This window comes from Patescibacteria group bacterium (assembly GCA_041653535.1).
In the GTDB taxonomy this organism is placed as follows: Bacteria; Patescibacteriota; Patescibacteriia; order JACRDY01; family JACRDY01; genus JBAZFH01.
Map to the genome: position 1 here is coordinate 1 of JBAZFH010000005.1, position 57,671 is coordinate 57,671.

The following is a 57,671-nucleotide window of genomic DNA, read 5'->3' on the forward strand; positions in this document are numbered from 1 at the left end:
CGCCAAGGCGGGGCTCGACTCTCGGGGCTTCGGCTTTGGCGCAGCTTCCGCTCCCAAACCCCCGCAGTTTTAACAATTTAATATTTTTGAAATGAGGTTAAAGCCTTGGCTGGCATAAGCCAGCAAAATGTTAATTTTATTCAAAGTAGAATAATCGTTATTCCCTACCAAAGGCGGCAACTGAGCGTCAAGGAGAGGCAGATATCAGTGCAATGTGCACTAGCGAATTTGCCGCCAAAAGTTTCTTTGGCTTCTTTCTTTCTAAAAGAAAGAAGCGGCCTGCCCCGCCCAGGGGCACGGTGGGAATAAAGCCATTATCCTACCATTGACATTTTCATCGCACTCTGCCATAATTACCTCGATTTCTCAAATAAGCTTCGTTCCCTTTGTATTTGGACATTCGTGCGCGGATATAATTTTTATGCAGGGTGTGAAAAGTCGGAAGCAAAAGAGAATGCTAAGTAACTTACAAAACATCAATGGGTAAAAATTTATACGTCGGCGGTTTGTCCTATAGTTCTACCGAAGAGTCCGTCAAAGCTGCTTTTTCCGCAGCTGGCGAAGTCGAATCCGTAAGAATTATCACTGATAAATTTTCTGGTCGCTCAAAAGGTTTTGGTTTCGTCACTATGAAAGACGAAGCTGGAGCTGCCAAGGCGATCGAAATGTTTGATGGTCAGGAAATTGACGGTCGCAAGGTCAAAGTCAATGAAGCCAGACCTCTTGAAAGACAATAACTTTCAACTACTTATTTCAATTTGATATTTAAATTGCAATAACAAAATCAGGGTGCGCGCAGCCCTGTTTTTTGTTTTTACTTTTAAAAAAATTGCTCAAAAATGTTTTTTCTGGCATAATACCATCAAATATAAACAGAAAGTTAGTTAAAAATATTTACACTGATAACAAAAAATAAATGGTACAAAAAAGTTAAACTTTTTATGAATATTGCGGAAAAATTTAAGACCGAAATCCCCGCCGGTGAAAAACAACCGCTGGAAGAACGGCTCCGACAATGGATTTCCAACACTGATCCCGAAGAAGCAAAAAAAATACTTGAAGATTTCGGCAGGGAATACCCGGAAATAAGCATTAAAGATCTGGAAATATGCCGAATTTGGGCATGGCAGCGTCTGGGATTGGAACAATATACGCCTGAAATCATCTTGCAGCTTTATGAAATAATTCAAGACAATCCCGATATTGCCCTGGGTCCGACATCTTTTCGCTTTTGCGACTCAATAGAAAAAATATTACACCAAATAGATCTGACAAAAAAAATACTTGGTGACAATTCGGAAAAATTTTATCAAGGTGAACCGACTACCATAGAAATAATCGATGACTACGAAATAAAAATACACTCTCACGACTGTCCCTATGGCATCGGTCTGATTTGTTTTAGCATGTGGAACGACGATAACAAACTTTTTCAAATATCTTTTTATCCTTCGTCGCCTATAGTGCTCTACGAAATGAAGGGGGCTGCCAGCCCAAAAAACGAAAAAGAAGCAAGAGACAGAAAACGTGTCGTACACAAGTTCGAATCAAAATACGGTTTATCAATCTTGGGCAAACTAACCGCTACTTTTCTCAAAACCGCTGATACTTACGACGAAGAAGCCAGGGTTATTTCCGGCCTATCACTTTGGCGCAACTTCGGAGTGTCTGATAAAAAAATAGAACAAATAGATAGATTGCATCAAAAAACCATGACCGAACTTGGCGTCAAACATCCGCCGGAGATTCAATCTGTTATTGGCTCGATTAACCGTTTGGCACGAGAAATCAGAAAATCCCCCTTCCATCAAGGATCACCAAAATTTGATCAACTAGTGGACTTCGTGATAAAAGAAGAATACGCCAAAAATGGTAACGGACAGCGCTGGGAAGATTTTGCCGCTAAACTTTTATTTTCTCGCCATATCGAAGATCGTGTTTATACTATAAACCAGCTGCGTTTTTATTTTTTACAACGCTACCCGGAAATATACCAAAACCAACCAGACAAAGCGGCTCTTGATTTTCATCCGCCGGCATTTTACGAAATAGACAAACGAAAGATAAAGCAGATTATCGGTAAAAACTAAAAAATTTTAAAAGCGGCACCAAATGATGCCGCTTTATTTTTTGTTTGTTCAATCAACCGAAAGGTCGTTACCGACCTTTTTCGCCCATTTGCTTAAAGTAAGAGAACCGTTGCACTCGGAAACGAACCCGAACGTAATGATTTGATCAGTGTCTTTTTGCGGCTGGTTATTTGCCGCAAGCAAAGTCTCAAGAAAACAGTAGACCTTGCCGTAAGCTGAGACAACCTGATTCCAAGTCGTCCAAGAATCCACCACGCCGTACCAAGCACTGCCTTCAAACCAGAACGGCGTCCAATTTTTACCGCGATTGTTAAGGAAAAACTGGATACCGGCCCTTTCATACTGGTCATCTTTCCACTGAACCCATAGATTAAACGGGTCAGCTACCGCAAACAGCTTCGCATCCATGCGACTGATCGTTTGCACAAACCCCATACACTCCAAATCTTCTAAGGTTGTTATAAGCCGGTCGGAAATGTTAACAACAAATTCAACCTTCCCATTCAGATCTTCCAAACTAGCCGGCTCACGAATAGCCGTGACGCACAACAACCGCAGCACCGCGGCGTGATCGGATGATTGCTTAGACAGTTTGGCAAATAATTTCTTGTATTTTTTTACCCAACTGCCGGCAAAAAATTCCGCGCGGCTAATCACCATCTTTCTTTCCCTCCTCGTCTTTCGGGATGTACTGCTTCGCCAGATTGAAATAATCCTTGGTCTTGCGCCGCAACTCCGAGGAAATAATCATACCAACACCGTAACCGATCAAAAAACCGACCAAACCTGCAAACATTTTCGTATCTCCTTTAGGTTATTACTTTTTGACCATAAACGGCCACTGATGATAAGCCGCGATATAAATCGTGGCGGCAACGATAGCTCCAAGTATCGAGTCGAGTAGATAGTGCTGCTTGACTGTCAAAGTGGAAACACAAATTGCGATTCCCCAGACCAGAAACCATGCACCCAAAATTTTTTCTCGGCGATACAATACCGCGCTAGCAAAAAGAGCCAGGGAAACGTGCAGGCTCGGCAAACAGTTGTTTGGCTGGTCGCTGACCACAAGCAAATCATACAGCCAGGTAAGCCACGTCGGCGTGAACTGTACCGGCGCTCGTGGGTAGCACGTGGGATAAGTAACAAAAGCTATGGCATGCATCGCTATGATAACTGCCACCCCCAGCGTTGCGAGCCCAAAATCTTTTTTTAGTACCAACCAAGTACCGACCATAATCTGGACGAAAACCGAAAGGTAGATAACCAGGCTCCAGCCGATAAAAGGAATGTACTGCTCGCCAAACAAAAACGGCACCGTGTGCCGCTGACCGAGATCAATCTGATTTGGCACCAGGTAAAGCAGCATCCAAACGATTGACATGCCTAAAACTGAATAGATTCGAGGCCTTTCCTCAATCCATCTGATGGCTATTTTCATTACATCCCCCTATTTTTCAACGTTCAGATTAAAACATTTAACTATACCTGACACTAAAAGTCAATAACTGATTGATTTTTATCGTCGTGTTTGCTATTTTAGAGACATCAATCAAAAAATATGAGAGAGCTAATCCAAAGAAAAAGTGCCGGAATGTTTGCCTTTGTTTTTTTTGCCAGCCTTTTCGTCCTATTTTGGCCGCTAGCCGCCAGCGAATCAAAAATCCTTTATCTGGACAAGTTTGTCCATAGTGGATTGTTTTTTGTCTTGTCGTTTTTTGGTCTGGTCGCCTACCGTCGTTATGTCAAAGGGTTTTTGGCGATTTTGATTATTTATGCAGTCGCCAGTGAAATTATTCAGGAACTTTTTATCTCTGGACGCGGCTTTGATTCTTATGATATTATCGCTGATATTATCGGCATCTTGCTGGCTTATTTATTAATAAAAAAAACTCTTGTCTAAAAATATGATTGTTTTGGGGATCGAAAGCTCCTGCGATGAAACAGCGGCAGCAATAATTGAGACAAAGAACGGAAATACTGTCATACGCAGCAGCATTGTTTTGTCGCAAATACCTATCCACCGTAAATTTGGCGGTGTAGTGCCGGAGGTGGCGGCGCGAAAACACGTTGAAAATATTTTACCGGTAATAGACAGATCTTTGGTACAAGCAAAAATTAAAATGGACAAAATCGACCGTATCGCCGTTACCCGCGGTCCCGGACTAATCACATCACTGATGGTCGGTGTCCAGACCGCCAAATCACTTGCCTATATTTACAATAAACCGCTTGTCGGCATCAATCACCTAGAGGGACATCTTCTTGCCAGCCTGCTTGGTCCCGCACCGACTGCCGCGCGCCGGAAGCCGCACACTCTCTTTCCTGCCATCGGCCTGATCGCATCCGGCGGACATACGGAAATAATACTTGTCAAAAAAATCGGTGACTATAAAAAAATAGGTCAAACGCTTGATGATGCCGCTGGTGAATGCTTTGATAAAGCGGCAAAAATTTTAAACCTCGGCTATCCCGGCGGACCGGAGATTTCCAAGCTAGCCAAAAACGGCAATCCGCAAAGTTACAAACTACCCCGACCGATGATTGACCGTGATAATTTCGATTTTAGCTTTTCTGGTCTCAAAACCAGTATCCTTTATTTTGTCCAAAAAAACGGCACACCGAGAGGCAAAAGGCTAAACGATTTTTGTGCTTCGGTAGAATCAGCTATCATCGATGTCCTGATCAGCAAAACCTTTCGTGCTGCCAAAGAGTACAAAGCCAAAACCATTATAGTTGGTGGCGGTGTCGTAGCTAATAAAAATTTGCGCCAAACATTAAAAGAAAAAATTGATAAAGAAATTCCTTCCGCTCATCTAGATCTATCAGCCCTTGATTATTGTGGCGATAACGCAGCGATGATTGCCCTAGCCGGCGCTTATGCTAAACCCCCTAGAGACGGCTGGAAAAATATTACCGTCGATCCCAATCTGGAAATTGGAAAGTAGAGACAAAAAAACAAGAGACGAGAGACAAGAATCTAGAGACAAGAATTTAGAATTTCAAATCCCAGTTCCTAGATCCCAACTCCTAATTTATTATGTCCTATACCACTACTACCGAAAAACAAACTTTTAATCTCGGCAAAGCTCTCGCCAAAAATCTAAATGGCGGCGAGACGATTTTGCTGCAGGGAAATTTGGGCAGTGGCAAAACAATTCTAACCAAAGGAATAGCCGCGGGGTTAAATATAAAAAAAACCATTACTAGTCCGACCTTTGTTTTGTTCAAAGTCTATCCGGTTAAAAAACACCGAACCATCAAACGACTGGTTCACGCCGATTGCTATCGTTTAACCGACGGACAGGCGATACTGGATGCCGGACTGGAAGAATATATCGGAAACAAAGATACGTTAGTTATTATTGAATGGGGTGAAAAAATAAAAACCATCATACCAACAAAAACTATTAAAATAATTTTCAAACAAAGAGGCAAAATACGAACGCTAAATATTTCTTGTTAACTAAAATATTACACCAAAAACCCCGCAAATCACGGGGTTTTTATTATCTAAATTTTATTCAACCAATTATTCCAAGCTGCCAACCTTCACCTTGCGTAAATCGCTGTTTTTTATACCAACGGACAGATTACGCATTAATTCATAAGCGGCGTTCCCGTCTTTCATATAATATCTTTTACCGTCAGCCGGATTAACATACCAAGCTTCCCCGCCGTGATCAATTTGCAATAAAATTTTTCCTTTTAAACGATTAACTAATTTATTATCAAAAGTCAGCTTACTGGTACCGAGCGGATTATAGTAATAAGTCAGCTCTTTTGCGTCATTATACCCATCATAATCAGAGTCAGCGTTATTTTTATCAGTACCGATAGCATCTTCCAAATAATCTTTGAGACTGTCGTTGTCGGAATCATAGTTCGCATCACTATTACGCCAACCAACCGGAATCTTTTCCAGATCCTTGGTCGTGATACCTAAACCAAAAGCGCGCAATGCCGTATAAGCCGATTCGCCGTTTTTGAGATAATAACGCTTGCTGGTATCAGGGTCAACATACCAAGCCTGACCTTCACCTTCAACTTGTAATAATATCTTGCCGCGCAATTTCTCTGTTAGTTTGCTATCAATTTTTGAGGTTAAAGTCATTTCGCTGGAAATAAAACTTTTTTCTTCAGCCGTTGCCTGGTAGTTTAATTTATTTAGTCTACTCTTTAATTCCTTTTCTTCTTTGGTCATATCTTCAGTATTAGGCTTAACAATAGTAACCGCCGGAACGGTTTTAGTCCCAGAAGTTTCAAACCAAAACCAATCGGATCCTATCGGCTGCTCGCGGGTATCACCAAAACCGTCCGTAGAAAATACTTTAAAATAATAACGAGTTGCGCTTTTTAACTTGTCTTGTGAAATCAAAATTTCGTGCATTGAAGTGAGGTTGTCGTTTTTTTCTACTAGTGGCGAGGTGCAAACCGCCGCTTCACAGTATTTTACTAAACTGGTCGAAGCAGTGTTGGTTTCCCAATTAATCTGGGCAATAAACCGACCCGACCCAATATCACTGACTTTAGAGGAAGCATTGTAAATTTCCAGAGTTCTTCCGTCCACACTCGCAAATCTCATATTTTTGGTGCTGCCGCCAAGTGTATAAACATAAATAGTAAACCTTTTACCATCAACACTATAATCATTGGATGAACCGGCTGTAGCCGGTCCAATCATGGAAATCTTACTATCATCTCTATAAACATCGAAATTAACAACGTCTTGTGCCGGGTAAACCGGGGCGACGGTTAAACCATTATTCATTTTAACTTTATCACCGTCAATTAAATTATAGCTGCCATCACCAATATAAACAGTCGGTTTTTGCAAACCATTTTCCACACCCATAAAACTTTTCCAATCATTTTTACCATAAGGATACTCCACTTCATCACCAAAACCGTCGATAGCAAAAACTTTATAATAATAAATCGTGTTATCTTTTACGGAAACGATAAACTCGTGGTACTTCGCCATGCCTGAACTTTCCAAAGATTTAGGAGTACTATAAAGACTGCCTTGATAATACAAAATTTTGGTCTTAGCCGCTCGGCTGGTGTTAAAAGTTACTTTAGCATTTACCTGTCCCAACGTTTTGTCGCCAAGATAATAAACTTCTTGCTTAAAATTAGAGATATCCAAATTAACATCGTAGATGCTTTGAAAACTAATGTTAGATTTCCAACCGTCTAACGCCGACCAGGATAAAGAGTTGACTTTGATTTCAATTTTATAGTCAGCTATCCTCGAATCCAAGGAATCCCAACCAACACGAGTAAAATCAGTTTCCCCTAACTTGCTGAAACTGTTATCATAAACACTAAATTTCACGTTGTTAAATTGATTACTACCGACGCCGTCGCTATAATAAACCGGCTCGACAATAACGCCACTATTAAGTTTCACCAAATCGCCGTCAGACATGTCATAAGTCCCGTCACCGGAAAAAGTAATACCACTGGCGCTGGCATTAAAAGAAAATAAAAAAATGGCTAATGCTAAGCCACCAGTTTTTATAAAATATTTATCGACGATTTTTCCTTTGAGCATATTTTTTGTTGAATATATTGTTTTTAATCGTTGATAATACACCGGAAAAGAAAAATTGTCAATATTATTTAGCCACCCGGAAAATTTCTTCTACCGAGGTAATGCCATCTAGGGCTTTTAACAGACCGTCTTGAACCATTGTTACCATTCCATTTTTTACAGCTATCTCTTGCATTTGATATTCCGACACCTGACCGCTTAAAATCAACCCCTCTATTTCTTGCGTCATCGACATAATCTCATAAATACCAATTCGTCCCTTATAACCAAGCCCTTGGCATTCTTTACAGCCAGCGCCTTTATAAAATTTCAGCTTGTCCAAACTTATTGCCGCGCGATGTTCCCCTGACTCCGGACTAAGCGTCGATAAAATTTTCATAATATCCGACATTGTTCGGTTGTCTATTTCAGCCTCTACCTTGCAATGTTCGCAAATACGGCGCACCAAACGCTGACCCATCATAACGTTAAGAGCCGGGGCCAACAAAAAAGGTTTGACATTCATTGCCATAAAACGTGGAATGGTCGCTGCGGCAGAATTGGTATGAATAGTGGAAATAACCAAATGTCCGGTGAGCGCCGCGTTGATTGCGGTTTCAGCTGTTTCCAAATCACGGATTTCACCGACCATAATCACATTAGGATCCTGGCGCAAGATAGCCCGCAGACCTTTGACAAAATTATAGTCGGAAGCGACGTCGATCTGACTTTGACTAACACCCTCTAATTCATACTCGATAGGATCTTCCAGGGTAATAATTTTATTACCCGGGGTGTTAAGACGATTCAAAACCGCATACAACGTAGTGGTTTTACCGCTACCGGTCGGACCAGTGGTAATAATCATGCCGTTTGGTTTTCTTATTTCCCTGTCGAGATCGGCATATGCCTTACCGCGCAAACCCAAATCATCAAAATTAATCGATATGGCGGAAGACATCAGTAAACGCATAACTATACTGGCGCCAAAATTTGTCGGCAATGCCGAAACACGAACATCGATTTTTTCCTTGGTTAATTCAATAGAAAAACGACCGTCTTGTGGTTTATCAGCAACATTTAATTTCATCCGCGCCAACAGCTTAATACGCGAATCCAGTTTATGCCAAATATCTTTTGGCAATTTTACAATCTCGTGCAAAATACCATCGATACGAAAACGTATCACTATCCCTTCATCTTCGGCTTCAATATGAATATCGGAAGCACGACCATCAATCGCCGCGGCAATAATAAAAATTACCAGATCAGTTGTTGTTACTTTTCGAATTTTATTTGCCAAGTCTTCAAAATCAGTAAACTGCCCCCGAAACCTCTCTAGGTCTTTTTCTCCGATACTAACTCCCAGCTTTACTTCGCGAAACTTTGGCACCGTTTTATAAAAATATAAAGCCTTCTCAAAGCTATGCTGTGAAACCATGTATAAAGTTATCTTATAATCCTGACTAGTATATTTACGCACTAAATCCTGAGTCGCTGCTGACATCGGATCAACGGCGGCAAAGTAAACATTATCGTCTTTTTTATCAAAACACAGGACTCGCGCAGTGACAGCCTCGTCCTCACCTATTACCGAAATCGCCTCTGGCAATATCGCTAATCTAGAAATATCCATATAAGGAAAACCGGAAGCGGCGGCTTTTTTTGCCGTTTCTTGTTCCTTTTCCGCCAATTTGATTTCTGCCATTTTGGCGTCGAACTTATCCTGTACTTCATTAGTAGAAATTTGCAATCCAACGCGCGGTGATTTTGAATTTTTTGATTCATCGTTTGCCATAAAATCTTTGTTTATTATAGCAAATGCCAGGCGATTTAAAAAGACCCGTTTATCCGCGGGTCTTTTTTAAAAAAATTTTATATAGTTATTTAACGCCCAACTTAGCTGAGGCTATTCTTTGCAACTTACTGGTGATACGGTTACTCTCAAGATGATCAAAAAGTTCAACCCAAACCGCCAGCTGAAAAGTAGATAAAACAGCGGCGATAATAAAAACCATTATTACGAAAATAACCATCAAAATGGCAAAAGAAACAAAGTAAAGAATCGGCAGATTAATAAACAAAACAATTATTGACACAAAATACAAAATGCCGCTTAAAATCGTAACCAAAACACCGGTTGCTATTGCCACTAAAACAGTAATCACAAACAAAATTGCGGCAACCTCCAGAGAAACCAACCAGTTATTGATAAACAATTTCCAGGCCGACTGGATCGCTGCGATAAACGGTTTGTTATAAACACTAATATAGATAGTGCCGTAAACCACTAAAAATGATAAAACCAAAATAACAACAACAAATAAAATAAAAGATAGCAGATAAAAAACCTGCGAAACAAAGAGCGCTTCTGTTACGACTAGCGCCATGATACCGTAAGTAAAAATCACCAGTAAAACGAAAGTGACAATCTTGTTAATCAGGTTAATGCCCAGCACCGGCCAAAAATATTGGCGAGATTTATAAAAAGAAGAAAAAGCATTGCTGCGGGCATTACTATCAATATCGGCGACTTGTTTAATCACGGTTATCTGACTACAAGTAAATATCCAGTAAAAAAACAGTAATAGCAAAACAAAAACAACAAATATCCCGACAAGAAGAAGACCATAAAGCGGCGTAGACAAAAACAATGTTTTTAGACTACCAAAACTAACGCCGGCGCTGGCAACGGCATTCCAGAGTTTAATGAAGTAAAAATCGTGACGAGAAGCAAGACGAAAACCCTGAGCTACTACCTCGTAAACTCCGCCGATTCCCCAAAATAAAGCTAAAAAGCCAAAAAGCCACAGGGCTTTGTTGCGCCAAGTAACATACCAGGCTCTTTTTAAAACATCTCGATAAAGCATCATATTGTCCTCCTATTCCGCGGCTGCGGTAAAATTTTTCCCGCCGCCGGCAAAAAGATAAAGATATAACTTAATAGGTTATTATTCCTTCTCTATTATACAATACTTTTCTCAAGCTTGAAATATGCTTTCAAACTCTTCTTTTTCCAGTGTCTCTTTTTCTATTAATCTTTTGGCAATCTCGTCAAGATACTTTCTTTGTTTTTTTAGCACCTCGCGGACACGGACAACGTTTTCGGCGATTACTTTATCGATTTCCGCATCAATGATTTCCGCTGCTTTCTCGCTATAATCCCGCTGCTCATGGATTTCACGTCCCAAAAATATCATCTCGTCACGACTACCAAAAGTTCGCGGCACTAATTTGTCACTCATGCCGTAAAGCATTACTAGATTTTTGGCAATCTCGGTAGCACGCTGCAAATCATTGCTGGCGCCAGTGGTAACGTCACCGAATATTTCTTTTTCTGCCTCATGACCAGCAAGTAACACGGCGATTTCGTCCAAAAAACCGGCCTTGCTTTGTAATTTGTGATCCTCTGTTGGTAACTTCAAAGTATATCCGGCAGCCCGACCACGGGAAATAATAGATACTTTGTGCACCGAATCGGAGTTTGGCAAAATATGAGCAAGTAATGCATGCCCGGCTTCATGAAAAGCGGTAATTTCTTTTTCCTTGGGAGACAAAATATGACTTTTACGTTCCGGTCCGAGTAAAACTTTTTCGATACTTTCCAAAACATCTATTTGATTAACCTTTTTTTGATTACGGCGAGCGGCAAGTATCGCGCCTTCGTTAAGAACATTAGCCAGATCGGCACCGGAAAAACCAGGGGTTCGTTCCGCTACGCGGCGCAGATCGACTTCTTTATCTAAAACTTTGTTACGAGCATGAATCTTAAGTATCGCCTCACGATCATTAATATCAGGCAAATCCAAAATAACACGACGATCAAAACGACCAGGACGAAGCAACGCCGGATCAAGCACGTCCGGTCTGTTAGTTGCCGCCATAACTATAACATTAGTCGAAGAATCAAAGCCGTCCATTTCCACCAATATCTGGTTTAATGTCTGTTCGCGTTCATCATGTGAACCGCCCAGTCCCGCTCCGCGTTGACGACCGACAGCGTCGATTTCGTCAATAAAAATAATGCACGGCGCGGCTTTTTTAGCCTTACGAAAAAGGTCGCGAACACGGCTAGCGCCGACACCGACAAACATTTCTACAAATTCCGAACCGGAAATAGAAAAAAATGGTACGCGCGCCTCTCCGGCTACGGCTTTAGCAAGCATGGTCTTGCCGGTACCGGGAGCGCCCATTAACAAAACGCCCTTGGGAATTTTGGCACCGAGAGCTAAAAACTTACGCGGAGAAAGTAAAAATTCAACCACCTCTTTTAGTTCTTCTTTCGCTTCTTTGACGCCAGCGACATCTTCAAAAGTAACTCGTTCTTTTTTATTTTTACCCTCCTCTCGAGCTTTACTCTGACCAAAAGACATCGCCTGATTGTTGGCACCGCGCACTTGGCGCATCATAAACCAAATCAGTCCAATAAACAAAATTAACGGGATAACGAAAGGTAAGATAGTGTTGAGCCAAAAAGTAGCACCGGTATCGTCCTGTATTTCCAGGGAAAACTTTTGCATTTTTTCTGAAGTGACGCCGTAGTTTTTAAGCATTGTGGAAAAGGAATCTTCTGGTTCTTTTTTTACTTCTTCCTTAGTACCGTCGGAAAGAACTATTTCCAATTTGTCACCCTTGACTATTATTTTACTAACCTGCTCTTGATTGATTTGCTCCACTACTTTTTCCAGTCCGATGGTTTCGACTTTTTTCTGTAAAGGATTTTCTCCCAAACTAAGTATCGCGGCGATAATCAAAAAAACGACAAAAAAGATAATTATACTGCGCGTAAGGTTATTTTTCATAATATTTTGTTGTTTCTAATATTTAAGAATTAATCTGATTATAGTACGGTTTAGTCAAAAAAACAAGGTATAGGGATAGAGTATGCGGTATGCGGGGTAGGACTAATTTCCCATATACCGCATACTCACTCCTGCATACTTAAAATCCCCGCTTTTGACGGGGATTTTATTCTATATTCTATAGAGATTATTCTTCTTTTTTTTCTTCGACTTTCTCCTCAGCTACTTCTTTCTTTTCTTCCTTATCTGCTTTGACTTTCTTTGCCTTTGGCTTGGCTTCCTTTTTTTCTTCTTTCTTTTCATTCTCTGCCGGAGGCTTCAGACTAAGACCTAAGCGGTGATTTTCCGGCTCTATCGATACGATGGTAAACTCGATAGTATCATTAGCCTTGGCGATCTGAGAAATATCTTCGATCGGTTTATTGGAAAGTTCGGAAATGTGAGCCAGACCATGAATATCCGGATCAAGTTCAACGAATAATCCAAACGGATTAATCTTGAGTACCTTACCCTTTACTCTTTGACCGATTTGATATTTTTTACCGACATTCTTCCATGGATCGTCCATTAAAGATTTGGTTGATAAAAATATTTTTGAACCTTCGATATTGATAATTTTAGCTTTGACAGTTTCACCGGGTTTGATGAAATCTTTCGGATCATCGATTCTCTGCCAGGCTAACTCGGAAATATGGATTAAGCCCTCCAGCTTTTCGCCAAATTCGACAAAAGCACCAAAGTCAGTAACGGCGGTAACCTTTCCTTCCACCATGTCGCCGACCTGATATTTGGCCAGAGTGCTATGCTGCTGTTCTTCCCAAGCGGCTTTTTCCGAAACAATCAATTTTTCATCACGTTCGTCAGCAGTAATCACTTTGACGTTAAATTTCATCTTGACGTAACTTTTGAGTTTTTCCAAAATTTTAGCTTTATCGCCGCCAGGAACTCGAGGATAATGTTCCGGACTGAGCTGTGATACCGGCAAAAATCCCGGGACTTTGTTTACCCGGATCATCAAACCGCCGCGATTAGCATCAATAATTTCAGCCTGAACTATCTTACCTTCGGTCATTAAACTTTCCAGCGCGTCCCAAACTTTTTGTCTGCCGGCAAAACGGAAAGATAATTCCAATTCGCCATTTTCATTATCAAGATCTATCACGGTTGCCTCGACTTCATCGCCTAACTTTAAACCCGAATAATCGTCTGATTCCAAATAAAGCTCCGGACCACGCGCAACGCCGGTGCCATAACCTTCGACATCCAATCTGACTTCTTTACTGGAAACACTTAAAACCTTACCTTTTACGGTTTCTCCTATTACCGGCAACTTCAAATAGTTTTCGTCAGCGGCAAGTATTTTAGCCAAATCAGAAACTTTGGCTTCGTCTTTAATATTCTTTTTTAATTTTGGTGACATAAATAAAAAATTCACCTGCTAGGTGAAAGTGTTTATTTTAACCTGTTTGACCTTGTAAATAAAAGCGGTCAAGACAAGTCCTTAGTACCTAGCTAAGGGTTAGTTAATTAATTTTTAAGGTAAAGCCAGTATAATCGATGCCGGGAAATAAGTCAAGCATGGTAGTTGGTAGATGGTAGATGGGGAGTCCCTAGCTACCATCTACTAACTACCTTTACCCGATTTTAAAACCCCCGGCATTTCTACCAGGGGCTTTGTTGAATGGTTAAGTCACGACCGGGGTCTTCGGACCCACGGTCTTTTCGATTTCAGCCAGCGTTTCCTCGCCGGCGATAGGACCCACGGTCTTTTCCGTCGCCGAAGCAACGGTCGTGGGAGACACAAGACCCAGCTCGACCTCGAACTGCTTGAGCAGTTCGTTGGCCTGTATTTTCTGGGCCTCTTTTTCAATTTCGAGACCCTGGATATCAATATTATCCAGAGCCATTTCCATTTTGGCTTGGGAAAGCGCCGCCTCGCGATCGATTCTTTCGATCATTTCATCGTGAGTGGCATCGATCCCTCCAACCTGAAATTGTTCCATGGCGCCGGCGACTCTCGCCTGCCATTGGTTTTGCTTATGCAGCGCCAACGCCTGCTGCACTTTTTCGATGCGGCGAGACATTTCGGCCATGAAGACATCCTTAACCCTCATCGCCCTGTCTTTGGCTTCCAGCGCAACTCGCAGCTGTGCCTCATCGCTGGCACAGTCACCGTTCTCTTGCTCCAATGTAGTCGCGTAGCCGAGCGCCATATCACGGCGACCGACCTGCAATGATGCCTTGATTCGCGACTTAAGCTGCTCGATTTTTTCCCGTCGAGCGTCAAGTCGACTTTGAATGATGGTCGCATTCGCAACCATCATCGCAATGCCTTCGTTCATTTTCGGGACTTGCTCACGCAGCTCCCGAAGGTTTTGGCGAAGAATTTTTTCCGGATCCTCCAAGGACTCAATCGCCCCACCAAGGAACGAACGCAACCACCGACGAAAACGCTTCCACATAGTATCCCTCCTCATTATTATTTCAATTTCAAATTAAAACGTTTTTATGTTTATGTTAATGAACAAACCAAAACATTAATGTAATAGCTTAATATAAAAATAAAAAATTGTCAATAGATGTTGGTAATTAGCAGGTGATGGCTGTGACGAACAACCAACGTACTTAAAACCATCTTGCGAACAGACCTAAATTAACAGTAATTTATACAATTCCCGACTCCCAACCCCTGTGATCACCCCTTTTAAAATTATTTTTTTCATGCTAAAATGAAAACGTTATTTAACTATTTTTGTCTTATTTTTATGCAAATTTCGTGGCTAGGACACTCTTGTTTCAAAATCGAAACTAAAGGCGATAACGACACCGTTACCCTAGTTATCGACCCTTTCGAAGATTCCCTGGGAATCAAAATGTCATCTTGTAAAGCAGATGTTGTTTTAGTTACTCACGATCACACCGACCACAACAATATAGCCGCTATCAAAAGCGAACCGTTTGTTATCAAAGGCGCCGGCGAATATGAGGTGAAAAAAATAGTTGTCTATGGCGTCCCCACTTTTCACGATGATACTAAGGGAATAGAACGCGGAACTAACACCTGTTTTCGTATCGACGCTGAAGGATTGTCTATCGCCCATCTTGGTGATTTGGGACACACTTTGACCGACGAACAGCTGGAGTTGCTCGAAGGAGTAGATGTTTTAATGATTCCTGTCGGTGGTAAATATACTCTTGATGCCAAACAGGCAAGCGAGGTGGTATCACAAATAGAGCCAAGGCTGGTTTTGCCGATGCATTTTAAATATCCCGGAGTCAGAGCAGAGCTGGACGGAGTAGAAGTTTTTCTTAAAGAACTAGGCACTAAAAAACAAGATAATATCGACAAACTAAAAATAAACAAAAAAGACCTTATTAATGAAGATACTCAGGTAGTACTTCTTAATGTTTCTTAAAAAAAACAAAAAATATGCCCGAGCATAAAAACAAAAAAGCTCGTCAAAAATCAGAACATAAGATAAGCGTTTTTCCAGTCGAACCGGCTGAACACGACAGCAAGAAAAAAGCTATCATGACTTTAATTATAGTAATTTTGATGATTATCATATTTTGTGGCTGGATCTGGTCGCTCAAGTTTAGCTTTAACCAGCGGGAAATCACCGATGAAGAATTGGCTAAAGAAAAACAATGGGAGCTGCTCAAAGGCGAAATCGATGATTCTTTTGCCAGTATCAAAAAAAATCTGGCTAAAATAAAAAATTCTCTGGATGTCCAAGAAAAAGCCGCCAATCTTAACCAGACCGAGATAGAAAGGCTTAAAGACAGCCTGAATAAAGAGATGATAAACAACTGGATAACCTACAGTAATTTTGACTATAATTTTTCGATAAAGTATCCGGCGACATGGCAGCAGGAAACACGAGAAGGAAAAATCACTTTTAGCGAGAATGGAAAAGAAATGGCGACTATTATTATCGCTCCGGAAATCGCCAGACCAAAAGTCGCCGATGATAAAATAAAAATTTTCTTTTTAGACAATACTGAAGCCCGACTATATACCGACGCAAATACCAACACGGTGATCGCCGCCTTACCGGAAGGCAAAAACGATATTGCTATTTCGGGATCAGGCGCAACCACGGAACAAATGGCGTCGACTTTCAAATTTATTAAATAGTTATCATAGAATAAGCTGGTCATGCCCAAGGCTAGTACAACCACTAGCTGTCAAGCCACTAGCTCCTAGCCACTAATTATGAAAAAACTTTCCAAGAGAAAACCGATTGGTTCTCCAAAAGATAAAATGCCGGAAGAACAACCAAAAAACGCAAAACCGCAAACATTGCCGATAAAAACCGAATCGACTAACGAAGGCAAATTAATGCTGCAACCGCTAGTAGATGAAATGAAGCAATGTTATCTGGATTACGCCATGTCGGTTATAGTTTCACGCGCTTTGCCGGATGTTCGTGACGGCATGAAACCAGTCCATCGCAGGATTCTTTATGCCATGTGGACGCTGGGTCTGCGTCACTCTGCCAAATTCCGCAAATCAGCAACCGTGGTCGGAGAAGTTCTCGGTAATTACCATCCGCATGGTGATGCCGCGGTATATGACTCCATGGTTCGCTTGGCACAAGATTTTAACATGCGCTATCAGTTAATATCCGGTCAGGGCAACTTTGGTTCGGTAGACGGCGATCCAGCGGCGGCCATGCGTTATACCGAGGCCAAGCTTGCTTCTGTTTCCGAAGAACTACTACTGGATATAGAAAAAAATACTGTTAATTTCGTTCCCAACTACGACGGATCAAAAAAAGAACCGACCGTACTCCCGGCCAAACTGCCGAATCTACTGCTCAACGGCGGTATGGGCATTGCCGTTGGTATGGCTACCAGTATCCCGCCACACAATCTGACCGAACTATGCGACGGCACTGTTGCTGTAATCGACAATCCCAAAATCACTGTCGAAGAATTAATGCAATATATCAAAGGTCCGGATTTCCCTACCGGCGGAACGATTTTTAATATTGAAGAAATTAAATCCGCCTATGGCACCGGAAAAGGCGGTATCATAATGCGCGCCAAAAGTGAAATAGTTGAAGAAAGAGGTACTTTCAAAATTATTATCACCGAAATTCCTTATCAGGTGAATAAAGCAACCCTGATGGAAAAAATCGCCGATTTGGTCCGTGAAAAAAAGATCGACGCTATAAAAGATCTGCGGGATGAATCTTCGAAAGAAGGTATTCGCATTGTTATTGAACTAAAAAAAGATTCTTATCCGAAAAAAGTCCTCAATCAGTTATACAAACACACACAACTACAAGAAAGTTTTCACGTAAACATGCTTGCTCTAGTCGACGGTATACAGCCGCGAGTTTTGAATTTAAAAATGATTTTGGAAGAATATATAAAGCACCGTCAAGAAGTAATCGCCAGACGTACGCAATACGATCTGGACAAAGCCAAAGACCGTGCCCATATTTTGGAAGGTTTGATGATTGCCCTAAACAAAATCGATGCGGTGATTAAAGTTATCAAATCGTCAAAAGACAAAGATGTTGCCAAAACTAATTTGATGAGCAAGTTCAAACTGTCCGAACGCCAAGCGGTCGCCATTCTGGAAATGCGACTGCAAAATCTGGCAAACCTTGAACAGCTAAAAATTGAAACCGAACTCAAAGAAAAACGCCAGCTGATCAAAGAATTGACCGAGATACTCAACTCACCAAAAAGAATTCTAGGTATTATCAAGGGCGAATTAAAAGAAATCAGGGATAAATATGGCGACGAACGCCGAACCAAAATTGTTAACTCCGCACCGGATAAATTTACCATGGAAGACCTGGTTCCAGACGAAGCGACGATTGTTACCATCACTAAAGACGGCTATATCAAACGCCTTTCTCCGGAAAATTTTCGCACCCAGTCTCGCGGCGGTAAAGGAGTACTTGGTCTAACTACCAAAGAAGAGGATACCGTCGATCAATTCTTCTCCACCTCTACTCATTCCGACCTGATGTTTTTTACCAACAGCGGCAAAGTATTCCAACTCAAAGCCTATGACATCCCGGCTGCTTCCCGCACTGCCAAAGGACAATCGATTGTTAATTTTTTACAGCTAACCAGTAATGAAAAAATCACTACCGCACTTTCCCTCAAAGAACTTTCTGATCAAAAATATCTGGTAATGGTTACCAAACACGGCGTGATCAAAAAAGTAGAAATCACTGCTTTTGAAAACGTCCGCCGCAACGGTCTGATTGCCGTCCGACTCAAAGGTGACGACGAACTGCGCTGGGTCAAATATTCTTCTGGTAAAGACGAAATAATATTGATGTCATCTGGCGGCCAAGCAATTCGTTTCAAAGAAAACACTATTCGCGCTATGGGTCGCGGCGCTGCCGGAGTCCGCGGCATGCGCCTCAAAGGTAATGATGAGATAGTCGGCATGGATGTTGTCAGCGGCAAAACAACCGACGCCGAATTAATGGTGATTATGGAACACGGTTTTGGTAAGCGCAGTAAACTATCCAACTACAAAGTCCAGGGTCGCGGCGGCTCAGGTATCAAAACCGCCAAAATCACTCCTAAGACCGGAAAAATAGTCATTGGAGAGATTATCGACCTCAAGGCTCTACCCGAAACTTCCACCGGTGATGTTGTTGTCGTCTCGGAAAAAGGTCAAGTAATTCGCCTGCCGCTCAAATCAGTACCGATTATCGGTCGCGCCACCCAGGGCGTAAGGATTATGAGGTTTAAAGAAGACGGTGATAAAGTAGTTTCAGTTGCCCTAGTCTAAACAAAAAAAAGTAAAATAAAAAAATCGCCCTGCATAACACGGGGCGGTTTTTTTATCATAAAGAAACTTTAATTCGTTTTATTGTTTGATTACTCCCCCGCACATCTATCTTATCAACTATCAATTCTTTAGCATGCAGACCAAAATTTTCGATTTTATTAATCTGCTTTTGAATACTGCTATTTGGTTTCAATAATATTAAGACTCCTGTTTCAAAAACTTTTACATATGCTACCAGACACTGTCCATCTTTTTTTGTCCCTTTTTCTAAGCCAAAAAACGGAGTAGCCAGTAAAACCTCGTCAGCGGCGCTATCCATTCCTGCCGCTAGTCGCTCCTCGCTAAAAACTTTATTATCCCAAACCAAATTTTCCTGATGAAAAAGATTGATCGTCGGCGCAACCACAAAATCAGCCGCTTTTAATATCTCTTCGGCTTCTTGCGAGTCGTACGACTTGCGAAGACTTCCGATTTTTTCTTCTTCCCAAACAGGCACTTCCATATGTATTTATTAAAGCATTGAAAAAGCAAAAAAGCAAAAAAACCCAGCCATTGACTTTTAACTTAGGTTATGATTAAATTACCTATCCAACAAACTGTAGACGAGGTGAAAGTGGGCTTATTGAGACATCTTAATACTTGTTTACTTACCTCGTCCCTTCTCTAAAGACTTCCTTGTCAAAGTTTTTAGAGAGGGTAAAAGATGCGCTGCGTAGCCAAATAAAATAAAAAGCTGGCTGGCGATGTCAATTTTTACCCTCTACCACAATTCAACTCGGGCGAGGCGAAAAGGAGGTTATTAAATCATCATAATGAAGCATAATCTTTTACCTCGCCCCTTCTCTAAAGATTTTCCACTAAAATTTTTAGAGAGGGTAAAAGAAGTGAAGGATAGTCTAGGAAAGACTGAAAAATGTAATTTTTTTCCCTCTGCCACAACTTGGCTCGGGCGAGACGACAATGACTGTATTAAATTTACTAACGAACCTCGTCTTATCTCGCCCCTTCTCTCTTTTTTTATTATAAAAACCAATAAATCAACTACCGCCTTGTTCAAAAACAGGCGGTTTTTTTTACGCCAAAGAACCTTACAATCTTGTCAAACTGGTGAATAAAAATAAATCGTAAGCATTTAAAATGACACTTGACAATTACTAAAAATTCAGATAAATTACCAGCGACCAACATAATGTTGGTGTTCATTTCACCCCATCCTTTGTGACTAGCCCAAGAGCGCTAGCCACCAAAAAAGGAGATTAATCATGCCAGAATTTAGAGACCATGGAAGACCCCCGCTGATGATCGACAGGTTGGTAGAGCAAATCAAAGCTACTACCACGCCATTTAAAATGGCGATCGCTCTGATCAAAACCATCAACACTTTAGACGGTCGCACTCCTTCGGAAATATTTTCCACCTGGGTAGATTTGGTAAACCACTTCAGCGTCTTAAGTAGAATGAACCAGCATCTATTTCACAGCATAGTATCACCGGGAACCGAAGAAGCGCGTGACCTCACCAAAGCATCTCTCGAAGGTCTCTCCCGCCGACTCCGCATACCCACTTCTCATTTAACAGACATTTATTCTGGTCGTGCACGACCTCTGGCAAAAATGGAAGAGGGTAACCGTTTGATTGTCGAATCATTAATAGACGTCTTTAATCGTAGCTGGAGATGTTATTGGTGGCTCGAAAAACGCGATCAGGCGTATGTTGTCGAATTTCTGATTGCCGCCCACAACTACTATAACAAACTTGCAAAGAAAGAAAGCTATGACGGCGAATACCTCAAAAAGGTCATTGACACGCTAATGAAGTGCGGTCAATGGGGACTCTTCCGGCAAAATAACAAGGTCTACTTGATTCCTCAAATATTTTATCTTTTGAACCCAACGGCTCAATTACAGTGGAGTGATTGGAGTCGGCTGACTGACGGCGGTTCAGGGTTGGCTAAAAACGACAAAAAAACGATCAAAAATGATATTGATTTAATCCTGGCTACGGCTGGTGAAGCACTTAGCGTAGAAATATCCCGTACCGATTTATATGATTCGGAACAGGAAAACGCCGCCCAGACATTACTGTATCTCATCGCCGTAGTATTTTTTAGGAACGCTTTATAACATCCGAACCCCGCTTCAACCAAAGCGGGGTTTAATCTTGCCAAAAACAATAAAATCATATATATTACTTGCAGTTTTTCCTAACCACTAACTACTAATCACTAACCACTATATTATGACAATTCCAGCCAAACGTAGACCAAAATCAAAAACTAGGATGGGGCGATCTCACCAAGCCCTCAAAGGCATTACCCTGGGTAAATGTCCGAAATGTAAAAAACCGATGCTACCTCACCGCGCCTGCGGTTATTGCGGATATTATAAAAACAGAGAAATAGTCAAGGTTAAAACCAAACTTGCCAAGTCTAAAAATAGCAAGGCCGAGGAAAAATAAAATAAAAAAATATGTCTAGCCGACACTTAAGTCGCACCGTAGCCATGCAAACCCTTTATCAATGGGATTTTAGCGGTTGCAAAGATGACGTAAAAAGCATTTTGGAACACAATTTGTCCGAAATCGCTCCCGGTATGGAGGATTATAGTTTCCCGGAAAATATTATTAATGGCGTGCTGAAGAACCAAAAAGAAATTGATAAGCTAATCGTCAAATTTGCTCCCGAATGGCCGTTGGAAAAAATCACTATTGTCGACCGGAATATTTTGCGTATCGGCATATACGAACTAAAGTTTGACCCGGAAATCCCAGCCAAAGTCGTGATCAATGAAGCAATCGAAATAGCCAAAACTTTCAGCGGTGAAAGCAGCGGCAAGTTTGTCAACGGAGTCCTCGGAGCCATATATAAAGAAATGGGCGAAAAACACACCCCCAACGATACCAAAGAAAACGAAAACAAAGAAACTAAGACCGAGGAAGTTAAAACCTAAGGAAACAAAATAACTTTAAAAAATAATCTCTGCCCAAATACCAGGATACCGGAAAATAAAAAAAGCCGATGTCCCGATATTTTGACAGGTGGACGTAATGACTTTATGAAACTACTTTCCCGTCTGGAAAAAAACATAGGTACCTCTTTCAAAAACCAAGATTTGCTTAAACAAGCCTTGGTTCATCGGTCATATCTCAATGAAAATCCGGGTTTTAGCCTCGATCACAATGAACGCTTGGAATTTTTAGGTGATGCTGTTTTGGAGTTAGTGGTTACCGAACATCTTTATAATAATTATCCCAACCCCGAAGGAGAACTGACTACCTGGCGCGCCTCGCTGGTAAACGCCAAAATGCTGGGTGGCATAGCAAAAAAACTGGAAGTGGAAGACTATCTTTTTCTGTCTAAAGGAGAATCAAAAGACAAAAATTCCAAAGCCAGGGATTATATTTTGGCCAATGCCTTTGAAGCTATCACCGGCGCTATTTACCTGGATGGTGGCTACGAAGCGGCAAAAAAATTCATTGACGAAAAAGTATTGCCGGAACTACCGGAAATTTTGGATAAAAAACTTTACGTTGACCCAAAATCACGTTTTCAAGAAGCAGCTCAAGAACACGCGGGGATTACCCCACACTACGAAGTAATACAGGAAACCGGTCCCGATCACGCCAAAAAATTTGTTGTCGGAATATTTTTGGATAAGGAAAAAATAGCACAGGGAGAAGGTATGTCCAAACAAGAAGCCCAGGAAAATGCCGCGCTGGCAGGGTTGGAAGTAAAGGGCTGGTAAAATTTTGCGGTCGTAGCTCAATGGATAGAGCACTTGGCTTCGGACCAAGGGGTTGCGGGTTCGACTCCTGCCGACCGCGATTTATTTAAATTTACGGGGTGTTAGCTCAATGGTAGAGCAGTTGCCTCTTAAGCAATTGGTTAGAGGTTTGTCCCTTCGGGACATCTCCCGTAGGGAGACAAATCCTCTACATCCAAGACTGTTCATTATTAAATTTTATATGGGGTGTTAGCTCAATGGTAGAGCAGTTGCCTCTTAAGCAATTGGTTAGAGGTTCAAATCCTCTACACCCCACTTTCAATAAAATTAACCGACTTAAATAATTGGTTGGAGGTTTGTCCCTTCGGGACATCTCCCGTAGGGAGACAAATCCTCTACACCCCACCAAAATAACATCACTGAGAAGTGGTGTTATTTTATTTTAGAATTGTCTCAATATTGACATATCGAAAAAAAGAAGTTAACCTTCAATGATTGCTTATTTAAAAAACATACTTTTGACACTTAAACCAAGGAGGTAGCAAAATGAACCGAGAAACAAGGATTACGGAAATTCCTGATGTCGGGATTAAAATCGAGCAACTAAAAAAGGCCGAGGGTATCTTTGGTATTAAACCAATACCCGGTCAGATAGCAAGCATTGATTCAATAGCCGCAGCGCCAGATAGCCAAGACCTTTCTACGGCAAGAATCATCATTGCTCAATACAATTCATACGACGACGAGACAAATGATATGTCGATCACCTTAAACACCACCGAACTTGATGCCCTTATTAAGGGCCTAATCGATTTGAAGAAAAAATTGGGTTAATAATTTCAAAAGAGGATCTTCACAAGATGCCTCTTTTTTATATTAATTTAAAATCGCCGGATTGAACTTTTGATCAAAAAACGCTAAACTATAACTAGTTAACAAATAAGTTAAAATTATGGAAGAAAACACTCAAGGTACTAGCCCGACACCAGCACCAACTCCAGCGCCAGTACCACCTACCCCTCCAGCAAGCAAGCCAGCTGGATCCGGTCTTGAGCCAAAAGTCGCGGCTGCTCTCAGCTACGTGCTTGGTTTTATCACCGGCGCGTTTTTCTTTTTTACTTCCAAAGACAAGTTTGTGAAATTTCACGCCATGCAATCCATAATCACTAGCGTAGCCCTGATTATTATCGATTATATTCTAGGATTTGCCCTGCGCTATTCCTGGTGGAGAATAAGCGGGGTCTGGAACCTCATAGTATTTGTCTTATTTATTTTCTTGATTTACAAAGCCTACAACCAAGAAAAATACAAATTACCGCTGATCGGCGATTGGGCTGAAAAATGGAGTTCAAAATAGTCTTCGGATAATATTGCCCTATATTTTTTTTAAAAAAACCGTCTTAGCAAAAAGACGGTTTTTTATTTTATTGACAAAATATTAGTAATATGTTTAATATAATAATACTTAACGTTTTTTTAAAATCAAACCAAAGGAGTATCGGATGAAACTGCGAAATATCTTGTTAACGATTATAATCGCCATTATCAGCATTGTTACAATCTTTTCTTGCGACAAAAAAGACGAAAGTGATGACGACGGTGACGACGAAATGTGTATCAAATGTCACTCTACTTCAGAGTGCGTTTCATCTTTCGGTCAGGGCTGGGGTTGCGTTGACGACTGCTGTCTCGATACCAACATCCCGCCCACCGATGATGATAATGACAATAACGACAACGGAGACCTGATCAACATCGCCCTTGGTCAGCCGGTTATTATCACCGACAACGGAGTCTGGGAAGTAAACAACGGCTCGACCGGTTATCTCACCAATGGCAAAATTGATGGTGACACCGTCGGCTATCAAAACTTTAACACCAACGAAGCGGGCGAAGTGACTATCACCGTCACTCTCCTTCAAAAATATCGAATCCAAAAAATCAGTTATAACCAAGGCAACTGTCTGCGAGCTGACGTTTGGAATGCCGATCTTATGACCACTCCGTTCGGCACGACAGGAACGTTAGCCGGAACTCCTCACCACGGTGCCTGGACCAGTCACACCGGCGAAACCGTTACCAACCATGTGGCTATTATTCTCACCAAAACCCGGCTGGACTGGAAAACTGATTGGTTGTCGATCGGTGAAATACAAATCTGGGCAAAACCGCAACCCGTCGGTGATGATGATTCGATGAGTGACGATGATACCGGAGATGACGATAACAACAACGATGATAATAACGACAACAATGACAATAACAACGATAATGACGTGACTACGACTGACACCCACTAAATTCACTCATTCAACCGGTCGCCTAAAAACGTCCGGTTTTTTGTTTAAAAAAGAAATAATTGTCATAGAGACGATTCATGAATTGCCCCTACAGACATCAAAAAATAACCTTGCAAATAGCCAATTTTAGTGATAAACTGATAATTACTATGACGGAAAACAATACCAAAAAAACTATACCCCAAAGCGAAGAAGAAATTCAGAAGTTTTGGCGGGATAATCAAATTTTCGAAAAATCAATAAATCAAGAAGCGCCGCATGGCGACTATATTTTTTATGATGGCCCGCCTTTTGCTACCGGCACGCCACACTATGGTCATATCGTGGCGAGTTTGATGAAAGACGTCGTCCCCCGCTACTGGACCATGAACGGCTGGCGAGTGGAGCGTAAATGGGGTTGGGACTGCCACGGTCTGCCGATCGAAAACATTGTCGAAAAAGAACTCGGCACTCATAGTAAAAAAGAAATCGAGGATAAAGTTGGTGTGGCCAAATTTAACGAAAGCTGCCACAGCAAAGTCATGCTTTATGCTGACGAATGGAAAAAGTTTATCCCACGCCTCGGCCGCTGGGTTGATATGGAAGACGACTACAAAACCATGGACCAACGCTACATGGAAAGTATCTGGTGGGTGTTCAAACAACTCTGGGATAAAGGTTTGATTTACCAAAGCTACAAAGCAATGCATATCTGTCCGCGCTGCGAGACCACTCTTTCCCAATCAGAAGTCAGCGAAGGCTACAAAGATATCACTGATATTTCTGTGACAGTAAAATTTCAGTTAGTTGATGAACCAAATACTTATATTCTGGCTTGGACTACTACGCCATGGACACTAGCCGGCAACATTGCGCTAGCTGTTGGCGCCAACGTGCCATATATTAAAGTAAAGTTTGATGATGGTAATTTTTATATTTTAGCTAAAGACACCGCGGAAAAAACTTTGACCAATGTTAAACATGAATTGGTTGAGGAACTAACCGGTAAAGATTTGGTTGGTAAATCCTATATCCCGCTTTTTCCTTACTACGACAAACCGGAAAATAAAGAACGCGGTTTTAAAGTCTACGCTGCTGATTTTGTTACTACTACTGACGGTACCGGCGTAGTTCATATTGCTCCGGCTTTTGGCCAAGACGATATGAATCTAGGTATGGCAGAAAAACTGCCTTTCGTCCAACATGTTAATATGGAAGGTCGCTTCGCTCCGGAAGTTACCGACTTTTCCGGCGAGTTAGTCAAACCAATCGAAGATCCCAAAGCTACCGACCGCAAAATTATTGCTTGGCTGGAAAAAGAAGGTAAACTATTTGCGCAAGCAGAATACACTCACTCCTATCCTCACTGCTGGCGCTGCGACACTCCGCTACTCAACTACGCCACCTCTTCTTGGTTTGTTTCTGTGACCAAAATCAAAGACAAAATGTTGAAGGCAGCTAAAAAAATAAACTGGGTGCCGGCTTATCTAAAAGAAGGTCGTTTTGGCAAATGGCTTGAAGGCGCTACCGACTGGTCTATTTCTCGCCAGCGTTTTTGGGGTTCGGTCATGCCGATCTGGCAGTGTACCAAATGTAAAGAAAATCTGGTTTTTGGTTCGATCGAAGATTTGCGACAAGCAGCATTAGAACAAATTACTAAATTAATCTTGGTTCGTCACGGTGAAAGCCAAAAAAATGACAGTGGTGTTTTTGATTCTAGTCTCGATAGCACTTTTGAACTGACCAAAGACGGCATTAAACAAGCTAAGGCCGCGGCCAAAAAAATCGCCGCAGAAAATAAAGATAATAATGTCGTTATCTACGCTTCACCGGTGCTACGTACCAAACAGACTGCGGAAATTATCGCCAAAGAGCTTTCTCTTGGTATTAACTGGGCGCCAGAGCTAAAAGAAATCGACAACGGCAACTGGGATGGTAAAACAAAAGACGACCCAAACATTGCCGCTTCCCGAGCTGCTTACAAAAAATTAAACCTAGAAGAACAATACACCGCCAAACGCGGTGAAACCGGTGAATCATGGAAAGAACAAGAAGACCGAATGTATAACTTTGTCAGAACTGTTCTAGAAAAAGAAATTGGCAAAACCATCATTTTGGTTGGTCATCAGGGTCCGCTGCTTTATTTACTCAAATCGATTGAAGACTTGAGTCTAGAAAAGATCTACAAACTTTTTGACTCTCCGGCTTGGAATAGCTACGCCTATCCGATGAACGTTTATGTTAACCAAAAAACTCAAAAGCAGTTTGATCTGCATAAACAGACTGTTGATCCGATCGAAATCCGCTGTCCCAAATGCGACCAACTGGCAAAACGTATTCCCGATGTACTCGACTGTTGGTTTGAGTCCGGGTCCATGCCTTATGCTCAACTTCATTATCCTTTTGAAAACAAAGAAAAGTTTGAAAGTAATTTTCCGGCAAAATTTATTGCCGAAGGCGTTGACCAAACTCGCGCCTGGTTTTATTACCTATTAGTTATCTCTACTGCCATCATGGATGAGGCGCCTTTTGAAAACGTGATTGCTAACGGTATTGTGCTAGCCGAAAACGGTCAGAAGATGAGCAAGCGGCTCAAAAATTATCCTGATCCAAACGCAGTTATCGATCGCTTTGGTGCCGACGCTATGCGCTACTACCTACTCACCTCTCCGGTGGTAAAAGCCGAGACACTAAACTTTTCCGAACAAGGCGTCGAGGAAACCTACAAAAAATTAATCATGATTTTATCCAATGTCTTTTCGTTTTATCAGATGTACGGTGCTGTCGAGACAGTTGCCGCCGATGACTCAACAAATATTTTGGATCGCTGGATACTGGCAAAACTAAATCTACTGATTGAAGAAACTACTAAACAAATGAACGCCTACGATCTAGTCGCCGCTTCCCGACCGATTATTGAATTTGTCGACGAATTATCGACTTGGTTTGTCCGCCGCAGCCGCGATCGCTTCAAAGGCGATGATGCCACTGATAAACAAAACGCCTTGCAAACACTAAAATACGTTTTACTGACTCTAAGCAAAATCATGGCGCCGTTTACGCCGTTTATTGCTGAAAAAATTTACCGTGAAATTGGCGGACAAAAAGAATCAGTACATCTGGACGTCTGGCCGCAGGTTAATAAAAAATTGATCGACCAAACATTACTTGATCAAATGACTCTAGCCCGACAAATCGTCGAAGCTGGACTAGCTGCTCGCGCGACTACCGGGATCAAGATTCGCCAACCGTTACTTTCTTACTCCACCACTCTGACCAAAAAACTTTCAGATGAACTGATTGATATTCTAAAAGACGAACTAAACGTTTTGGATATTAAATTCGGTGAAGATAAACTTGATACTACTATGACACCGGAACTAAAAGAGCAGGGTTTGGTCCGCGAACTAGTGCGCTTCATCAACGCTTTGCGAAAAAATGCTGGCCTGACTATCTCTGACCGCGTGACCGTTTACTATCAAACCGACAACCAGGAAATTAACGACGTTTTCACCAAATTCTCCGACCAGCTCGCCAAAGACACTTTGGCTAGTAGTCTAAAAAATGAAAAAGCCGAAGTGGCGGAAAACTGGCAATCCGAAGTAAAAATTAATGAAACTAAAGTCTGGTTGGGATTAAAATAGTAAATAGGAGGTAGTAAATAGTAGATAATAAAATATCTACCCACCACCTCCTAACCTCCTATCATCCTAACCTCCTATATTTATGAATGTTCAACAAATTTTCGATCTCGCTATCAAGCTCGGTGTTGATGCCGACTTGCGCGGCAAAGCAGCTGTCCAAAAGATGCTCCGACGCAAAAAAGAACTGTACGACAAGTTAGGCAAGGATGCCAAAGCCGAATTTGATACCGAAGCGTTAACCAACCCTTATTTGGATAGCCGTGTTCATTATGATTCTGGCAAGCCAGTCAAAAAAGTTTTGGTTGGTATTGACATGGAGGGCGATGAGCTGATTATTGCCAACCAAATGAAAGACATCGATGCGGTAATTGCCCATCATCCTCGCGGTAAAGGTTTGGCTGATCTTGCTGACGTCATGCATTTACAAGCCGAAGTACTTGCCGGCTATGGCGTACCGATCAACGTAGCCGAAGGCGTCCAGCGGGAAAAGATATCCGAAGTAGCTCGCAGTCTCAGCGCCGTCAATCATTATCGCCCGGTCGACATGGCTCGTCTGCTAAATCTTAGCTACCTGAACATCCACACTCCGGCAGACAACCTAGTCGCTAGTTTTCTGAAGAAAAAAATTACCTCCGGCAAATGCGAATACGTTGGCGATATCATGAAAATGTTAAAAGGGATTCCAGAATACACAGCAGCAGTCAAGCTTGGCACCGGACCAAAAGTACTTACCGGTAGCGCCAACAATCATTGTGGCAAAATTGCTATTACTGAAATTACCGGCGGTACCGAAGGTTCGCCAAAAATTTATGAAAAAATGGCACAAGCCGGTATCGGTACCGTCATCTCCATGCATCAATCCGAAGAACACCGCAAGGAAGCCGAAGCCGCTCATATCAATGTTATTATCGCCGGACATATTTCCTCCGACTCGCTGGGCATGAATCTATTTTTAGACGAACTGGAAAAAAAGGGAATTAAACTCATTCCTTGTTCTGGTCTGATCCGCGTCAGCCGCAACAAAAAAAACCGCCAATAGTTGTTTATACTATATTAGTTTTAAAAAAAACCGCCGACATTTTAAGCAGCGGTTTTTTAAGCTATCGGCTATAAACTATTTATTATTTCCCATTGACAACTTATTTTTCAAAATGTATCGTTAAGATTGCCTTTATACTAGTGCTAAGAGAATAGTGTTTTTTAAGAAAGGGGGCAGGTCTCATGTCAGGCAAAGGCAAAAAGAGGACGGGCAATGGAGAGATCGACGTCGATGTATACACTTTTATGGTTCAAAAAATGGCTATAACCAACCCTAACCATTTCAGTGCGGAATGCAGTGATGAATGCTGGGCGGGATTACCTCAACACCCGACCAGACGCAGAGATCCACTGCGACGTGAAAATGATCTCAAGAAAACCACCGGCTCCGTTCTAATTTAATTGCTAAAAGCCTAGGAGAAAAACCCACCAAAAGACCGCAATCATATTTGACCGTCGCAATGGCGGTCGTTTTTTTTATTCAAAATAAGACATTTCTTCCCTAAAATAAGCTTTTAAAACATCCTGCTATTGACAATAAATGTTAAATATGATATGATGATTAATTCTGAACATTACAAAAAATAGCTGTTTCTAAATAGCGGTAACCCGCCTTGTGTGGGTTGCTGCTAGCTAGAAATAGCTATTTAATAACGAAAAACCATTAACCGGATAACCAGGAGGTTACCAGCATGGCAAAGCGTTACTACCGGCTGCAAGTCGGAACCAACGATTACATCCCCCGGGTCGACGGCCTGTCCAACCCGAACGAGCCGCAGCACCAGCTGCAGGCCCGTGGCGAAGACGGTCGTTTCATCGACAACGACATCCTTATTTCGATGACGTTTGACGATGAAATGCTCCGTAACGGGGAAGTCTTTGGCTTCCACATCATCGGTGTCATGAAGCCGATAGCCGACGAAGATGATGAGCTCATGGTCGATCTGCAAAAGAGTTTGGAAGAAAAAGAAATGGCGGCGCGTGATCATGAGCGCTATTTGCTGGAAAAACACCTTGAGGGTTTCGAAGTGATCGATGCCAACGGCAAGCAGGTCTATGACCTCGATTGCTATGATGACGAACCGTTCGACGACAAAAAATCCGATTGCTACGACGATCTTGAGACTAACGAAACGCGAATCGCCGAAGCCGACCGCCGGCAAAAAAATCATATCCGAGACCATTTGGAGTGGCGCCGTGACGGAAGGGTCAAGAGCAGACGATTCGAAAGCACACCGCCCAGTCAAAAAGGACTGGAAATCAAACGCGCGCAAAAGATCGGTGCCGAAATGCGTTGGTACGGCTTTTCGGATGACCCCTGGCGCTTCTACGAAGTACCGGAACGGCGACCGAAAGCATTCACCATCTGGACAGCTCTCCGGTTGGTGAATAAAAAGTTTCAAATCAACCAACCGACCATGTTACGGCGAACTCTTTTCGCCGGAATTCCGACGGCGAATAGTTCGTTCCACGTCGCCCATGCGTAAGTGGATGGACTATAGACAAGCAATTTTACCCCACCAACAGCGACACATCTGTCGCAATCACTAATTCATCACTACAGCCACGCCCCGCGCCTAAAAACGCGGGGTTTTTGCTTTTTTTACAGAAATGATATAATAAAAACAGTGAAAAAACATTTTTATTCAAAGGGAGGGTAAAATGGCACCTTTCTTTTTTTGTGACGAAGATGATGAAGGCCGCGATCACACTGTGGTAATTGGCGACTTGTTTCCCGAGGCAAAAGACATCGGCGGAAGTCCCCGTGTTGACATCACAAGAACCGTTATTCCCAAGAGGGGCTTTAACCCCGAACTACCTTTTTGCGTCGTTTGTGGGGAAATAGTACCTTCACGGCATTTCGCCTGTCCTACCTGTCTCAAAATCAGAGGAGCAAAAATAATCTTTGGTGATAACAAAGGATTAGAACAAAATCTACAAAAAGAAGAAAGACCGCCCGATGGTACGATCCTAAGCCCGACCACCCACGAAGATTTGTTAGTCTTCTTAATGACCGATGAAAAAGACAACAAAAACAACGACTGTGCCGATTGTGAAAACTGCGGTGAATGTGAGACTGAAAACTGGTAACCGACTCCCTTCTACACCCACAGAGCGGCAAAAAAACCGCTCTTTTCTTTTTGTCATTTTTTGCTAAAATACTAGTCTATGAACAAACCAGAACTACTCGCCCCAGCCGGCAGTTATGAAAAACTAAAAACCGCTCTCGCTTTTGGCGCTGATGCGGTATATTGCGGTCTACCTGATTTTTCACTACGCGTCAGGATCAACTCTTTTAATCTCAAAGACTTGGCCGAGGCAATCAAATACTGCCATGACCATAAAAAGAAAATATACCTGACTCTTAACATATATGCTCATAACCAGCATCTAAAAAAATTACCGGCGTATATCAAATTTCTCAAAGCTAACAAACCCGACGGCATTATCGTTTCCGATCCGGGAATAATCAAGATACTCAAAAAAGAATTGCCAAAGATTCCTTTGCATCTCTCTACCCAAGCTAACTGCACCAACTGGCAAGCCGCCAAATTTTGGTACGAGCAAGGGATAAAAAGAATTATCCTGGCGCGCGAAGTGACTATTGCCGAGATCAAAGAGATTAGGAAAAATGTGCCAAAACTCGAACTAGAATATTTTGTCCACGGCGCCATGTGTATGTCCTACTCTGGACGCTGCATCCTCAGTAAGTGGCTAACTGGTCGTAGCGCCAATCTTGGCGACTGCGTGCAACCTTGCCGCTGGGGTTATCGCGTCAGTACCGATGACGAACGTGGCCAAGTCATGGAAGTCGAAGAAGATAAACATGGCACTTATTTATTTAACTCCAAAGACCTTTGTCTGATCGGGCATTTGGCTGAACTAAAAAAAGCCGGCGTCACTAGTTTTAAAATCGAAGGCCGGGCTAAAAGCGCCTACTATGTTGCAGTGGTCGTCAAAGCCTATCGCCAGGCGATTGATAAAAAACAACCAATCAAAAACCTAGTCAAAGAACTAGGCACCCTGGCCAATCGTGGCTACACCACCGGCTTTGCTTTTGGAGCCGAAAAATGGGATAACAACTTCCAGATTTCTCATCAAAAATCGTCTTACCAATTTGTGGGTGAAGTGGTAAAATACAGTAAAGAAAAAGGCGCGACACTAATAGCTGTTCATAATGCCATTTACCGCGGAGAAACGGTAGAATTTATCACTCCTACTGGTAAAAACTTTAGGCAAAAGCTAACCAAAATCATTGATACCAAAAACGATAAGGAAGTCGCTTCTGCCCATGGTGGCCATGATCAAATTATCTCTATCAAAACAACCGAGCCTATTCCCGCTTTTTCAGTCCTCCGCAAAAAACTCAAATCCTAACCTCCTGCCCTCTTATCCTCCTAATCTCTTACTAATATGCTTGGTTATATCAAAGGCACAATCAAAGCCAAAACCGATAAGTCAGTTATCATAGAAAACAACGGCATCGGCTATCTGGTTCACACCACTCCGGTGAACGCCGAACAAAGTAAAACCGAAACGGTTGGTGAATTTTTTTTACATACTCACGTACGCGAAGATATTTTAGAACTATACGGATTACCGACTTTTGAAGAAATAGAATTCTTCAAAAAATTGATCTCCATCTCTGGTGTCGGACCAAAAACCGCTCTCGGCGTTTTTGAGGTGGCAAAACTAGACGAGATAAAAAAAGCCGTTTCTCGTGGCGATGCCACCCTGCTAACCAAAGTATCCGGTATTGGTAAAAAAACCGCTGAATTGATCGTGATAAAACTCAAAGACAAAAACCTTGATATTAATTTGGGAGACGTTGGTGGAATAGACGGTCAAGCAATCGACGCGCTGGTCAGTCTTGGCTACTCTGCCGCCGACGCCAGAATCGTCTTGTCGCAGCTTCCGCCGGAAACCCAATCAGTAGAAGACAAAATCAAATCCGCGCTAAAACTGCTTAACCGTTAATTTTATGCAAACCAGCGATGTCGTGGAACAAAAGATATGGGACGACTTTGTCACTGCTAACGGCAGTGAATTTTTGCAATCCTGGGACTGGGGCGTGCTGCAAGAAAGCCTAGGACGAAAAATCTGGCGCCTGGCAGTCACTGACGAAAACCAAATTAAAGCCGTTGCACTGATAGTTAAACACCAACTGCCTTTTAAACAAAATTACCTCTACTGCCCGCGCGGACCGCTTACCACCGAACCGAAATATTTTGAATATCTGGTCGAAAGAATCAAGGAACTCGGCAAACACGAAAAATCCACCTTCTGCCGTATTGAACCAATTTCCCCAACTATCAACTATCATCTACCACCTACCAAACCCGTCCAACCCAAAACCACGCTCGTTTTAGATCTAACCAAATCAGAAGACGACATACTTAACTCTTTTCACCAAAAAACCCGATACAATATTCGCCTAGCTGAAAAACACGGAGTAACGGTTCGCGATGGTAGTGGCGACCAAGATTTTGAGATTTTCTGGAATCTGTTAACCAAAACCTACACCAAACAAGAAATCTCCACCCACCCAAAAGAATATTATAAAAAAATACTCACTACCCCATACTCACTACTTGCTACTAAGCTGTTCATCGCTGAAAGCAACGGTATTCCTGTTGCCGCCAATCTCTGCTATTTCTACGGAGATCGCGCTACTTACGCTCATGGCGGATCGGATTACCAGTACAGAAACCTCATGGCGCCACATTTACTGCAGTGGCATCAAATCAAATGCGCTAAAGATGCCGGTTACAAAGTTTATGACTTTTGGGGAATAGATGAAAAACGTTGGCCCGGAGTAACTAGGTTTAAACTCGGATTTAATGGAAAAAGCGTCGACTATCCAGGAACGTTCGACATACCAATATCCAAAATACTTTATCCCCTATATAAACTAGTGAAGAAAGTTAAATAGAAAAACCCCGTAATCCCTTACGAGGTTTTTTGCTTGATTGCTTAGCCTTCGTCGGCTATTGAGCGACCGACGGGAGTCAACGCCGACCTTCCTCTGGCCTGCTGCCAATGATAGCTATGACCGACTTTCAGATTGCCAATGCCGTAGTCACGCCAGGGGTCATTGCGTCGAAGCTTGAAATAAAACAGGTCGTTAATTTTCTTGCCTTCAGGTCCGCCGTCGCGCAGATTCTTCGGTCGAACAATGTATTCCTTAGGCCAAATCTCTTGAATAACCTCGAAGACGACGCCCGTAGGACCAACAAAGGCAGCGATGTCATACAGACGACGATTGCCGCCCCACCATCTGCCGACCAAAAAACCAACGACTAAAGCAATGATAGCCACCGAAATAGCAAAAAAAACCTCATTCATCACGCGTTGTCTCCTTTTTTGTTAAAAACCACTCTTATTAATTTAATTGATTTTCTATAATATCGCACTATTAATATCCCGTCAATATTAATAAAAACCCCTGACTTCTGTCAGGGATTTTTGATTGCTTATTATTAGCCATTGGGCATCGTCGTCTTTTTCAAAAACGCCGATGCTTTTTTTGCTTCCGCCTCCAGCTCGTCGAGCTTCTTTTTATCGCCTCGCATTCTTTCAAAAAACATTCCCGTAACAAATGCTGCTGTTATGCAAAAAAGTGCGAATATCACGATAGTCACGATCCACCATACTAGCATGAAACGTCCCTCCTTTCTTTTGTAGATTTCTACTCTACTACCAACCCCTTGTCTTTTGCCAATGGGTCGCTGGTCAAATCCGTGGTAATAGCCCCTTGCGCCTGAGATATCTTGGATCCGGTTGTCTGATCAACGGCCGAGAGCTGATTGTCACCGGTTAATGCCAGAATTTTTTTTACGTCGGTATTTTCCGGAGCGATACTAACATCAAAAATTACTTTATATTTTAAATCCAGATTAACCGGCATACGATTTATTTTCCAGGTAACTTTTCTAGAAGAAGGATCGTAACTGATATCACCGGCGCTAATATCTTTTTTTCCGCCCCATTTCACCTTTTCCGGTAAAATAGTGCTGACTACCACATCGCGAACCTCGTGGACAGAATTGTCCAACTGCCAAACAATCGCATAATAAGTAGTTTGACCTACTTTTGGCGGAATCGGACCGCTGCCGATCGATGACCCACTGACATCGAAATATTGACCATATGCTACGAGCGCTAAATTGGAATTAATTTTAGTGGTAATGGCATTACTTCTATTTTCTATATTCATTTCCTCTTTGTTTACATACTGGGTTTTTATCGAAGCAACGGTACGCAGGGACAGATCGCCTGACAATTTTCCGGCGTTACTTGATATTTTAACTGAAAAATCTATCACTCCTTTGTCACCCGGTCTTAACTCTTCCAGATTAGGGACTTCTTTCTCTGTCCAGGAAATACTCTTACCGGCTTCAAACTCGTCAAGTAGTCCATCATAACGATCAACTAAAGTAGTCCATTCGATAAACTCAGCCGACGGAGTAAAAAACACGGTAGCAGTAAGGTTTTTCAAAACATCTTTACCACTGTTTTCATAGGTCAAAGAATAATTCAGGGTCTGACCAAAATCAATCATCCCGTCATCTTTTGATCCGTTTATTTTTAGTTCAGTCAGCAGATCCCCCGAAACAACAGCCACGCTGTAAATATTTTCAGCAATAGACAAATATTTGTCTTGATTTTTTATCGACGCCTTAATCGTAAAGTCTTGACCACCGGTAACATTAGCGGAAAATTTACCTTTGATTTTTAACTCGCCTTTATCACCTTTTTTAAAACTAACTATTTGCCACTGATTGTCGCTACCTTCCACGGTTTTCGGATCGGTTTCCTCCACCACGAATCCTTGAGGATAAATCACTTCTAACAAAACGTCCTTCAACTCTTCATCTTTTTCGCTTTTGTTTTCATACTTTATATTTAATTCAACAGGGTCGGTAGTAGCCAACTGTTTAGTCCCCTCTACCACGATATCAAAAGGAGAAGACTCAATCGTGGTAGAAAAGCTGGCTTCGGTTTGAAACTGAGAAGCAAAATTTTCCGGCTCATAATAAAGTACCGCCCAAATATTAGCATTGGTTCCTTGAGCGCCAATCAGCTTTCCTGTTATCTCCACTTCGCCGCTAGCACCGCGAGCCAGTGTTCCCAAACTCCAATTATCTTCCTTAACCAAACTTTCGCTGCCATCATCAGCTTTGTCAGCCTCAGGATTAGACGACTCGATTATCAATCCGCTGGGATAACGGACGTTGAGGGATATTTTTTTTAAATCAACTTTTTTGTGATTTTTATATTTGATTAGATATTTTATTTGATCGCCAGCAGACATCTCTTTTTGCGCTTCAATAGTCAGCTCTACCTCCCCCCCCTCGCCAATCACTTTTTTCAGCTGATTAGGAGCATATTTATTGAAAACATAATATCCCGCCCAGGCAATACCTGCTAAAATCAACAAAATGACCGCCAGTTTGGTTAAAAATTGCAAAACCCCTTTTTTCTTTCTCGGCTCCAGACGAGAAATATCCGGCAAATTACCATCATCATCTTCATAAATATTTTCCAGGTCTTTCCTGATTTCACGACCAGGTATTTTGTAGTTGTTATGATTAGCGTTATGGTTTTTATTTTTATTATCTTGGTTCATAAATTTAAAATAAAAATTAAATATTACTTTTGAAACATTACGCTATATGCCCGGTCTTTATCTAAAAAATTAGTATAATGCAGAATACTACCGGCAATATCTATCTTTTCTTCGGGATAACGCCACACCTCTTTCCACGAATCGGGAAAATCTACTAAACTATAAAAATCGCTTTCTTGACCGGATTGTTTTTGCACCACCAAACCATAAGAAGTGCTGACATCGGTAAAATTTAATTTATCTTCCAGTTTATTTAGCCAGTTAAAACCTGTTTCCATTTTGGCAAAAGATACTCTGAAAGGTAGCTCATATTCAATAATACTTACTTGCGTTTTACCGGGATAAACTTGCGTCCATCCACCAAAAACAGTTTTACCATATTCTTCATTTATTCTTATTCCAGTTTTTTCATCCGTTTTGGTCAAACCGGATATTTGTAATAAATCTTTGTCTTGCTTGTAATCACCGTCGTTTTTAAAAAGTTCCTCTGCCGGCTCCTGAAAACCATCCGCGCTAATCAATTTACTTCCTTGCGGAACATATACTCGCACATAATTTACGTTTCGAACGCCATAAAAAGGCTCACCGGCAATCCCGTTATGAGCGCGAATAATGGTAACTTTATTACGCACAGTACCATCATCACCAATCGCCGCTTGATGCAAGATTGTCTGATTAATAACTTTATCAGTTTTTTGTCCGGCAATATTAGCGTTAACCACCATCAGATAATCACTGGCAGTTTCTTTTATTTTATTTTCCCAACCGAGCCCGGCGAGCTGACTTTCTGTTTCAGGATTAAAAAAATATAGCTGTAAATCCTTGGCATATAACGAATCGCTAAGTAGCGAAATAATTTTTATTAATTTATCTTTGTCCGCGGATAATATTTGACCCAATACTTGAGGCGCCATATCGGCAATAAACTCTTTAGGCTTATTTTTCTCCTTATCATAATCAACCTCTACCGCTGTTTGTACGGTACCAAAAAAATTATCAGCGGTAATCTGTTTACCGTTCACATTTACTGGACCAATTAAACCCAGCAATTGCTGCAATAAATCAGCATTTATAGCTACTATACCGTCTATTGTCGGACCACCGGCTTCATTATAAAACCAAGCTATTTTTTGCGCCGCCGTCGGCCAATCAGAGAACCAATTGCTATCCTGAAACTCCCAACGAGCGTTGATTAGCCGCAATGGCGCTGGAGCAGCCACGGCAGTAGTTAGCCCCGCGCGTAAATCATAGCTGCCACCGCCGGGTATCTCCATATTTTTTATTTCACCGTTAACCAAATCTATTAAAGCAAAAGATCCGATGAATCCTCCTGTCGGTCTGATCTCGCTATTATTTTGAAATAAAACTAAATATCTTTTCAGCTCGTTTTTGCCAAGTATGTCTTCGGCAAACTTGGCAACGGAGATAAAACCATCAAAACTCTTGGCTATTGCCGGCATTTTTTGTTTTAGAGAAATAAATTTAACCTGATTTTCTTCAGGCAATTGATTGATATCCACTCTTGCCAAAAGACTATCAATGCTATGAATGTCAGGAGCAACTAATTCTAGATTTTCCCGCAAAATAGTAATTTTTTGGACAATGGTTTTATCACCAGACTCCAGCGCTGACAAACCATTAGTTAAATTTTGACCGACTAGAGCAAGTAATTTCCCCGTATCAAGTAAAGCGTTTGCTGTTTTCAAAGTATTATCGGTTTGCGGTATCAATTTAGCAATTGTTGTAACTATTTTATTAATTCCATCAAGTTCGTCTTTGGCTGAAGAAAATTTTTGATAAGCTGCGCTAAAATCGTTACTGGCAGCTGCCAAATCTTTTTCCCCTACTTCGCTGCTGGCAGAGAGCAGATCGTTGGCACCAGCGGAAGCAAAACTTAAAACACCTATTTGCTTACCTTTCAAGTTCTGATAGTAACTAGTAATACCCAAAGGCAAAACCAAAACTAAAGCCATAACCACAAAACCAACCAACGCTTTAGCCGGCAATGACAAAGGAATATTTCTTAAAGGTCGCACTAAACGGTCGCTCCCATAATCGAATAAAATAAAAATGCGCCTACCTATTCGCAATGGATTAAAGAGTCTTTTTTTTCTTTCAACAGGCAACACTGATGATGCCGCTGGTAGTTGCGGCAAAACAATATTTTGCGATTCAACTTCTTGCACCACTCTTTCAATTGACGGCATGTCCTCTATATCCTTGAAGATATCTTCCGGATCATTGGTATTATATAAAGTTTCGTCGACAATGACCGTTTCCGCCGGCTTATATTCGGCTATTTCTTGTCTTATTTTGTCTATTTTGTTTTGCTCTGTCGATGATATTGGCTCTAAATTTGGAGAAAAAAACGTTACCGATTCTTCCGCATTCTCTGATGACACTACCCGAGAAAAATCCAGATCGTTATTTGTCGGCGCAGTAAAATAATTATCCGCCGACTCTTCCCAAAAAATCGGTTGTTCCTTTTGCTTAGGAGAAAGCTCGGACAGGTCAACAAGATGGGGAGAGATATAATGATTCAAATAATCACTTTTAACAACATTAATCCTGACTACCTTGGGAGTAATTTTTGAATTTGTTTTTTTTATTGAAGCATTTTTTCTTTTACCGACCGTTTTTCTACCCACTACATCTTCTTTTGCTTTTTTATTTTTTCGCAGCATGATAGATATCTATATGTTTTTTAACCGTAGCATCCCAGTTATATTTTTTTATTTGTTCCAGTCCTAAATATCGTAACTTTTCTTGTTTGACGTTATCAGTTAAAACATTTTTAATTTTTTGTAAAATATCACTAACACTTTTCGGATTAAATTTTTCGTAAGCATCGCCGATCACTTCTCGCAAAGACGGGATGTCTGAAGCAACCACCGGCAATCCCCAACTCATTGCCTCTAGCGGCGGCAATCCGAATCCTTCATACAAGGAAGGAAAAACATAAACCCGAGCTTGACGATATAAAACAGCTAAATCACTATCAGGAATATAGCCTAAGAAAAGAACACTTTTTGTATTCAACTCTTGAACACCCTCTTCAAGACGCTGGTAAAAATAATCTTTTTTACCCACCAACACCAACTTACCAGTCCAATTCTTTTCCGGCCTAGCAAAAGCTAATATTAATTTATCCAAATTTTTATGAGGATAAGCACTGCCAACATATAAAATAAAAGGGTCGGTTATATTATACCGTAAAAGAACATCGTTGTCATCTTTTTTCTCGATCATTTCTTTCTCCAGCTTGCTCACACCCTCATAGACAACTTCTATCTTATTTCTGTCGACTAAAGGATAATATTTAAGAATTTCGGTTTTAGTAAAATCTGAAATAGTAATAATTTTTTTTGCCCGCCAAACAGCCGCCCAAACAATCAAACGGTAACCAATATTTTTCAGCCAATATTTTATTGGTCCCAAAGTACTTGCCCGACGTGAAGGATATTGACGTAATAACAAATCGTGGATCGTAACAACGAACGGCGAAAAAAAATAAAACAACGGAACGTTAAAATGTGGAAAATGAACCAAGTCCGGTTTTTCTTTTTTTATAAGTCGCGGCAGGTAGATTTGCTCGGCAAGGGTATACCAGCGCCATGGCGCTAAAACCTTGTGAAACCCGGGTTTTTCTGCAAAATCGTCCCAATTTTCACGCTGTAATAAAATTACATATTCGTTTTGCGAATCTTGCCTGACCAAACCATCAATAATTTCTTTGATATAGCGACCGAGACCTTTTGAACCTCTCGGTCCATACATTCTAGCATCGATTAATATTTTCATAACAATAGTCACTAACGGTTAGCGGTTAACAAAAAATTTAAAAAATCCTGAGCGGCGGCTGACCAGCTAAAACGCTTAATATTTTCAAAACCTCTGGCTGATAACTTTTGTCTGGTTACCGAGTCCAGCGTACTGACAGACTTTATCGCTTCCACGATTTCATTTATATTATACGGATCGACTAACAACGCTGCGTCAGCGCAAACTTCACTGATTGACGAAGACAGACTGGCGATCACTGGACAACCGTGACTCATCGCTTCCAACGGCGGAAAACCAAATCCTTCGTAAAAAGACGGAAAGACAAACATTGACGCCTGACGATACAGGTCAATTTTTTCTTTTTCACTGACATAGCCCAAAACCTTGATATTATTTTTAAAATTACTAACGGCAATCAATCTATCGGCTTCTCTGCTGAGCCAACCGCTACCACCGGCAATTACCAAATCCATGTTCAAACCTTGCTGTCTAGCTTTTTCATAAGCGATTAGCAGACCAGCTAAATTTTTACGCGGCTCTCTGGTACCCAAGGTTAAAATAAAATTTCCCTTATTTTCTAAAATTTTTTCGTCACTTCTTTTTACTCCGGAGTAAACCACGCCAATTTTACCAGGATTTATTTTATAAAAACTAATTAAATCTTTTTTGGTATTTTGTGAAACTACCACCAGTCTATCCATCGCGGTAAAAACCTTTTTGGGGTTAATCAACCGATAAGCCAGCCGCCATTTTGACTGAAAAAAATCCTGATATAAATCAAAAGTGATGTCATGCACTATGGAAATTTTTTTACAACGATCTGATAAAGAAAAATAACAAAGGTTGGGAACGACAAATGCGTCGCAACCGCCAATCATCAAATCAATCTTCGGCCAATGAAAAAATAAAAATAAAAAGTTAAGTAGTTTATTTGGTAAAGCAAAACCACAAAATTTAACATTGGGATAATCCCATTTAGGTAGCCGATTTTCGATACTATGAAAAGAATTATAAAAAAGTTTATACTGGTTTTGCGAATCAATACGAAACAACTCGTCAAGCAAATTAAAAAGGTGCAGCCCCACGCCGCTTAGCTCTTTGTCCATCAGAGGTCTAATATCTACGCCTATTATCATAAGATAATTTTAGCGAAAATATGACTAAAAATCAATCTATTTTTTTACCAAAAAACCCCGTAAAAACAGGGCTTTTTATTAAAAATTTGAAACGGAAAAGCTATTTATAAAAAAACTTTGTCTGTTACGGTTTTTCGTTATATTCCTGTCCCTCGCCGACATCAATATTCAATCTTGTTTCAAAATCAGCCGGGCTGCCGATGATCTCTGTATTGCGAACAAAAGTTCCTGCTTCGCGCAAAACTATATTACGGTCGGGAAAAAAAGTATAACGAACATCCCGACCGGGAGCACTGACCTCAAAACCAATACTGTTATCAGCTTTATTTTCTTCGATACTTTTAATAACAGCGTTTTCTCCTAAACTATATTGCCCCAAATTGAAACCTCGGCTGGACAGCAAGGCATCAATATATGTTTTAGCATTTGATGTTTTTATAAAATCGACAGAAAAACGTTCGGTATCAATCCATGTTTCAATAAATTTTTGTGCTTGAGAATCGGTCACAAATTCCTCTCTGATTATATTTTCGGCGTTGGTAGTGATCACTCCTTCGGTATCAGCCACAATCGCACGAATGGCCGTATCAAGATGGCTAGCAGGAAAGTATTGATCTTTTCCGATACGATTAATTTTTACGCTGCTGGTCTTGCTGTCGATTATTAAATCATCCCTGGCACCGGAATCATAACCAGCCGCGTGCAGTCCTGAGATCTCCAGCCTGCCGTGTTTAGCCGTAATCATCGGCTCATCGTCAAACTCTAATCCGCCGACATTTAAAAATTCTCTCAAATGCAAATTATTCACTGAAGGATTGGCATAAATCGATGCCAATATAAATCCTTTCTTAGCGTCAACACTGCGCAGACTTTGAGAAAACTCTAGTCCGCTTCTTATTTCGTTCGGATTATAAGACTCTTTTATTAAATTTTGAGCAATCTCGCATTGTGATCTATTACCTAATAAATTAACGTCGCCGCCGCTTTTTTCTACAAACCGGCTTACTTCTTCGATCTTTGGTTCTCCTAAATAATGATCAACAGCAAAGCGAACATCACTGATTAATTGATTGGCTTTACTGTTGTCAATTTGATATTCCTTTGTTACCGAATCACGAATATCAATAATTTCTTTAATATATTGATTAATATTCCTAACGTCGGTTTTATTAATAGAAACTTCGGCTAAAGTCTGAGCATGTACTACTTCGCTACCAAACATCACATAAACCTTGGAACCACCTTCTGTTTCCACCCGAGCCAAACGTAAATTTTGTTCTGACGATACAGTAATGCCATACTCTGCCGGATTCAACACCTCTAATTTTGCGGCATCGCTTATTTCCACGCCTTCATTGGTTAAGACTCGCGTAATATCTTCTGTGTTGATTGATTCAATATTTATTTCCGGGGAAGGAGCGGAGTATTGGTCATAATTTTGGAGAATATCGCCAAAATTATTAGTTTTTCCTTCCGGTAACCGTAAACCTTCCGCCTTTACTAACTTACCGTCATCACTCAAATAGACACCGCTGCCGCTGCCGTCTAAAGCTTTGACCAAGACATTTTTTGAACCAGCCCCATCGACTCTAAAAGCACGACCGTTAGATTGAAAAATAAAACTTTTGTCCGGACCGATCTTGATACTTTGGATAGTATCGCGATTAACCTGTAATCGTTCTTGCAAATAATTGAGGCGTAAAGTTTCTTCTGACACTCGACGCGCGTCCGCGACACCAACGCCTTTAATAATATCTATTGCTCCATTATTAGCAATAATCATTCTATTGCCGGCGTAAGCAAGATTTTCTTCGCGAGCAGCGGCAACGCCGATAGCTTTATCAATCAAAGATTGGTTTACCTCGTCTCCGTCCCCCGAAAGGACATCTTCACCTAAATAATTTTTGACAAAAGCCGTCGCTAGGCGCGAGTCATAATTACTGCTTTTTTCATCTAGTTGATCGTGCAATATTTTAGTTAAGGTGTCACCTTGTTTTACCACCGCAACTCGGTTAGTTTGTATTATATTATCGATTTCCTTAAAATCGCCTTTGGCAAATATCTTGTTTAGTTCTTCCAATGATTCCCGGGAGCTGTCGCCGCTCAAAGACCCTGGACCACCCAATGCTTTTTCCATATTTTGCAGAATGAGTGCCGCATTATCAGTCTGCAATATGTAGTTGATTATATCTTGATCGGCATTTGGCAGTGCTGAAATTTTACTGATAACATCGACAACATTTCTATCACTCTGATCAAAAATACCATCTTTGACCAAACCATAAACCACGTATTCCCGTGATCCCTCCGGTAAATTTTTCACTGCTGCGATTGCTTCGTTTAATTGACTCGCTGTTTCCGGCTCTATACCTCCCCGGGATAATTTCTCCAATAAAGCAATCTGAATCTCCGGTGATTTAATTTTAGTGGCGGTCTCGACTAAGCCACTCACTCTGCTGATAGCCTCAGGCGAGAACCCGTCCTTTGCTATAGCTGACACCGTATAACCTTCGACCTGTTGGCTGATTTTACCGTGCAAATTAGCAACCAGAGTACCGGCAGCCTCTATCTGTTCTTTTTGCAACCCGCTATTAGCTAAAGAGTTGATAATATTAGATTTTTCCGTATCATCAGAAATATCTTTTACAATCGAAAAAACATCATCCAGCCGCTGGTTCACTTCATTAACCCCTTCGATATTATTGATACCGCCGACAAAAGATTCTGGTAAAGCGGCTCGCTGTAAATTCTCGTCTAATTTCACTAAAGATACGATTTCTTGTTCATTTATGCGACCGTCTTTGGCGATATTGTTTACCGTGTCCTCTGACAAAATACTAAGTTTAGGCATCACTTCAGCCGTACTCTGACCGGCCCAATCGGACAAGGTTTTTACCCCGGTATCATTCCCTATGACACCGGCTACCTCCCGCAAGCTCCCCGCCACTTGTTGTGAAAAACCCCTCACCTGCGATAAAGTCTTATTTTCAGAAATTTCTCTAAAAACATCTTTGCTGGCCTGAGATTGAAAAACCGGCTTGACAGTGTGATCGCCGCCCAGCCATTGACCCAGCTCTTGTATTGCTTCCGGACCAAGCAAGGCTCCGGCAGCGGCACCTACCGCCTGTGAAGCACCGATAATTATTTTTCTATGTTTTTCCAGATTTTTTCTGCGCAAAAAATTGCTTTCCAGGTCGTTGGTTATCTGTTGAACCGTCTCGGTTAATTTTTTAGCATTTTTTATCTTTAAAGTCGTAAAATATTCCACCTTTTCCCGCAGCCGAACGTAATCTCCAGGGTGCTGTTTTTTAAATTTCTGATCCAAAAGTTGCGCTCGAGCTCTAGCCATCAGTTGATCATTGACGTTATCCTTGTTTAGTTGTTCGGCGGTGATAAATCCTAATTCTCTAAAACCACCCATCTTACTGGTTGCCAGTATAGCGGCGCTTTCAAAAGCTTTGGCTCCAGAATAAGCAAAAAGTCCCTGGCGGACAGCCGGCATAGTACGCGCCAACATACCGGCAAAAGTAAATACTGCGGCTGTTTTCATTTTTTCTTTTGCCGTTGTACCGCCGCTCCATAGTGATTTTAATGAATCCGGCAAAACCCGATCGAGCCAGGAAAAACTTTTTTCCAAAACACCAGGAGCCCGATCCGCTATTTTTGCCTCCATCACCGCAGTGCTGCGATCCACCGCTAACAACGCTCTGACCTGATCTAATATTTTATCAATATTTTCCGCAGGCATTTCGGTATTTTCCAGTTTTTTCCGGATATCGTCCAAATAAACAGAAGATTGCATATCAATAAGTTTTTCATACCTGACGTAATCATTATTTTTTCTGGCTTTATTTTTTTCTTGATCAAAATCGGCAAAAACCCTTTCTTGTCGATCGATTTGATGCTGCTTACTAATAGCTAAGTCGGCTGTTAGATTGGCAACGAGTAAATTCAGCCACTGTTGTCCCTCAGGAGAATCTTTGCTTATTTCTCTTTTTATTTTTTTTAAATTGTCGCTTAGCTCCCGTTCGGATCTACCTCCGGAAATTTTAGCGTCAATCATACGTACCACTCCCATACTCAACGCTCCGCCGACTCCACCGGTTGCTAAAGTGGCGACTGTCCCTATCCCGGCGTACATTCCGATTTTTCCCGTTACTTTTCCCGCTCCTTTTAGCTTGCTCCAAAAACCACGCTTAGTGTCGGTTCTGCCTAGTTGTTTTGCCAGCTCTGTCAGTTCTTGCTCCCTGCGATCAATGCTCCGATAAATATCATCTTGATCTAAACCAGTCAAATCTAAAAAATTTTTGGCAAGATTATTTAATCCGCTGCCAGAAGTCAATATTTCTTTTAAAAGCTGGCTTATTTCTTCAACCACTCTTTGGTCGCGAAAAAATTCTTTACTGTTAGCAAATTTGGCTTGTTGCAAAGGTTTAGTTAACTCCTCATAATCAGCTCCCGGCATCGCCATCCTGATCTTCGCCTCATTAATTATCTCACGGATATCCTTGTTTTTTTCTTTAGGAGCGGCTAAATATCTTTTTATCAAATCGAGCAGATCTTTATATTTTTGCTCCGCCCGGACTAGAGTTTCAATATTTTCCAGCGTTGCTTCACGCTGATACCACTCTCTGGCGTTAGACACGTCTTCCCGCAAAAGATAGACCTCTTTTTCCAAGGGAAATTCCGGCCATTTATTTTTTATAAAACCAAACATTTCTTCGCTAAGGACAGACAATTGTTTCGCCTGGTCTACCAGCGATTCTATCGCATCTTTTGAACCTACCATACTTTTTTTCTCTGCCGTTCCTGATTCTATATTATTTTTATTTTCTTCCGTCGTTTCTAGAGAATAATCAATTTTTTTATCATTAAAAAAATCTTTAATGTTATTGATCAAGCCAGGCGTGCGGCGTTCAACAAAATCTAAATAAATCTGAGTATTTGCCGGATTATCAAAATCAAAATCTGGGCTGTTTATTTTTTTAACATCCGCATAATACTGTTGTATTGCCAAACCTACCGGGTCGTTTTCAGAAAAATTGGAAAAATCGTGATGTTTTTTCAAAACAGACAAAAGTTTATCCGCTTCTTGTCGAACGGCTAAAAATCTTTCCTTCAACTCGCCTCCTTCTTTTTCGATAGCCGTCTCTCCTGGATTTATTTGCCATTGAGCTAAAGTATCTAAAGAAAAATCATGATTTAAAAATGATTCTCCCATACGATGAGCGGTCACCATGCCATCATTTTCATCAACCTCTTTGATTATCCAGTCATTTTCATATTGTCCATTGATAAAAACTCTTACCATGTCGCCGGCTATTAACACGCCGTTGGCGACCCTTTCCCAATTCTCTTTCTGGTTATCATGAGCCGCCTTTATAATTTCTTTCATTTTTTTCTCTGTTTCATCTATCTCTCCAGTAGACAATTTCGCCAAAAATTTTTGATCAAATCCATTATTAATAAAAGACTCTCTCTGTCCATAATCCTGCGGGGACAGAAAATAGGTCAATTCCGACGGCATCTCTTTCAATACAATAAATCTATCAAGCAACCGTTCCACTGCTTGTTTATGTTCTTTAGGATTATTAATAGAATCCAAAGACGTTGCTCCTTTATCTAACCCCTTTTCTGGCAAGCGGTCCCGTACTACTAATCGAGCGATCTCATCCGCCTCTCGTCCACTTATTATTGATTCTTTTTTTATGCCCTTCACTACATAATCGCTATCGCTAAATTCAGGAAAATCATAATTTTGTATCGTTTCTTCGGTGGAGATTATTTTACCGTCGCCATTTTGACGGATAACATTCTCTCCGGACGCAATGCCAAATTTTTGGGGGTGGAAAGTACTTACTTCCTTACTACCGGCGTTGACATCTACCGCAACGTCAAAATCACCGGATGCGGCCGCTTTTTTTAGCATCTCGGCTTCTTTATCGCTCAATCTTCGTTCCACCGGTTTTGGGATATTAGCGGGACGAGACTTTTCCTGAGCTGATATCGCTGTATTATTTGCCCCACTTAAAGCTTCGTTTGTAACATCTATTTCTTCCCTTTCTGGTGGTTTTTTTTCCGTATTAACAGTCGGTGAAATATTACCGCGAGCAGCCACCCTGGCGTTTTCCCATTCTAAAACTCCTTCCTCCACTTCGCCCTCTCCTGCCAATCGAAACATATCTCCCACTCGAGACATGTGTTCCGCTAATGATTTGAAATCTTTACCCTGAACGTGTCTTTGCGGCGGAACAGTATCCCGCGTACGAGGAAGAGGCGGCTCTTTTTTTGCCTTATCTTTTATAAAAGAAGCTAATCCTTTTATTAATACCTCTTTTTGCTGATCGCTAAAATATGTTTTTTGAGGTTTTGTTTCTGGTCCAGCTTGTTCTACGGGAGCTACCTGGATGTTCGGATCATTCGATACAATATTTTGTTCTTTTTTATCCTGTTCTTTTTTCCAAAGATCATAATCATCGGCAGTAGCCGCAATAGATTGACCGACAAATTCTTTTTTACCCCTACCAATAGCCAAATAATCACCGCTGACCGCCAATTCCTTCAACTTGTCAGAGTCGAGCTCGTCTTTTAACTCCCAAAATTTTTCACCCCAAAGCTTGTTATTTTGCACTATTTCTTTCATGTCTTCCTGATCTGGCCGACTTTCCAACCCCCGTAAAATACGACCGCCGCCCAAGATAAAAAGCTTAAGCGCCTCACTATATCTTTTTCTCCACTCACCGACGCCGATTTCTGTTTTTTTATTTTCGTCATCAAGCACGGCAAGCGCCTGACTGGCAATAAAAAATTCTCTGATCTCTTGTTTTACGAAAGTAGTAGTGCGTTTGTTTTTTAAAACTTTTGACAACATAGCCCATAGATTTTTGGCCTCTTTTTCTTGGATCAGCAAATTTTCATCCTCTTTTTTTTCCATGTCTTCCAAAACCGCCTGATCTCTTGCTTGCCGCTGCAATACTTGTTCTAGCTGAAAAAATTTTTCCACCAGCTTACTGCCGATTTTTACGATAGTTTTCAATCTTTTCACGTCAGTAACGCTGATATTTTTTTGCTTATTTAAAAAATCATCTATTTCTTGCTTAAGATTTTTATCTTTAACTAAAAACTCGCTCTTACTATGAGCGGCAAGATTTTCAAATATTCTTTTTAAATCCGCTTCCAGCTTTGCTTCTTTTAAATCGTTTCTTTCTTGCGCGGAATTTCCAGATGGTTGACACTTCCCCTTCTTTTTATCTTCAATCCTCTTCCTGCCAGATGCCTTATGGTCTTCCAGCCTTTCTTTTTGTTTATCTTGGAAACCACCTGATGGTTTTGGCTCTCGCATAGCTATATAATAATACGTAAAATTTTATTTATCTTTCAATTTTTTTATATCTTCTTCCAGCTGCTGAACTCGCAGATCTTCAACTTGTTTAAGATAACTATTGATTATATGATCTTTTTCAGCAAAAAGCTTATCAAACTCACGCTGATACTGCGCCGTAAGCTCTTTTAGTTTTTTGATTTTTTCCGTTAGCAAATCGGCGTTTGTCTTAACATCGTCCATGTTTGTAATTTTTTAAAAAAGAAGCAAAAATTTACTCCTTTTTGGCAGCAGCGATAAACTCGGCGGCAAAATCCTGCAGCCCTTGCTGTACTTTTTCCGGAAAATTATCTATCTTACCGGCGAAAAATTGCTGCAAAGCGGCATTGCTGATTTTCGGTTCGCGCTCCATCATCTGGCGAAACTCGTCTAGACCGGCTGAGTCGAGCTCTTGCATGGCTATTACGCCAATACGACGATCTATCTGCACTCGCAATTTATCAATATAATCCGCTTTGTATTCATCAGGCATGCCATCCAAGCCGGCGGCTAAAATCAAGTTTTGAATAAAGACTTCCATTGGATCTTGTGCCATATTTTTATTTATTTTTCCGTTAAAGGAAAACAACTATTTATTAGTTTTATTTTGCTAAATTATAGCTAAAATGGCTAAAAAAATCAAATAAAAACTTTGCTTTGCAAAGAAAAAACCGTACATTGTGACATATGTTAACAAAAGTCTAATATAACAAACAGAAAAGACGCATTTAAAACTAAACCCTGCAGACCCATTATAGTAACGATTGCGCAACAACAATCCCGTCCGCTAAATTATGCGGAAACAGAAAAACGATACATGGTAACTGCTAATCACAAAAGAGCAAACATTGCTGTCTGCTCTTATTTTTACTGAAACTATAGCATTACCCCGTTTTCCAGCTCTCTGTCCTTATTTTATCATTTTATTCCCTTTAAATTCCTGATAAGTTTTTTCAATATAGTCGGTGATTCTTTTTTTAAATTCTTCCACACCAAAATTTTGCGCGTGTTGACGGATTTTTTTCGAATCATATTTTTCCGGTTTGAAACGAATAACGGCGTCGGACAAACTCTCCCAGGTTTGCTCGTCGAAAAACTCGCCCGTCACCCCAGGGATAATAGTTTCCAAAGCGCCACCTACCGGATAAGCAATTACCGGCCGACCGGCTGCCATTGCTTCTACTGCCGTAATACCAAAATCCTCTTCTTGTGGATTGATAAAACCCAGACAATGAGCGCAAAGTTCTGCTTTACGCTGATCGGATATTTTGCCGACAAATTCGATGTGCGATTTTGCCATTTTACGGAGACGCGCTTCTTCCGGTCCAGTGCCAAATATTTTAAGCGGAATGCCCAGTTTATTGAAGGCCTGCACGATAATATCAAAACGCTTATATGGCACCAGCCTGCCGCCCGCCAAATAATAGTGATTGAGCTGATCCGCTTGATAAAACTTTTCTGTTTCTACCGGCGGATAAATCACCTCGCTATTACGACGATAATATTTATTAATTCTTGCCGCGACATTGTGTGAATTGGCAATAAAATTATCCACTCGATCGGCAGCCAGACGATCCCATTTACGCAGTCTAGTCAAATAAAAAGGTAAAAACTTTTTGAGCAATGGACTAGCTTTCAACTCACGCAGATAGCTATGCGTGTCCGTCCAGAGATATCTGGTCGGAGTATGACAATAACAAATATGCAAAGTTTTTGGACCGGTAATCACTCCTTTTGCCATGGCTGATGCTGAAGATAAAACCAAATCGTAATCGTTTAAATCGTGGCGCTCGGTAGCCATCGGCATCATCGGCAAATACCATTGATATTTTTTAATAGCAAAAGGCATGTCTTGCAAAAAAGAAGGGCGAATGTCTTTTTTAGCAAAATCATTACCCATGGTTTTAGAATCATAGAGTAAAGTAAAAATCGGCGCCTCGGGAAAAATGTCCTGAAACGCCTTGAGAACTTTTTCAGCACCACCGTACTGAACTAAATGGTCGTGGATCAAAGCAACTTTCATAAATTAGTATGCAGGATACAGGATACCGGATACAGGATTAAAATACACACATAAGGAAACACCCTGTCTCCTGTCTCCTGTCTCCTGTCTCCTGTCTCCTGTCTCCTGTCTCCTGTTTACACTTTACTTTTTCTCGTCAACACCACTATCGGAGTTCGGAGTAATATCCATAAATCAAGCAGTATACTCCAATTTTCAATATAATACGTGTCTAATCTGACCTCCTCGTCAAAATCCAAATCCGACCGACCGGAAATCTGGGCAAGACCGGTAATCCCCGGCTTGATCGCTAACACCGCCTTATGATGACGTTGATATTTTTCTACCTCACGCGGCTGATGCGGGCGCGGACCGACCAGACTCATATTACCAATTATCACGTTAATAATTTGAGGCAATTCATCAAGACTGGTTTTTTCTAAAAACCGACCGACTCTGGTACGGCGAGGATCGTCGAGAACCTTGTAAACCGGACCTTGTCTTCGATTTTTTTCGGCAATCAACTCTTTTTCGTATTCTTCGGCCTTGAGACTATCATAGCCCGGACCGGTGCAGTATTCTGTCTTCATCGAACGAAATTTGTAGGTATTAAAAACTCCTTCCCGACTCACTCGTTGGTTTTTATAAATCACCGGACCGCGTGAATCGATTTTTATCGCGATGCCAATGATAGCTAAAACCGGAAAAAGAACAGCTAACAAAAACAAAGCGAGAATAAAATCAAAAAATCTTTTGATAATCTTAGCCCAGCCATCCAGCGGAGTTTTGCGCAGCTCAATAATCGGCACGCCGGCAAGGGTGCTAATATCAACATTAGTTGCCTGAGCCTGAAATAAATCCGGAGCGTATTTGAAAGTCACATGATATTCGTCGCACCAGTCAACCAAATCAAGAATCTGTTCTTTAGGCAAATTTGGATCAACCTGCAAAACTTCGTCTAACTTTTTTTGCGCCAACAACTCCTGTACTGCTTTTTTTTCTTCTCCGTTAAACTGTTTAAAAATCTTTACTACCCGTAACCCTATTGACGGCTTTTTTTCTATTTCTTGGCGAATCATTTCGGTTGTTTTGTCGCTGCCAAAAACAGCGATATAGTTTACGCCATAGCCGGCGGTAAAAAGAAATCTTTGCACTCCGCGAATCAATCCGCGACCGAAGCTAACTGTTAAAATACTTACCACCCAAACAGCAATAATAATAAAACGGGAAGAAAATAATTCTTGTTTGCCAAAGAAAATAATCACGATCAACGTCAGTGTTGCCGTAGAGCAAGCGAGCAAGATACGGGAAAATTCGCCTAAAAATTTTCTCGATCCGGAAATTTTGTAGAGACCGGAAAACGCAAAAATTGCCAGCCAACAAACCGCCATCACCAAAACTATTTTGATGTACTGAGGAAAAGGCAAGGCGTAAATCACTGGACGAACATCAGTCAAAAAAGATTTGAACCGCAAAAAATATGCCAGCACTCCGGCTGCCACCACCATAAAATAATCAACCGGAACCAGCAAGGCACTGAACGTGAGTTCGGATTTTTTCATAAATTAGTAGCTAGTGGCTAGCGACTAGCAACTAGTGACTGGCGATTTTTACTGCCAGCTACCAACTGCCAGCTACCATTTTCTGTCCCTATTCTATGTAAAATTTAGGTAAAAGTCAATTTAAAAAATTTTAGTTAGTGTAAAAAATGGGCTAATTTGACACATTTATCTTTATATTTTATATCAAAAAACGCTATTGACAAAGATTGTCTAACTTGGTAGGCTGCTATGATAAATAGAATTTTGACAATTAAAATAAAGAATTGAAAAATGGAGGTGAAAAAGATAGTAGTCTGGCTTATTTAGAGCCAAAACTTTGTTCGTGCGTGTTCTTACAATATGTTCAGTGTCCAACTCCAACAACCCATTCATGTACAAGGAGAAAGAAAAATGTCCGATGACACCAAGAAAACCGACGGAATCACCAATGTCGCCGCTGCCACCGCACCGACCTATCCGCCCGCTTGGACGGAACGCGTCGGCAAGTTCGCCGACCTCGTCGGCAAGAAACTCGAAGACGTGACCACCGCCCTGGCCGATGTCGCCGGCGCCGCCGGTGATGACGCCCTGGCCGTGCTCGCGGACGAAGCGAGCTCGCCTTTCGACGATCTCAAGAACGCTCTCGCGTCCCTGAAGATCCCGTCCGGCGTCCTGCGCAAAAACGTCGCGATCCTGCGCGGTCCCAAACCCGAAGCTCCCGCCGCCACTCCCGCCGCCGGCCCGTCTTTCGACGTGCTGCCGAGCGTGCCCGGTGACGACGCCAGTTTTCTCGAGCTGCTGAAAGTCGGCGGCATCCTGAAGATCGGCTCGACCGAGGTCATCTCGGCGATGAAGGCCGCCTTGGCCAATCGCCTCGACATGTTCAAGCTGCCGAAGAAAATCATGGAAGCCATGGAACGCTTCGCCGAAGACCAGGAAGAACCCTGCGGCGAAAGCTACTACAAGCTCCAGGATCTCGTCACCCGTCGCAGCTACGCGGAAGTTTTGTCCGCCCTGGGCGTCAAGGGTCACCTGGTCAGCGAGAGCCGCAAGAACGAGCTCCTCGGCAAGACCGACCTGCTCTGGCCGGCCCTGCAGAGCTTCCACGAACAGCTGATCAACTGGCAGACCGCCTGGACTCAGGGCGCCAATCCGACCATGATGTTCGCGGCGATCGCGTCCATGGCCAGCGGCGGCAACTCGATGATGCCTCCGGGAATGATGCAGCCCCCCGACACCGCCGGTCTCCGCGACGCGGCCGAAGGCGTGATCAACAAGATCAACAAGGTCTTCGCCGGTCACGGCATTCCGATCGCGCGAGCGCTCGCCTATGACGCCACGCAGATTCGTGCCCTTCTCGAAGAGCCGACGCTGCCGACGCACATGGGCGTCGCCAACCGCGAACAGATGATCAAGATGCTGGGCGTGTCTGTTTCCGCAGATCTGCTCCGCCTCGAACGCAACGTCTGCCGCTACGCGCTGGCGGTCATGGAACTGCCCAAGATCCCGTCCGGTCAAAGCGAATACGGCTACCTCGGCGCCATGATCCAGCTCGGTATCCAGATCCCCTGGGACACGCTGCTTTCCGGCTCCAGCGCCACCGCTCGCCCGGGTCGCAAACCCTTCTAATTCCACCAACCTCATCAACCTAAAGGGCAGGGAGCAATGCTCCTTGCCCTTTTTTTTCGACAACCGCACAACTAAAAAAGGAGATATTAATGAGCGGAAACAACTATAGCGACTATCGTAGTCGCGGTATCGCCTATAGCGGCTTTGCCTCAAGCGATGAGCGCGAAAGGAAAAAAGCAGAAAAACTGCGCGCCGAACGCGTCGAGAAAGCCAAGGAGACGGTGCACGAAAAAAGCACCAAGGCGCGCCCCAAACGTGAAGACAACGCCGTCTATGACGACAAGCTGGTGCGCCTTGGCATCACCAAACCGAAACCCGGCGTCAAACGCGTCTACGTCATCTATATCGACAACAGCGGCTCCAACCGAGTCATCGCCGCCCATTTGCGGAAAAGCTCGGCCTGGCTGCTGTCTCTTCTGAAGATGCTCGACCCGGAAGCGCAAATCGCTTTCGTCTATTTTTCCGACCACACCGACGGCAGTCAGTTCACGCAGGAAGTCGATTTCGTCTCCCCCGACGAAGAGGGCGACAAGATCATGTTCTCGACGATTTCCCATATCAGCGCCGCCAACGGTTTCGATGTGCCGGAAGCGCACGAATGCGCGCTCAAAGCCGCTTGCGAGATCAACTTCGGCGGCGCGGTCGAAAAGCATCTGATCATGATCAGCGACGTCGTTGGCCATGGCATGGGCATGCCCTTTGATGACGGTTGCCCGGCTCAGCAAAGCTGGAAAAAATCCGTCGAGCTGGTCGCCAAGACCTACGACACTTTCCATTTCATCGGCTGCGGCGACGATGCCGAGGTCTGTGAGTTGCAGCAGCAGTTCATCTCTGACCCGAAACGAGTCCCCTGGGATCTGATCGACCTGTCGATGGTCAAAGACGAGCAGCACCGCATGCGCATCACCGGCAACGCCATCATGTTCCTCATTGCCCGCCAACTCGGTCGGCAAGCCATGGAAATGTTCCTCGGCTTCCTCTACGAGAAATGGCTCGACGATCCGATTTTTGGCGAAGCTACCGACGCGCGCGCCCAGGAAATGATTCGACGCTTCACCAAATATCTGGAATGGCCGGAAACCGAAATCGAAGACATGCTCAAGAAAGTCTTCGTCCAATAATCCGTCATCAACACGTGGCTGCCCCGTCATCTGGCAGGGCAGCCATATTTTTTTCTCACAGAAAGGAGTTGGAAAATGAGTGACCGCCAGTTGCTTACTCGACTCCTCGCTGCGACCAAAAAAGGTGGCGGACTGGAGTCTTTGCGCGACGCGCTGGAACAAATTGTTTTTGCCGACGAAGCAGAAAAAAACCACGCCACCAAACTAGTGGCTGTCGCCCACCTTACTGCCTTTCACGCGCAACCGCAAGAACTGGTCCACGCCATCCCGCTGCTAGCAAAAATCAACGACTGGGAAACGCTGCAAACGATCCTAAAAATCGGTCACGACTATGGTCGGCTCGACCTGGTACAAAGCATCGACCAAATTGGTCGGCAAAAAAATCTGCCGGCGTTACAAGTTACGGACTTTGCCGAGTGGATGCAAAATTTTTCCATCTACTGGATTGACCTGTGTTATGACAAAAAAAACAATCTGGTTTTTGTCGATCTGCAGTACGAAAAGATTCTACGGCAAACAATCGCCGAAAACTTTGAGCCGCCGCTTTTCTGGTCTAATGTACTACTGCAGCTGGACCTGCAAAAACATTTGTCCCCCGAAAGAAAAATAATCTTGGCCAAATTGGCCGCAGGGCAAAACCCCGTCTGCCGGCCATTCACCGAACATCGACAAAATGTCTATAAGCGATTTGGCGAGTATTGCGAAAACAACGACTTGGAAATTGTTAAAACTTTGCAAGTCGGTATCGAAAGCTCTCGTCGCTGCAGCTACGTTTATCTGGTTCGCGACACTGACGGTATCATGAAGGTCTACAAAGAAATTCTTGACTACCGCCGCGGTCCGTTGGCCGAAAGCTACGACAGCGAAGACGAACTCTATGAAACGATTGGTCAAAACGATTTTCTGCCGGCGTACCTTGCCACGGTAATCGTCGATAAAGATTTACGCTTTGCCAAATTGGAATTCCAGTACGCTCAAAGTCTGGCTGACTATCTGCGCGACGGCGAACCGCTGGAAAAAAATCTGGCGATCCGCATCATGCTGCAGCTAGCCAAAAACCTGAAACGACTCCATCGGCGCAATATCATTTTCCTGGATCTCAAACCGGAAAACGTGGCGCTGACGGATCAAGACGTTAAGCTTTTTGACCTGGGTGTTTCCCGCCAAATTAAATCGACGGATAAAATCAACGCTTTTCTCGCCGATCCGCGCTATGGCACGCCAGAAACCGGTCTGGAACTAACAGCGTCTACCGCTTCGGACGTGTTCCAGCTGGGAATAATTTTCCACCAACTGTTGACCGGTTATCACCCGTTTGCTTTTGAAGGAACGACCGACAATCGGGAAGAACAAATCTTGCGCTACTTCTGGCCAACAGTGGTTCTTCCCTACGAGCACGATCTGGCAGTAAAACTACGAGACGATCGGCTGAAAATCATCAACGCGATGTTGGACAAAAATCCGGCGCTGCGCCCCGGTCTTGAACAAATAATCGCAACGCTAGAAGAAGGAGAACAAACCGCCGTCACAACCCAAGCAGCACAGAGAAAAGACACCAGACTAGAAGAAAACAATACAGTGCTTTTCCCGGC

Annotated in this window: 46 protein-coding genes and 3 tRNA genes (1 of these 49 running past the window's edge); 28 read left to right on the forward strand and 21 right to left on the reverse strand. The window is 42.2% G+C overall.

Translation table 11 applies throughout. The features are described from left to right. The first annotated feature begins 479 nt into the window (after window positions 1–479). Entirely contained in the window at window positions 480–737 is a 258-nt protein-coding gene (locus WC310_04935) for an RNA-binding protein (GenBank protein MFA5359130.1), read from the forward strand. Between the two features lie 204 nt (window positions 738–941). After that, on the forward strand, window positions 942–2,090 hold the full coding sequence (locus WC310_04940; GenBank protein ID MFA5359131.1) for a hypothetical protein: 1,149 nt from the start codon (window positions 942–944) through the stop codon (window positions 2,088–2,090). A gap of 48 nt (window positions 2,091–2,138) precedes the next feature. Here WC310_04940 and WC310_04945 read toward each other — a convergent pair whose 3' ends face one another. From WC310_04945 to WC310_04955, 3 genes are read right to left on the reverse strand one after another with little or no spacing between them, the layout of a single operon-like run. Beyond that, the gene (locus WC310_04945; protein ID MFA5359132.1) at window positions 2,139–2,750 is read right to left on the reverse strand and encodes a hypothetical protein; all 612 of its coding nucleotides are present in this window, start codon (window positions 2,748–2,750) and stop codon (window positions 2,139–2,141) included. Continuing rightward, window positions 2,740–2,886: a hypothetical protein gene (locus tag WC310_04950; GenBank protein ID MFA5359133.1), complete on the reverse strand. Its 147-nt coding sequence runs from the start codon at window positions 2,884–2,886 to the stop codon at window positions 2,740–2,742. The genes WC310_04945 and WC310_04950 overlap by 11 nt, the downstream gene beginning before the upstream one ends. Window positions 2,887–2,907: 21 nt before the next feature. Next, the gene (locus WC310_04955; protein ID MFA5359134.1) at window positions 2,908–3,471 is read right to left on the reverse strand and encodes a phosphatase PAP2 family protein; all 564 of its coding nucleotides are present in this window, start codon (window positions 3,469–3,471) and stop codon (window positions 2,908–2,910) included. A gap of 177 nt (window positions 3,472–3,648) precedes the next feature. On the opposite strand from WC310_04955, the gene WC310_04960 reads away from it, so the two are divergent. The 3 genes from WC310_04960 to tsaE all read left to right on the forward strand — a co-directional run bounded on the left by WC310_04960 (window position 3,649) and on the right by tsaE (window position 5,553). After that, window positions 3,649–3,990 carry a VanZ family protein gene (locus WC310_04960; protein MFA5359135.1) on the forward strand — a complete coding sequence of 114 codons (342 nt, stop codon included), beginning with the start codon at window positions 3,649–3,651 and terminating at the stop codon, window positions 3,988–3,990. 4 nt (window positions 3,991–3,994) lie between these two features. After that, a complete protein-coding gene (gene tsaD / locus WC310_04965) occupies window positions 3,995–5,035 on the forward strand; it encodes a tRNA (adenosine(37)-N6)-threonylcarbamoyltransferase complex transferase subunit TsaD (protein MFA5359136.1) in 1,041 nt (346 codons plus the stop codon). Window positions 5,036–5,127: 92 nt separating this feature from the next. After that, a complete protein-coding gene (gene tsaE / locus WC310_04970; protein MFA5359137.1) occupies window positions 5,128–5,553 on the forward strand; it encodes a tRNA (adenosine(37)-N6)-threonylcarbamoyltransferase complex ATPase subunit type 1 TsaE in 426 nt (141 codons plus the stop codon). A gap of 66 nt (window positions 5,554–5,619) precedes the next feature. Here the strand turns inward: tsaE and WC310_04975 are convergent, their stop codons facing one another. The 6 genes from WC310_04975 to WC310_05000 all read right to left on the reverse strand — a co-directional run bounded on the left by WC310_04975 (window position 5,620) and on the right by WC310_05000 (window position 14,887). Beyond that, window positions 5,620–7,644: a hypothetical protein gene (locus tag WC310_04975; protein MFA5359138.1), complete on the reverse strand. Its 2,025-nt coding sequence runs from the start codon at window positions 7,642–7,644 to the stop codon at window positions 5,620–5,622. 64 nt (window positions 7,645–7,708) lie between these two features. Then, a complete protein-coding gene (locus tag WC310_04980; GenBank protein ID MFA5359139.1) occupies window positions 7,709–9,421 on the reverse strand; it encodes a GspE/PulE family protein in 1,713 nt (570 codons plus the stop codon). 85 nt (window positions 9,422–9,506) lie between these two features. Continuing rightward, a complete protein-coding gene (locus WC310_04985; GenBank protein MFA5359140.1) occupies window positions 9,507–10,496 on the reverse strand; it encodes a hypothetical protein in 990 nt (329 codons plus the stop codon). Window positions 10,497–10,604: 108 nt separating this feature from the next. Then, window positions 10,605–12,425 (reverse strand): ATP-dependent zinc metalloprotease FtsH, encoded by a 1,821-nt coding sequence (ftsH, locus tag WC310_04990; protein MFA5359141.1) that lies wholly within the window; start codon window positions 12,423–12,425, stop codon window positions 10,605–10,607. Window positions 12,426–12,612: 187 nt separating this feature from the next. After that, entirely contained in the window at window positions 12,613–13,845 is a 1,233-nt protein-coding gene (locus WC310_04995; GenBank protein ID MFA5359142.1) for a S1 RNA-binding domain-containing protein, read from the reverse strand. A gap of 265 nt (window positions 13,846–14,110) precedes the next feature. Then, window positions 14,111–14,887, reverse strand: a complete 777-nt coding sequence (locus WC310_05000) for a PspA/IM30 family protein (protein ID MFA5359143.1) — start codon at window positions 14,885–14,887, stop codon at window positions 14,111–14,113. Between the two features lie 303 nt (window positions 14,888–15,190). Between WC310_05000 and WC310_05005 the strand changes: the two genes are divergently transcribed. From WC310_05005 to gyrA, 3 genes are all read left to right on the forward strand, one after another. Next, on the forward strand, window positions 15,191–15,841 hold the full coding sequence (locus WC310_05005; protein ID MFA5359144.1) for an MBL fold metallo-hydrolase: 651 nt from the start codon (window positions 15,191–15,193) through the stop codon (window positions 15,839–15,841). Between the two features lie 14 nt (window positions 15,842–15,855). After that, window positions 15,856–16,563 carry a hypothetical protein gene (locus WC310_05010; GenBank protein ID MFA5359145.1) on the forward strand — a complete coding sequence of 236 codons (708 nt, stop codon included), beginning with the start codon at window positions 15,856–15,858 and terminating at the stop codon, window positions 16,561–16,563. A gap of 78 nt (window positions 16,564–16,641) precedes the next feature. After that, the gene (gene gyrA, locus WC310_05015) at window positions 16,642–19,194 is read left to right on the forward strand and encodes a DNA gyrase subunit A (GenBank protein ID MFA5359146.1); all 2,553 of its coding nucleotides are present in this window, start codon (window positions 16,642–16,644) and stop codon (window positions 19,192–19,194) included. A gap of 55 nt (window positions 19,195–19,249) precedes the next feature. Here gyrA and WC310_05020 read toward each other — a convergent pair whose 3' ends face one another. Further along, entirely contained in the window at window positions 19,250–19,696 is a 447-nt protein-coding gene (locus WC310_05020; GenBank protein MFA5359147.1) for a hypothetical protein, read from the reverse strand. A 760-nt stretch (window positions 19,697–20,456) separates the two neighbouring features. Between WC310_05020 and WC310_05025 the strand changes: the two genes are divergently transcribed. The 17 genes from WC310_05025 (at window position 20,457) to WC310_05105 (ending at window position 34,810) form a co-directional block, all read left to right on the forward strand. Further along, entirely contained in the window at window positions 20,457–21,317 is an 861-nt protein-coding gene (locus WC310_05025; protein ID MFA5359148.1) for a hypothetical protein, read from the forward strand. A gap of 115 nt (window positions 21,318–21,432) precedes the next feature. Further along, a complete protein-coding gene (rpmF, locus tag WC310_05030) occupies window positions 21,433–21,651 on the forward strand; it encodes a 50S ribosomal protein L32 (GenBank protein ID MFA5359149.1) in 219 nt (72 codons plus the stop codon). 11 nt (window positions 21,652–21,662) lie between these two features. Beyond that, complete coding sequence (nusB, locus tag WC310_05035; protein MFA5359150.1) at window positions 21,663–22,142, forward strand: transcription antitermination factor NusB; 480 nt, start codon at window positions 21,663–21,665, stop codon at window positions 22,140–22,142. A 105-nt stretch (window positions 22,143–22,247) separates the two neighbouring features. Beyond that, window positions 22,248–22,937: a ribonuclease III gene (rnc, locus tag WC310_05040; GenBank protein ID MFA5359151.1), complete on the forward strand. Its 690-nt coding sequence runs from the start codon at window positions 22,248–22,250 to the stop codon at window positions 22,935–22,937. A gap of 6 nt (window positions 22,938–22,943) precedes the next feature. Next, window positions 22,944–23,016, forward strand: a tRNA-Arg gene (locus tag WC310_05045). 16 nt (window positions 23,017–23,032) lie between these two features. Continuing rightward, a tRNA-Lys gene (locus tag WC310_05050) sits at window positions 23,033–23,133 on the forward strand. Window positions 23,134–23,159: 26 nt separating this feature from the next. Continuing rightward, a tRNA-Lys gene (locus WC310_05055) sits at window positions 23,160–23,231 on the forward strand. 231 nt (window positions 23,232–23,462) lie between these two features. Continuing rightward, window positions 23,463–23,750 carry a hypothetical protein gene (locus WC310_05060; GenBank protein ID MFA5359152.1) on the forward strand — a complete coding sequence of 96 codons (288 nt, stop codon included), beginning with the start codon at window positions 23,463–23,465 and terminating at the stop codon, window positions 23,748–23,750. A gap of 118 nt (window positions 23,751–23,868) precedes the next feature. Beyond that, entirely contained in the window at window positions 23,869–24,273 is a 405-nt protein-coding gene (locus WC310_05065; protein ID MFA5359153.1) for a hypothetical protein, read from the forward strand. 145 nt (window positions 24,274–24,418) lie between these two features. Then, window positions 24,419–25,216, forward strand: a complete 798-nt coding sequence (locus WC310_05070; protein MFA5359154.1) for a hypothetical protein — start codon at window positions 24,419–24,421, stop codon at window positions 25,214–25,216. Window positions 25,217–25,365: 149 nt separating this feature from the next. Then, window positions 25,366–28,839, forward strand: a complete 3,474-nt coding sequence (locus tag WC310_05075; GenBank protein MFA5359155.1) for a class I tRNA ligase family protein — start codon at window positions 25,366–25,368, stop codon at window positions 28,837–28,839. Between the two features lie 82 nt (window positions 28,840–28,921). Next, window positions 28,922–29,878, forward strand: coding sequence for an NGG1p interacting factor NIF3 (locus WC310_05080; GenBank protein ID MFA5359156.1), 957 nt, complete (start codon window positions 28,922–28,924; stop codon window positions 29,876–29,878). A gap of 691 nt (window positions 29,879–30,569) precedes the next feature. Beyond that, the gene (locus tag WC310_05085) at window positions 30,570–31,364 is read left to right on the forward strand and encodes a hypothetical protein (protein ID MFA5359157.1); all 795 of its coding nucleotides are present in this window, start codon (window positions 30,570–30,572) and stop codon (window positions 31,362–31,364) included. A 175-nt stretch (window positions 31,365–31,539) separates the two neighbouring features. Next, window positions 31,540–31,968 (forward strand): hypothetical protein, encoded by a 429-nt coding sequence (locus WC310_05090; GenBank protein ID MFA5359158.1) that lies wholly within the window; start codon window positions 31,540–31,542, stop codon window positions 31,966–31,968. Between the two features lie 78 nt (window positions 31,969–32,046). Next, window positions 32,047–33,255, forward strand: coding sequence for a U32 family peptidase (locus WC310_05095; protein MFA5359159.1), 1,209 nt, complete (start codon window positions 32,047–32,049; stop codon window positions 33,253–33,255). Window positions 33,256–33,291: 36 nt separating this feature from the next. Continuing rightward, window positions 33,292–33,855: a Holliday junction branch migration protein RuvA gene (gene ruvA, locus WC310_05100; GenBank protein ID MFA5359160.1), complete on the forward strand. Its 564-nt coding sequence runs from the start codon at window positions 33,292–33,294 to the stop codon at window positions 33,853–33,855. 4 nt (window positions 33,856–33,859) lie between these two features. Further along, the gene (locus WC310_05105) at window positions 33,860–34,810 is read left to right on the forward strand and encodes a peptidoglycan bridge formation glycyltransferase FemA/FemB family protein (GenBank protein ID MFA5359161.1); all 951 of its coding nucleotides are present in this window, start codon (window positions 33,860–33,862) and stop codon (window positions 34,808–34,810) included. Window positions 34,811–34,851: 41 nt separating this feature from the next. Here WC310_05105 and WC310_05110 read toward each other — a convergent pair whose 3' ends face one another. The 11 genes from WC310_05110 to WC310_05160 all read right to left on the reverse strand — a co-directional run bounded on the left by WC310_05110 (window position 34,852) and on the right by WC310_05160 (window position 53,350). Further along, on the reverse strand, window positions 34,852–35,226 hold the full coding sequence (locus WC310_05110) for a hypothetical protein (protein MFA5359162.1): 375 nt from the start codon (window positions 35,224–35,226) through the stop codon (window positions 34,852–34,854). A 131-nt stretch (window positions 35,227–35,357) separates the two neighbouring features. After that, a complete protein-coding gene (locus WC310_05115; protein ID MFA5359163.1) occupies window positions 35,358–35,537 on the reverse strand; it encodes a hypothetical protein in 180 nt (59 codons plus the stop codon). A 29-nt stretch (window positions 35,538–35,566) separates the two neighbouring features. Continuing rightward, window positions 35,567–37,507: a hypothetical protein gene (locus WC310_05120; protein ID MFA5359164.1), complete on the reverse strand. Its 1,941-nt coding sequence runs from the start codon at window positions 37,505–37,507 to the stop codon at window positions 35,567–35,569. A gap of 23 nt (window positions 37,508–37,530) precedes the next feature. Further along, window positions 37,531–40,191, reverse strand: a complete 2,661-nt coding sequence (locus tag WC310_05125; protein MFA5359165.1) for a DUF4012 domain-containing protein — start codon at window positions 40,189–40,191, stop codon at window positions 37,531–37,533. Next, window positions 40,175–41,308 (reverse strand): glycosyltransferase family 1 protein, encoded by a 1,134-nt coding sequence (locus WC310_05130; GenBank protein ID MFA5359166.1) that lies wholly within the window; start codon window positions 41,306–41,308, stop codon window positions 40,175–40,177. Before WC310_05130 ends, WC310_05125 begins: the two co-directional genes overlap by 17 nt. Window positions 41,309–41,319: 11 nt before the next feature. Next, a complete protein-coding gene (locus WC310_05135; GenBank protein MFA5359167.1) occupies window positions 41,320–42,426 on the reverse strand; it encodes a glycosyltransferase family 1 protein in 1,107 nt (368 codons plus the stop codon). A 124-nt stretch (window positions 42,427–42,550) separates the two neighbouring features. Next, entirely contained in the window at window positions 42,551–49,768 is a 7,218-nt protein-coding gene (locus WC310_05140; GenBank protein MFA5359168.1) for a hypothetical protein, read from the reverse strand. 24 nt (window positions 49,769–49,792) lie between these two features. Beyond that, the gene (locus tag WC310_05145) at window positions 49,793–49,990 is read right to left on the reverse strand and encodes a hypothetical protein (GenBank protein MFA5359169.1); all 198 of its coding nucleotides are present in this window, start codon (window positions 49,988–49,990) and stop codon (window positions 49,793–49,795) included. A gap of 31 nt (window positions 49,991–50,021) precedes the next feature. After that, window positions 50,022–50,342 (reverse strand): DUF5663 domain-containing protein, encoded by a 321-nt coding sequence (locus WC310_05150; protein ID MFA5359170.1) that lies wholly within the window; start codon window positions 50,340–50,342, stop codon window positions 50,022–50,024. A 354-nt stretch (window positions 50,343–50,696) separates the two neighbouring features. Next, window positions 50,697–51,809: a glycosyltransferase gene (locus tag WC310_05155; GenBank protein MFA5359171.1), complete on the reverse strand. Its 1,113-nt coding sequence runs from the start codon at window positions 51,807–51,809 to the stop codon at window positions 50,697–50,699. Between the two features lie 116 nt (window positions 51,810–51,925). Then, window positions 51,926–53,350, reverse strand: coding sequence for a sugar transferase (locus WC310_05160; protein ID MFA5359172.1), 1,425 nt, complete (start codon window positions 53,348–53,350; stop codon window positions 51,926–51,928). Window positions 53,351–53,740: 390 nt separating this feature from the next. On the opposite strand from WC310_05160, the gene WC310_05165 reads away from it, so the two are divergent. The 3 genes from WC310_05165 to WC310_05175 all read left to right on the forward strand — a co-directional run. Beyond that, window positions 53,741–54,958 carry a hypothetical protein gene (locus tag WC310_05165; protein MFA5359173.1) on the forward strand — a complete coding sequence of 406 codons (1,218 nt, stop codon included), beginning with the start codon at window positions 53,741–53,743 and terminating at the stop codon, window positions 54,956–54,958. A gap of 89 nt (window positions 54,959–55,047) precedes the next feature. Continuing rightward, window positions 55,048–56,079: a hypothetical protein gene (locus WC310_05170; protein ID MFA5359174.1), complete on the forward strand. Its 1,032-nt coding sequence runs from the start codon at window positions 55,048–55,050 to the stop codon at window positions 56,077–56,079. A 75-nt stretch (window positions 56,080–56,154) separates the two neighbouring features. Continuing rightward, window positions 56,155–57,671 carry the 5' portion of a protein kinase gene (locus WC310_05175; GenBank protein ID MFA5359175.1) on the forward strand. Its footprint extends 766 nt past the window's final position, so the window shows 1,517 of its 2,283 coding nt (coding positions 1–1,517); the start codon lies at window positions 56,155–56,157; the stop codon falls past the right edge of the window.

Excerpts from the sequence above, each read along its gene's own strand:
- WC310_04935 (MFA5359130.1), top strand. The coding sequence starts at position 480 with ATGGGTAAAAATTTATACGTCGGCGGTTTGTCCTATAGTTCTACCGAA.
- WC310_04940 (MFA5359131.1), top strand. The coding sequence starts at position 942 with ATGAATATTGCGGAAAAATTTAAGACCGAAATCCCCGCCGGTGAAAAA.
- WC310_04945 (MFA5359132.1), bottom strand. The coding sequence starts at position 2,750 with ATGGTGATTAGCCGCGCGGAATTTTTTGCCGGCAGTTGGGTAAAAAAA.
- WC310_04950 (MFA5359133.1), bottom strand. The coding sequence starts at position 2,886 with ATGTTTGCAGGTTTGGTCGGTTTTTTGATCGGTTACGGTGTTGGTATG.
- WC310_04955 (MFA5359134.1), bottom strand. The coding sequence starts at position 3,471 with ATGTCAATCGTTTGGATGCTGCTTTACCTGGTGCCAAATCAGATTGAT.
- WC310_04960 (MFA5359135.1), top strand. The coding sequence starts at position 3,649 with ATGAGAGAGCTAATCCAAAGAAAAAGTGCCGGAATGTTTGCCTTTGTT.
- tsaD (MFA5359136.1), top strand. The coding sequence starts at position 3,995 with ATGATTGTTTTGGGGATCGAAAGCTCCTGCGATGAAACAGCGGCAGCA.
- tsaE (MFA5359137.1), top strand. The coding sequence starts at position 5,128 with ATGTCCTATACCACTACTACCGAAAAACAAACTTTTAATCTCGGCAAA.
- WC310_04975 (MFA5359138.1), bottom strand. The coding sequence starts at position 7,644 with ATGCTCAAAGGAAAAATCGTCGATAAATATTTTATAAAAACTGGTGGC.
- WC310_04980 (MFA5359139.1), bottom strand. The coding sequence starts at position 9,421 with ATGGCAAACGATGAATCAAAAAATTCAAAATCACCGCGCGTTGGATTG.
- WC310_04985 (MFA5359140.1), bottom strand. The coding sequence starts at position 10,496 with ATGATGCTTTATCGAGATGTTTTAAAAAGAGCCTGGTATGTTACTTGG.
- ftsH (MFA5359141.1), bottom strand. The coding sequence starts at position 12,425 with ATGAAAAATAACCTTACGCGCAGTATAATTATCTTTTTTGTCGTTTTT.
- WC310_04995 (MFA5359142.1), bottom strand. The coding sequence starts at position 13,845 with ATGTCACCAAAATTAAAAAAGAATATTAAAGACGAAGCCAAAGTTTCT.
- WC310_05000 (MFA5359143.1), bottom strand. The coding sequence starts at position 14,887 with ATGTGGAAGCGTTTTCGTCGGTGGTTGCGTTCGTTCCTTGGTGGGGCG.
- WC310_05005 (MFA5359144.1), top strand. The coding sequence starts at position 15,191 with ATGCAAATTTCGTGGCTAGGACACTCTTGTTTCAAAATCGAAACTAAA.
- WC310_05010 (MFA5359145.1), top strand. The coding sequence starts at position 15,856 with ATGCCCGAGCATAAAAACAAAAAAGCTCGTCAAAAATCAGAACATAAG.
- gyrA (MFA5359146.1), top strand. The coding sequence starts at position 16,642 with ATGAAAAAACTTTCCAAGAGAAAACCGATTGGTTCTCCAAAAGATAAA.
- WC310_05020 (MFA5359147.1), bottom strand. The coding sequence starts at position 19,696 with ATGGAAGTGCCTGTTTGGGAAGAAGAAAAAATCGGAAGTCTTCGCAAG.
- WC310_05025 (MFA5359148.1), top strand. The coding sequence starts at position 20,457 with ATGCCAGAATTTAGAGACCATGGAAGACCCCCGCTGATGATCGACAGG.
- rpmF (MFA5359149.1), top strand. The coding sequence starts at position 21,433 with ATGACAATTCCAGCCAAACGTAGACCAAAATCAAAAACTAGGATGGGG.
- nusB (MFA5359150.1), top strand. The coding sequence starts at position 21,663 with ATGTCTAGCCGACACTTAAGTCGCACCGTAGCCATGCAAACCCTTTAT.
- rnc (MFA5359151.1), top strand. The coding sequence starts at position 22,248 with ATGAAACTACTTTCCCGTCTGGAAAAAAACATAGGTACCTCTTTCAAA.
- WC310_05060 (MFA5359152.1), top strand. The coding sequence starts at position 23,463 with ATGAACCGAGAAACAAGGATTACGGAAATTCCTGATGTCGGGATTAAA.
- WC310_05065 (MFA5359153.1), top strand. The coding sequence starts at position 23,869 with ATGGAAGAAAACACTCAAGGTACTAGCCCGACACCAGCACCAACTCCA.
- WC310_05070 (MFA5359154.1), top strand. The coding sequence starts at position 24,419 with ATGAAACTGCGAAATATCTTGTTAACGATTATAATCGCCATTATCAGC.
- WC310_05075 (MFA5359155.1), top strand. The coding sequence starts at position 25,366 with ATGACGGAAAACAATACCAAAAAAACTATACCCCAAAGCGAAGAAGAA.
- WC310_05080 (MFA5359156.1), top strand. The coding sequence starts at position 28,922 with ATGAATGTTCAACAAATTTTCGATCTCGCTATCAAGCTCGGTGTTGAT.
- WC310_05085 (MFA5359157.1), top strand. The coding sequence starts at position 30,570 with ATGGCAAAGCGTTACTACCGGCTGCAAGTCGGAACCAACGATTACATC.
- WC310_05090 (MFA5359158.1), top strand. The coding sequence starts at position 31,540 with ATGGCACCTTTCTTTTTTTGTGACGAAGATGATGAAGGCCGCGATCAC.
- WC310_05095 (MFA5359159.1), top strand. The coding sequence starts at position 32,047 with ATGAACAAACCAGAACTACTCGCCCCAGCCGGCAGTTATGAAAAACTA.
- ruvA (MFA5359160.1), top strand. The coding sequence starts at position 33,292 with ATGCTTGGTTATATCAAAGGCACAATCAAAGCCAAAACCGATAAGTCA.
- WC310_05105 (MFA5359161.1), top strand. The coding sequence starts at position 33,860 with ATGCAAACCAGCGATGTCGTGGAACAAAAGATATGGGACGACTTTGTC.
- WC310_05115 (MFA5359163.1), bottom strand. The coding sequence starts at position 35,537 with ATGCTAGTATGGTGGATCGTGACTATCGTGATATTCGCACTTTTTTGC.
- WC310_05120 (MFA5359164.1), bottom strand. The coding sequence starts at position 37,507 with ATGAACCAAGATAATAAAAATAAAAACCATAACGCTAATCATAACAAC.
- WC310_05125 (MFA5359165.1), bottom strand. The coding sequence starts at position 40,191 with ATGCTGCGAAAAAATAAAAAAGCAAAAGAAGATGTAGTGGGTAGAAAA.
- WC310_05130 (MFA5359166.1), bottom strand. The coding sequence starts at position 41,308 with ATGAAAATATTAATCGATGCTAGAATGTATGGACCGAGAGGTTCAAAA.
- WC310_05135 (MFA5359167.1), bottom strand. The coding sequence starts at position 42,426 with ATGATAATAGGCGTAGATATTAGACCTCTGATGGACAAAGAGCTAAGC.
- WC310_05140 (MFA5359168.1), bottom strand. The coding sequence starts at position 49,768 with ATGCGAGAGCCAAAACCATCAGGTGGTTTCCAAGATAAACAAAAAGAA.
- WC310_05145 (MFA5359169.1), bottom strand. The coding sequence starts at position 49,990 with ATGGACGATGTTAAGACAAACGCCGATTTGCTAACGGAAAAAATCAAA.
- WC310_05150 (MFA5359170.1), bottom strand. The coding sequence starts at position 50,342 with ATGGCACAAGATCCAATGGAAGTCTTTATTCAAAACTTGATTTTAGCC.
- WC310_05155 (MFA5359171.1), bottom strand. The coding sequence starts at position 51,809 with ATGAAAGTTGCTTTGATCCACGACCATTTAGTTCAGTACGGTGGTGCT.
- WC310_05160 (MFA5359172.1), bottom strand. The coding sequence starts at position 53,350 with ATGAAAAAATCCGAACTCACGTTCAGTGCCTTGCTGGTTCCGGTTGAT.
- WC310_05165 (MFA5359173.1), top strand. The coding sequence starts at position 53,741 with ATGTCCGATGACACCAAGAAAACCGACGGAATCACCAATGTCGCCGCT.
- WC310_05170 (MFA5359174.1), top strand. The coding sequence starts at position 55,048 with ATGAGCGGAAACAACTATAGCGACTATCGTAGTCGCGGTATCGCCTAT.